The sequence below is a fragment of the Pseudomonas sp. S3_E10 genome, from assembly GCF_054667615.1.
Genome location: NZ_CP162743.1, coordinates 4,336,838 through 4,393,960, shown reverse-complemented (window position 1 = coordinate 4,393,960; position 57,123 = coordinate 4,336,838). Strand labels below are relative to the sequence as shown.

51 protein-coding genes and 1 other RNA gene (2 of these 52 only partly in view) are annotated in these 57,123 nt (G+C 61.2%); 28 read left to right on the top strand and 24 right to left on the bottom strand.

Annotated features, from left to right (window positions below; translation table 11 throughout):
* Positions 1-192 carry the beginning of an FMN-dependent NADH-azoreductase gene (locus AB4N98_RS20160; RefSeq protein WP_017527530.1) on the bottom strand. It extends 408 nt beyond the left edge of the window, so the window shows 192 of its 600 coding nt (coding positions 1-192); it begins with the start codon at positions 190-192; the stop codon falls past the left edge of the window.
* Between the two features lie 151 nt (positions 193-343).
* Positions 344-658, bottom strand: a complete 315-nt coding sequence (locus AB4N98_RS20155; protein ID WP_065878143.1) for a 3-phosphoglycerate kinase — start codon at positions 656-658, stop codon at positions 344-346.
* Between the two features lie 49 nt (positions 659-707).
* Here AB4N98_RS20155 and AB4N98_RS20150 point away from each other — a divergent pair, with 49 nt between their 5' ends.
* The 4 genes from AB4N98_RS20150 to AB4N98_RS20135 all read left to right on the top strand — a co-directional run bounded on the left by AB4N98_RS20150 (position 708) and on the right by AB4N98_RS20135 (position 4,931).
* Positions 708-1,631, top strand: coding sequence for a LysR family transcriptional regulator (locus AB4N98_RS20150; protein WP_003175418.1), 924 nt, complete (start codon positions 708-710; stop codon positions 1,629-1,631).
* Positions 1,632-1,645: 14 nt separating this feature from the next.
* A complete protein-coding gene (locus AB4N98_RS20145) occupies positions 1,646-2,449 on the top strand; it encodes an alpha/beta fold hydrolase (protein WP_017527527.1) in 804 nt (267 codons plus the stop codon).
* A 3-nt stretch (positions 2,450-2,452) separates the two neighbouring features.
* Positions 2,453-3,016, top strand: a complete 564-nt coding sequence (locus tag AB4N98_RS20140; RefSeq protein WP_017527526.1) for a peptidylprolyl isomerase A — start codon at positions 2,453-2,455, stop codon at positions 3,014-3,016.
* Positions 3,017-3,098: 82 nt separating this feature from the next.
* The gene (locus AB4N98_RS20135; RefSeq protein WP_065878145.1) at positions 3,099-4,931 is read left to right on the top strand and encodes an ABC transporter ATP-binding protein; all 1,833 of its coding nucleotides are present in this window, start codon (positions 3,099-3,101) and stop codon (positions 4,929-4,931) included.
* 90 nt (positions 4,932-5,021) lie between these two features.
* Here AB4N98_RS20135 and AB4N98_RS20130 read toward each other — a convergent pair whose 3' ends face one another.
* Positions 5,022-6,146, bottom strand: a complete 1,125-nt coding sequence (locus AB4N98_RS20130; protein ID WP_065878147.1) for a GNAT family N-acetyltransferase — start codon at positions 6,144-6,146, stop codon at positions 5,022-5,024.
* Between the two features lie 283 nt (positions 6,147-6,429).
* On the opposite strand from AB4N98_RS20130, the gene AB4N98_RS20125 reads away from it, so the two are divergent.
* Complete coding sequence (locus AB4N98_RS20125) at positions 6,430-7,752, top strand: putative porin (protein WP_017527523.1); 1,323 nt, start codon at positions 6,430-6,432, stop codon at positions 7,750-7,752.
* 75 nt (positions 7,753-7,827) lie between these two features.
* Here AB4N98_RS20125 and AB4N98_RS20120 read toward each other — a convergent pair whose 3' ends face one another.
* The 5 genes from AB4N98_RS20120 to aceK form a co-directional block, all read right to left on the bottom strand.
* Positions 7,828-8,061 carry an anti-sigma factor family protein gene (locus AB4N98_RS20120; protein WP_017527522.1) on the bottom strand — a complete coding sequence of 78 codons (234 nt, stop codon included), beginning with the start codon at positions 8,059-8,061 and terminating at the stop codon, positions 7,828-7,830.
* Complete coding sequence (locus AB4N98_RS20115) at positions 8,055-8,669, bottom strand: RNA polymerase sigma factor (protein ID WP_017527521.1); 615 nt, start codon at positions 8,667-8,669, stop codon at positions 8,055-8,057. Before AB4N98_RS20115 ends, AB4N98_RS20120 begins: the two co-directional genes overlap by 7 nt.
* A 143-nt stretch (positions 8,670-8,812) precedes the next feature.
* Entirely contained in the window at positions 8,813-9,934 is a 1,122-nt protein-coding gene (locus tag AB4N98_RS20110) for a beta-ketoacyl-ACP synthase III (protein WP_017527520.1), read from the bottom strand.
* Positions 9,935-10,201: 267 nt separating this feature from the next.
* Positions 10,202-14,113: an ATP-dependent RNA helicase HrpA gene (gene hrpA / locus AB4N98_RS20105; RefSeq protein WP_460148881.1), complete on the bottom strand. Its 3,912-nt coding sequence runs from the start codon at positions 14,111-14,113 to the stop codon at positions 10,202-10,204.
* A 118-nt stretch (positions 14,114-14,231) separates the two neighbouring features.
* Positions 14,232-15,941, bottom strand: a complete 1,710-nt coding sequence (gene aceK / locus AB4N98_RS20100; protein ID WP_065878156.1) for a bifunctional isocitrate dehydrogenase kinase/phosphatase — start codon at positions 15,939-15,941, stop codon at positions 14,232-14,234.
* 389 nt (positions 15,942-16,330) lie between these two features.
* Here aceK and AB4N98_RS20095 point away from each other — a divergent pair, with 389 nt between their 5' ends.
* Entirely contained in the window at positions 16,331-17,956 is a 1,626-nt protein-coding gene (locus tag AB4N98_RS20095; RefSeq protein ID WP_065878158.1) for a methyl-accepting chemotaxis protein, read from the top strand.
* A 52-nt stretch (positions 17,957-18,008) separates the two neighbouring features.
* Complete coding sequence (locus tag AB4N98_RS20090) at positions 18,009-18,893, top strand: DMT family transporter (RefSeq protein WP_017527516.1); 885 nt, start codon at positions 18,009-18,011, stop codon at positions 18,891-18,893.
* 27 nt (positions 18,894-18,920) lie between these two features.
* On the opposite strand, the gene AB4N98_RS20085 is transcribed toward AB4N98_RS20090, so the two are convergent.
* The 3 genes from AB4N98_RS20085 to AB4N98_RS20075 form a co-directional block, all read right to left on the bottom strand.
* Positions 18,921-19,871: a GDP-mannose 4,6-dehydratase gene (locus AB4N98_RS20085; protein WP_083221657.1), complete on the bottom strand. Its 951-nt coding sequence runs from the start codon at positions 19,869-19,871 to the stop codon at positions 18,921-18,923.
* 95 nt (positions 19,872-19,966) lie between these two features.
* The gene (gmd, locus tag AB4N98_RS20080; protein ID WP_017527514.1) at positions 19,967-21,001 is read right to left on the bottom strand and encodes a GDP-mannose 4,6-dehydratase; all 1,035 of its coding nucleotides are present in this window, start codon (positions 20,999-21,001) and stop codon (positions 19,967-19,969) included.
* 443 nt (positions 21,002-21,444) lie between these two features.
* Positions 21,445-22,887 (bottom strand): mannose-1-phosphate guanylyltransferase/mannose-6-phosphate isomerase, encoded by a 1,443-nt coding sequence (locus AB4N98_RS20075; protein ID WP_065878160.1) that lies wholly within the window; start codon positions 22,885-22,887, stop codon positions 21,445-21,447.
* Positions 22,888-23,338: 451 nt separating this feature from the next.
* On the opposite strand from AB4N98_RS20075, the gene AB4N98_RS20070 reads away from it, so the two are divergent.
* Positions 23,339-24,904, top strand: coding sequence for a methyl-accepting chemotaxis protein (locus AB4N98_RS20070; RefSeq protein WP_017527512.1), 1,566 nt, complete (start codon positions 23,339-23,341; stop codon positions 24,902-24,904).
* A 32-nt stretch (positions 24,905-24,936) separates the two neighbouring features.
* Here AB4N98_RS20070 and AB4N98_RS20065 read toward each other — a convergent pair whose 3' ends face one another.
* Positions 24,937-25,629, bottom strand: a complete 693-nt coding sequence (locus AB4N98_RS20065) for an alpha/beta family hydrolase (protein WP_116079355.1) — start codon at positions 25,627-25,629, stop codon at positions 24,937-24,939.
* Positions 25,630-25,708: 79 nt separating this feature from the next.
* Here AB4N98_RS20065 and ccoN (AB4N98_RS20060) point away from each other — a divergent pair, with 79 nt between their 5' ends.
* The 14 genes from ccoN (AB4N98_RS20060) (at position 25,709) to hemN (ending at position 39,768) form a co-directional block, all read left to right on the top strand.
* The gene (ccoN, locus tag AB4N98_RS20060) at positions 25,709-27,133 is read left to right on the top strand and encodes a cytochrome-c oxidase, cbb3-type subunit I (RefSeq protein ID WP_017527510.1); all 1,425 of its coding nucleotides are present in this window, start codon (positions 25,709-25,711) and stop codon (positions 27,131-27,133) included.
* A 10-nt stretch (positions 27,134-27,143) separates the two neighbouring features.
* The gene (ccoO, locus tag AB4N98_RS20055) at positions 27,144-27,752 is read left to right on the top strand and encodes a cytochrome-c oxidase, cbb3-type subunit II (protein ID WP_017527509.1); all 609 of its coding nucleotides are present in this window, start codon (positions 27,144-27,146) and stop codon (positions 27,750-27,752) included.
* A gap of 3 nt (positions 27,753-27,755) precedes the next feature.
* Entirely contained in the window at positions 27,756-27,956 is a 201-nt protein-coding gene (locus AB4N98_RS20050) for a cbb3-type cytochrome oxidase subunit 3 (protein ID WP_010208563.1), read from the top strand.
* The gene (gene ccoP / locus AB4N98_RS20045) at positions 27,953-28,900 is read left to right on the top strand and encodes a cytochrome-c oxidase, cbb3-type subunit III (RefSeq protein WP_017527507.1); all 948 of its coding nucleotides are present in this window, start codon (positions 27,953-27,955) and stop codon (positions 28,898-28,900) included. Before AB4N98_RS20050 ends, ccoP (AB4N98_RS20045) begins: the two co-directional genes overlap by 4 nt.
* Positions 28,901-29,323: 423 nt before the next feature.
* On the top strand, positions 29,324-30,766 hold the full coding sequence (ccoN, locus tag AB4N98_RS20040; RefSeq protein ID WP_065878162.1) for a cytochrome-c oxidase, cbb3-type subunit I: 1,443 nt from the start codon (positions 29,324-29,326) through the stop codon (positions 30,764-30,766).
* A complete protein-coding gene (ccoO, locus tag AB4N98_RS20035) occupies positions 30,766-31,374 on the top strand; it encodes a cytochrome-c oxidase, cbb3-type subunit II (RefSeq protein WP_003193167.1) in 609 nt (202 codons plus the stop codon). The genes ccoN (AB4N98_RS20040) and ccoO (AB4N98_RS20035) overlap by 1 nt, the downstream gene beginning before the upstream one ends.
* A gap of 6 nt (positions 31,375-31,380) precedes the next feature.
* The gene (locus AB4N98_RS20030) at positions 31,381-31,566 is read left to right on the top strand and encodes a cbb3-type cytochrome oxidase subunit 3 (RefSeq protein ID WP_248078070.1); all 186 of its coding nucleotides are present in this window, start codon (positions 31,381-31,383) and stop codon (positions 31,564-31,566) included.
* On the top strand, positions 31,563-32,540 hold the full coding sequence (ccoP, locus tag AB4N98_RS20025; protein WP_017527505.1) for a cytochrome-c oxidase, cbb3-type subunit III: 978 nt from the start codon (positions 31,563-31,565) through the stop codon (positions 32,538-32,540). Before AB4N98_RS20030 ends, ccoP (AB4N98_RS20025) begins: the two co-directional genes overlap by 4 nt.
* A gap of 290 nt (positions 32,541-32,830) precedes the next feature.
* On the top strand, positions 32,831-34,246 hold the full coding sequence (gene ccoG, locus AB4N98_RS20020) for a cytochrome c oxidase accessory protein CcoG (RefSeq protein ID WP_460148880.1): 1,416 nt from the start codon (positions 32,831-32,833) through the stop codon (positions 34,244-34,246).
* A gap of 15 nt (positions 34,247-34,261) precedes the next feature.
* A complete protein-coding gene (locus tag AB4N98_RS20015; RefSeq protein WP_017527503.1) occupies positions 34,262-34,801 on the top strand; it encodes a FixH family protein in 540 nt (179 codons plus the stop codon).
* A gap of 114 nt (positions 34,802-34,915) precedes the next feature.
* The gene (locus AB4N98_RS20010) at positions 34,916-37,366 is read left to right on the top strand and encodes a heavy metal translocating P-type ATPase (protein WP_017527502.1); all 2,451 of its coding nucleotides are present in this window, start codon (positions 34,916-34,918) and stop codon (positions 37,364-37,366) included.
* A 22-nt stretch (positions 37,367-37,388) separates the two neighbouring features.
* Positions 37,389-37,607, top strand: a complete 219-nt coding sequence (gene ccoS / locus AB4N98_RS20005; RefSeq protein WP_017527501.1) for a cbb3-type cytochrome oxidase assembly protein CcoS — start codon at positions 37,389-37,391, stop codon at positions 37,605-37,607.
* On the top strand, positions 37,600-38,283 hold the full coding sequence (locus AB4N98_RS20000) for a sulfite exporter TauE/SafE family protein (RefSeq protein WP_017527500.1): 684 nt from the start codon (positions 37,600-37,602) through the stop codon (positions 38,281-38,283). The genes ccoS and AB4N98_RS20000 overlap by 8 nt, the downstream gene beginning before the upstream one ends.
* Before the next feature lie 102 nt (positions 38,284-38,385).
* The gene (gene hemN, locus AB4N98_RS19995) at positions 38,386-39,768 is read left to right on the top strand and encodes an oxygen-independent coproporphyrinogen III oxidase (protein ID WP_017527499.1); all 1,383 of its coding nucleotides are present in this window, start codon (positions 38,386-38,388) and stop codon (positions 39,766-39,768) included.
* A 6-nt stretch (positions 39,769-39,774) separates the two neighbouring features.
* Here hemN and AB4N98_RS19990 read toward each other — a convergent pair whose 3' ends face one another.
* Entirely contained in the window at positions 39,775-40,239 is a 465-nt protein-coding gene (locus AB4N98_RS19990; protein ID WP_026067235.1) for a hypothetical protein, read from the bottom strand.
* A gap of 154 nt (positions 40,240-40,393) precedes the next feature.
* Here AB4N98_RS19990 and fnr point away from each other — a divergent pair, with 154 nt between their 5' ends.
* The gene (fnr, locus tag AB4N98_RS19985) at positions 40,394-41,128 is read left to right on the top strand and encodes a fumarate/nitrate reduction transcriptional regulator Fnr (RefSeq protein ID WP_017527497.1); all 735 of its coding nucleotides are present in this window, start codon (positions 40,394-40,396) and stop codon (positions 41,126-41,128) included.
* 79 nt (positions 41,129-41,207) lie between these two features.
* Positions 41,208-41,756: an adenine phosphoribosyltransferase gene (locus AB4N98_RS19980; RefSeq protein WP_017527496.1), complete on the top strand. Its 549-nt coding sequence runs from the start codon at positions 41,208-41,210 to the stop codon at positions 41,754-41,756.
* Between the two features lie 88 nt (positions 41,757-41,844).
* Here AB4N98_RS19980 and recR read toward each other — a convergent pair whose 3' ends face one another.
* From recR to dnaX, 4 genes are all read right to left on the bottom strand, one after another.
* On the bottom strand, positions 41,845-42,447 hold the full coding sequence (recR, locus tag AB4N98_RS19975; RefSeq protein WP_017527495.1) for a recombination mediator RecR: 603 nt from the start codon (positions 42,445-42,447) through the stop codon (positions 41,845-41,847).
* Positions 42,448-42,513: 66 nt separating this feature from the next.
* Positions 42,514-43,548 carry an NADP-dependent oxidoreductase gene (locus AB4N98_RS19970; RefSeq protein WP_116079346.1) on the bottom strand — a complete coding sequence of 345 codons (1,035 nt, stop codon included), beginning with the start codon at positions 43,546-43,548 and terminating at the stop codon, positions 42,514-42,516.
* A gap of 154 nt (positions 43,549-43,702) precedes the next feature.
* A complete protein-coding gene (locus AB4N98_RS19965; RefSeq protein WP_017527493.1) occupies positions 43,703-44,041 on the bottom strand; it encodes a YbaB/EbfC family nucleoid-associated protein in 339 nt (112 codons plus the stop codon).
* Positions 44,042-44,084: 43 nt separating this feature from the next.
* Positions 44,085-46,139 (bottom strand): DNA polymerase III subunit gamma/tau, encoded by a 2,055-nt coding sequence (gene dnaX, locus AB4N98_RS19960; protein ID WP_068933562.1) that lies wholly within the window; start codon positions 46,137-46,139, stop codon positions 44,085-44,087.
* A 132-nt stretch (positions 46,140-46,271) separates the two neighbouring features.
* On the opposite strand from dnaX, the gene AB4N98_RS19955 reads away from it, so the two are divergent.
* Positions 46,272-47,033: a substrate-binding periplasmic protein gene (locus tag AB4N98_RS19955; RefSeq protein WP_460148879.1), complete on the top strand. Its 762-nt coding sequence runs from the start codon at positions 46,272-46,274 to the stop codon at positions 47,031-47,033.
* A 55-nt stretch (positions 47,034-47,088) separates the two neighbouring features.
* Positions 47,089-47,460 (top strand): VOC family protein, encoded by a 372-nt coding sequence (locus AB4N98_RS19950; RefSeq protein ID WP_017527490.1) that lies wholly within the window; start codon positions 47,089-47,091, stop codon positions 47,458-47,460.
* Here the strand turns inward: AB4N98_RS19950 and AB4N98_RS19945 are convergent.
* Positions 47,374-48,333, bottom strand: coding sequence for a DMT family transporter (locus tag AB4N98_RS19945; protein ID WP_460148878.1), 960 nt, complete (start codon positions 48,331-48,333; stop codon positions 47,374-47,376). The two genes, AB4N98_RS19950 and AB4N98_RS19945, sit on opposite strands and share 87 nt — an antisense overlap.
* A 102-nt stretch (positions 48,334-48,435) precedes the next feature.
* Between AB4N98_RS19945 and AB4N98_RS19940 the strand changes: the two genes are divergently transcribed.
* Complete coding sequence (locus tag AB4N98_RS19940; protein WP_065878174.1) at positions 48,436-49,299, top strand: LysR family transcriptional regulator; 864 nt, start codon at positions 48,436-48,438, stop codon at positions 49,297-49,299.
* 61 nt (positions 49,300-49,360) lie between these two features.
* Positions 49,361-50,266 (top strand): DUF2167 domain-containing protein, encoded by a 906-nt coding sequence (locus AB4N98_RS19935; protein WP_116079341.1) that lies wholly within the window; start codon positions 49,361-49,363, stop codon positions 50,264-50,266.
* 57 nt (positions 50,267-50,323) lie between these two features.
* Here AB4N98_RS19935 and AB4N98_RS19930 read toward each other — a convergent pair whose 3' ends face one another.
* The 6 genes from AB4N98_RS19930 to ligA all read right to left on the bottom strand — a co-directional run.
* Positions 50,324-50,920, bottom strand: a complete 597-nt coding sequence (locus tag AB4N98_RS19930) for a hypothetical protein (protein ID WP_017527486.1) — start codon at positions 50,918-50,920, stop codon at positions 50,324-50,326.
* 1 nt (position 50,921) lies between these two features.
* On the bottom strand, positions 50,922-51,968 hold the full coding sequence (locus AB4N98_RS19925) for an N-acetylmuramidase family protein (RefSeq protein WP_017527485.1): 1,047 nt from the start codon (positions 51,966-51,968) through the stop codon (positions 50,922-50,924).
* Between the two features lie 156 nt (positions 51,969-52,124).
* A complete protein-coding gene (locus tag AB4N98_RS19920) occupies positions 52,125-53,066 on the bottom strand; it encodes an N-acetylmuramidase family protein (RefSeq protein WP_065878184.1) in 942 nt (313 codons plus the stop codon).
* Positions 53,067-53,274: 208 nt separating this feature from the next.
* Positions 53,275-53,371: signal recognition particle sRNA small type (gene ffs, locus AB4N98_RS19915), an RNA gene on the bottom strand.
* Positions 53,372-53,486: 115 nt separating this feature from the next.
* A complete protein-coding gene (locus AB4N98_RS19910; protein ID WP_017527483.1) occupies positions 53,487-54,650 on the bottom strand; it encodes a zinc-binding metallopeptidase family protein in 1,164 nt (387 codons plus the stop codon).
* A 116-nt stretch (positions 54,651-54,766) separates the two neighbouring features.
* Positions 54,767-57,123: the 3' portion of an NAD-dependent DNA ligase LigA gene (gene ligA, locus AB4N98_RS19905; protein ID WP_460148877.1), read on the bottom strand. It continues 10 nt past the right edge of the window; only the last 2,357 of its 2,367 coding nucleotides appear in the window; the start codon falls outside the window, past its right edge — the gene reads right to left on this strand; its stop codon occupies positions 54,767-54,769.

The window sequence follows — 57,123 nt, the reverse complement described above, 5'->3', positions numbered from 1 at the left end:
CTCCGCCGGTTTCATCCAGCCGCCGAGCAAGTTGGCGTCCAGGTGCGGCACCGGTTCACGGGCCACGTCACGCACGGTGATCCGATCCGCCGGGTGGGCGGCCTGCCATTGGCTGATGAACTGCCGGGTCAATTGGCGGGAGATCGAATCCGTTTGGCGGGCGCTGCTTTCGATGATCAGAACGTTGGACATGGCTTCGTAGGCTCCATCTGAAACTGCTGTAAGTCGATGGAGAAAAGATTAACCAAGGCTCATTCGATAAAAAAGCGCAAAAAACTGCTGCAACCCATCTAGAAATTTGTTGATAAGCGGAGTATTCCTGTGGGCATGCTCCGCTGCCGCTTTATTTCGGCGCGCAAGCCAGGGCAATACGCATCTTGATAATGGCGCGGTTGAACTTCACCGTGGTGTTGGTGCTTTTGCCCGCCGGTACCGTGACCGTGCGACGTCGCGGCGCTTCCGGGCCGTTGGTGAAGGTTACCGAGCACACCGCGTCTCGGGTGCCGTAGTTATTGAGTTGAATCGAACTGATGTCGCCGTCCACATCGGAGGCGGTGTAGTCCACGCTCACGCCATCGATCTTTTTGGTCACGTCGATGGGGTAGGCGAACGCGCTCATCGGCAGCAGCGCCAGCAACACACAACAGAATTTTCTCATTCGGCAGTCTCCAATAAGGACCGCCAGCTTAGGACAAGAGGAACCTATCTTGAAAGCGCCCCGCGTTACCCTCGATCAATGGCGCACGCTGCAAGCCGTGGTCGACCATGGCGGCTTCGCCCAGGCGGCCGAAGCGCTGCACCGTTCGCAGTCCTCGGTGAGCTACACCGTGGCCCGCATGCAAGACCAGCTCGGCGTGCCACTGCTGCGCATCGATGGGCGCAAGGCGGTGCTGACCGATGCCGGCGAAGTGCTATTGAGGCGCTCCCGGCAGTTAGTCAAAAACGCCAGCCAACTGGAAGACCTCGCCCACCATATGGAACAGGGCTGGGAAGCCGAAGTGCGGCTGGTGGTCGATGCCGCCTACCCTAACGCACGCCTGGTACGTGCGCTCAGCGCTTTTATGCCGCAGAGCCGTGGCTGCCGCGTGCGCCTGCGTGAAGAGGTGTTGTCGGGCGTCGAGGAACTGCTGATCGAGGGCGTGGCCGACCTGGCGATCTGCGGCTTCAGCATCCCCGGTTACCTGGGCACGGAAATGAGCGACGTGGAATTCGTCGCCGTGGCCCATCCCGAGCACGCCCTGCACCGCATGAATCGCGAGCTGAGCTTCCAGGACCTGGAAAGCCAGATGCAAGTGGTGATCCGCGACTCCGGCCGCCAGCAACCCCGCGATGTGGGCTGGCTCGGCGCCGAGCAGCGCTGGACCGTCGGCAGCCTGGCCACCGCGGCATCCTTCGTCGGCAGCGGCCTGGGCTTTGCCTGGTTGCCCCGGCACATGATCGAGCGCGAACTCGCCGAGGGCGTGCTCAAGCAACTACCCTTGGAGCAGGGTGGCAGCCGCCACCCTACGTTCTATTTGTATTCAAACAAGGACAAACCCTTGGGGCCGGCGACGCAGATCCTCGTGGAACTGCTGCGCACCTTTGACACGGCCCCGCTGGATGCGCCTTTCGCCGCTCCCCGGCAAGCCTGAAACGGAGTTCATGCATGGCCTGGTTCGACCACGACGACTGCAGCCTGCACTACGAGGAATACGGCCACGGCACCCCGCTGCTGCTGATCCACGGCCTCGGCTCCAGCAGCCAGGACTGGGAACTGCAAGTGCCGGTACTGGCCAGGCACTACCGCCTGGTCGTGGTCGACGTTCGCGGCCACGGGCGCTCCGACAAACCCCGCGAGCGCTACAGCATCCAGGGGTTTGCCCATGACCTGCTGGCACTGTTCGACCACTTGAACCTGCCGCCCGCCCATGTAGTGGGCCTGTCCATGGGCGGCATGATCGCGTTTCAGTTGGCCGTGGACCAACCCGCCCTGGTCAGGAGCCTGTGCATCGTCAACAGTGCCCCCGAGGTAAAAGTGCGCAGCGCCGATGATTACTGGCAATGGGCCAAGCGCCGGACCCTGGCCCGCGTACTCAGCCTGAGCACCATCGGCAAGGCGCTGGGTGACCGATTATTTCCCAAACCGGAGCAGGCCGACCTGCGCCGCAAGATGGCCGAACGCTGGGCAAAAAACGACAAACGTGCTTATCTCGCCAGCTTCGATGCGATTGTGGGCTGGGGTGTGCAGGAACGACTTTGGCGGATTACCTGTCCAACCCTGGTCATCAGCGCCGACCACGACTACACCCCCGTGGCCCAGAAAGAAATCTATGTAAAACTGCTGCCCGATGCGCGACTGGTGGTGATCGAGGATTCCCGTCACGCCACGCCCTTGGATCAACCCGAAGTCTTTAACGCTACCCTGCTCGACTTTCTAACGACCGTCGACACCACTACCCAGGATCACTGACCCATGCTGAAAAAAATCGCCTTCTTTGCCGGTTCCGCCTTGTTCGCTGCCAACCTGATGGCGGCTGAGCCGGCCAAGGCGCCGCACGTTTTGCTCGACACCACCAACGGCCAGATTGAAATCGAACTGGACCCGGTGAAGGCGCCGATCAGTACCAAGAACTTCCTGGCCTATGTCGACAAGGGCTTTTACACCAACACGATTTTCCACCGGGTGATCCCAGGCTTCATGGTCCAGGGCGGCGGCTTCACCCAGCAGATGTCGCAAAAGCCGACCGAAGCGCCGATCAAGAACGAAGCCAGCAACGGCCTGCATAACGTGCGCGGCACACTGTCGATGGCCCGCACCTCGAACCCGGATTCGGCCACCAGCCAGTTCTTCATCAACGTGGCCGACAATGCCTTCCTCGACCCAGGTCGCGATGCCGGTTATGCCGTGTTCGCCAAAGTGGTCAAGGGCATGGACGTGGTCGACATCATCGTCAACTCCCAGACCACCACCAAGCAGGGCATGCAAAACGTGCCAATCGATCCTGTGATCATCAAGTCGGCCAAGCGCATCGACTGAGGTTTGCAGGAAGCTTCGCGCGTAGCCCACTAGGCTGCGCGCGCATTTGAAAGGAGAGCCCGCCCGGCGGGCGTCAACCCTAATGCTCTATCGTCGTTTTGAACAACTGATCGATATTTTCCGCGACGCCCCCAGCGCCGCCCCGCCCGATAAAGTCCTGCCCTTCTACCTCTACTACCTGCGCCAGGTGTGGCCGTGCTTTGCCGCGCTGCTCGTGGTGGGGCTGGTCGGCGCATTGATCGAAGTCGCGCTGTTCAGCTACCTGAGCCGCATTATCGACCTGGCCCAGGGCACACCGCCCGCCAACTTCTTCCAAGTGCACAGCGCCGAGCTGATCTGGATGGCCGTGGTCGCCCTGCTGCTGCGGCCGATTTTCAACAGCCTGCATGATCTGCTGGTGCACCAGACCATCAACCCCGGCATGACCAGCCAGATCCGCTGGCAGAACCACAGCTACGTGCTCAAGCAGAGCTTGAATTTCTTCCAGAATGATTTCGCCGGGCGCATTGCCCAGCGCATCATGCAAACCGGCAACGCCCTGCGTGACTCTGCGGTGGCAACCGCGGAGGCCATCTGGCATGTATCGATCTACGCCATCACTTCGCTGGTGTTGTTTGCCGAGGCCGACTGGCGGCTGATGATCCCGCTGATCACCTGGATCATTTGCTACTGCCTGGCTTTGCGTTACTTCGTGCCAAGGGTCAAGGAACGCTCGGTGATGTCTTCCGAAGCGCGCTCCAAACTCATGGGCCGCATCGTCGACGGCTACACCAACATCACCACCTTGAAGCTGTTCGCCCATACGCAGAATGAGCAGGAATACGCCAAGGAAGCGATCATTGAGCAAACCGAAAAAACCCAGCTGGCGGCACGCGTGCTCACCAGCATGGATGCGGTGATCACCGTGCTGAACGGTCTGCTGATCGTCACCACCACCGGCCTGGCCCTGTGGCTGTGGACGCAATCGCTGATCTCCGTAGGCGCCATCGCGCTGGCCACGGGCCTGGTGATTCGCATCGTCAATATGTCCGGCTGGATCATGTGGGTGGTCAACGGCATTTTCGAAAACATCGGCATCGTGCAGGACGGCCTCAAGACCATCGCCCAACCATTGGCGGTGGTCGACCGCGACAACGCCCCACGCCTGAGCGTGCCCCACGGCGAAGTGCGTTTTGAACAGGTGGATTTTCACTACGGCAAACGCAGCGGGATCATTGGCGACTTGAACCTTGAGATCAAGGCCGGCGAAAAAATCGGCCTTATCGGCCCCTCGGGGGCGGGCAAGTCGACACTGGTCAACCTGCTGCTGCGCCTCTATGACCTGCAAGGCGGGCGCATTCTGATCGACGGCCAGAACATCGCCGAGGTGGCACAGGAGTCCCTGCGCGAGCGGATCGGCATGATCACCCAGGACACCTCGTTGCTGCACCGCTCGATCCGCGACAACCTGCTGTACGGCAAGCCCGACGCCACCGACGAAGAACTCTGGGCCGCCGTGCACAAGGCCCGCGCCGATGAGTTCATCCCGCTGCTGTCGGACGCCGAAGGCCGCACCGGGCTGGATGCCCACGTGGGCGAACGCGGGGTGAAACTGTCGGGCGGGCAACGCCAGCGCATCGCTATCGCCCGCGTACTGCTCAAGGACGCGCCGATCCTGATCATGGACGAAGCCACCTCGGCGCTCGACTCGGAAGTCGAGTCGGCGATCCAGGAAAGCCTGGAGACCCTGATGCAAGGCAAGACGGTAATCGCGATTGCGCACCGCTTGTCGACCATTGCGCGGATGGATCGCCTGGTGGTGCTGGAAAAAGGCCAGATTGCCGAAAGTGGCAGCCATGCCGAGCTGCTGGCGCATAAGGGGCTGTATGCCCGGTTGTGGCAGCACCAGACCGGGGGGTTTGTGGGTATCGATTGAATACTGCCCCGCCTCTACCACAGCGGGCTTGCTCCCGATAGCGCTGGGGCAGTCAACAGTGCGTTGACGGGTTAGTGCTATCGGGACGACTCACGCCTGCCGATAAGGCAGGGCCGCCCTCGCCTCTTCGGCATAGGCCACAATCCCCACCCGCTCGCGCTCGAGGAAGTCCTCCACGGCATTCTTCAACCCCGGATGACGCAGGTAGTGCCAGGAACGGGTGATCACCGGTTCGAACCCGCGAATCAGTTTGTGCTCGCCCTGGGCGCCGGCGTCGAAGCGTTGCAGGCCCTGAGCGATGGCGTAGTCCATGCCCTGGTAAAAACAGGTTTCGAAATGCAGGCGATCGAATTCCGCCAGGCAGCCCCAGTAGCGACCATAAAAACTGTCACCCCCGATCAGGCTGAAGGCCATGGCAACGGGCCGCGGGCCTTGCTTGGCCAGTACCACGCGGATGGCCTGGGGCATGCGTTCGGCCAGCAGACTGAAAAACGCGCGGGTCAGGTACGGGGCCTGGCGGCGTACCGCGTAGGTGTTGGCATAGCAGGCGTAGACAAAATCCCACTGCGCCTCGCTCAGTTCACCACCTTGCAACCATTCGAAATCGATGCCCTGCCCCGCCACTTGTTCACGTTCTTTACGCATCTGCTTGCGCTTGCGTGAACTGAGGGCGTCGAGGAAATCCTGGAAGTCGCGATAACCACGGTTCTGCCAATGAAACTGGCAGCCCAGGCGCTGCATCCAGCCCGGTTGCCGGGCCAGCGCCTCATCGGCCAACGCATCGGTGAAATTGACGTGCGCACTGCTAAGCCCTTCGATTTCCAGATAACCCGGCAGGCTGTTGAGCAGTTCAAAGCCATCCTCGGCGTTGGCGGCCAATAGCCGTGGCCCGCTGACCGGGCTGAAGGGCACGGCCGTGAGCAGCTTGGGGTAGTAGTCGATACCCGCCCGCGCACAGGCGTCGGCCCAGCCATGGTCGAACACATACTCACCGTAGGAATGCCACTTGCGATAACCCGGCAGTGCCGCCACCAGCCGATCACCCTCCCAGTGCAGCAAATGCTCGGGCCGCCAGCCCGATTGCGGGCCCAGGCTGGCGCTGTCTTCCAGTGCGCTCAGGAACGCATGCCGCACAAAAGGCTGGGCCTGCGGCGCGAGGGCGTCCCACACCTGCGGGTCGATTTCGGACAGGCTGTCCAGGCGTTGCAGCGGCATCGGCATCCTCACTACTTCAGGGCGTGAAAGCCTGGCGAGTATCGCTCATCGGCGGGCCTGGCACACCTTCAAATCGCACGACAAGGCTCTAAACCATTAGTTCCAAGGCTGAGTGATTTGTCATGTAGATGACATCACTTCGCCACTGCTGCGTCATAAACCCTCGCGATACTGACGCCTGTTTTTAGAGCGCCTGGTTCTAGCAGGCGGCTATTTTTCCGTCCGTCATCGGTCGGTTGTGTCCTGGATGGTTTGCCATCCCTCCTCACTTTCGGAGATTGATATGCGTCTTGCTTCCACTAAAACTGCGGCGGCCCTGTGCGGCGGCCTGTTACTGGCCCTGAGCGTTCCGGCCAGCGCCGCAGTCGACGCTAAATTGCTCGACATGCTCAAGGCCAACGGCCAGATTACCGCTGCGCAGTACACCGAACTGCAAAGTGAGTTGGCCAAAGACCAGAAAGAACAGCAGATCGCACGGCAAGCTCAACAAGAGACCAACGAACAGATCGCGGCCACCGCGAAAAAAACCAACGAGCTGAGCAGCTTCGACCAGAAGCTGGCCTGGGCCGCCAAGACGCAGTTCAAGGGTGATGTGCGGTTCCGTCAGGAAACCATCAAGATCGATGGCGAACCCAACAACGGCGGGCGCGACAAGGACCGTCAGCGTATTCGTGCCCGCCTGGGCGCCTACACCGAAATCAACCCGCAAGTGGACACCGGTATTCGTATCGCCACCGGCGGCGGCGACGATGCGCGTTCCACCAACCAGGACCAGGATGGTTACTTCGACAAGAAGTCGATCTGGCTGGACCTGGGCTATATCGACTACCACCCCGACCAGATCAAGAACCTGCACGTGATCGGCGGCAAGATGCTGCAACCCTGGGTCAACATGGGCGACGTGATCTGGGATAGCGATATCAACCCGGAAGGCCTGGCCCTGACCTACAAGTACCCATTGGGTGGCAGCGCCGAGGTGTTCGGCAGCATCGGCAACTACAACCTCAAGGACAACGTGGACGGCGACGGCGTGCAGTTCCGTCACGACCTGCGCCTGACGGCCGGCCAACTGGGTTCGCGCTTCGCGCTGACCGACAACCTCAAACTGACCGTGGGCGGCAGCGTGTACGCCTACCAGAACGATGAGGACAGCCGCTGCACCACGACCACCACGCCATGCGCCCTGGCGGTCAACGGTAACTCGGCCAACGAAGAGTTCCGCCTGTACGAAGGTTTCAGCCAACTGGACATCGGCGGCCTGGCTGTTCCGCTGTCGCTGTATGGCCAATACGTGAAAAACAACGACGCCTCTACCGATCAGGACACCGCCTGGTTGCTGGGCGCCAAGTCCAAGGTGTTCGGTTTCAACCTGGACTACAACTACCGCGATACGCAACGTAACGCCGTGGTGGGTGCCTTCACCGACTCGGACTTTGCCAACGGCACCACCGGCTCGCGCGGGCACAAGCTCAAAGTGGGTTACGACATCGACAAGAACTTCGCGGTCGGCGCCACCTACTTCCTGACCAAGGCGGATTTCGCCAGCCGCACCCAGCGTGACGCCAACGCCAATACCTTGCAGTTGGATGCCGAGGCCAAGTTCTAAACAAGCAGCGTCAAGCGGCAAGCGGCACGCTTCAAGGAGAAGCGCGTCACTTGCCGCTTTTGATTTGCAACCGCCTTACAGATCCTTGAGCCGCTCGGCCGCCAGCCGCTGCGCCAGGGCATCAGCCTCTTTCACCGGCTCCTGCGGCATGATCTTCAGCGTCGCCTGCAGCAGGCGCATCTGACGAATAAACCGGCGGCAGTTCGGGCAGAACATCAAGTGATGACGCACCAGCAGACGCTCGCGAAAGGTCAATTGCCCATCGAGATAATCACTGGATCGCGCCACTTGTTCCTTGCAGGTCAACATTCGCCCGTTTCCTCAAAATGCTCCACCGTGGCGAAGACTTTCAGCCGCGCTCGGTGCAACAGCACACGGACATTGGAGAGCGTGAGGCTCAGGAGATTACAGATCTCTTCCAATTCCAGGCCCTGGCGCTCGCGCAGCACCAGCACGCTGCTTTGCAGTTGCGACAAACTGAGTAACGTATGTTCCAGGCATTTGCGCAGTTCGTCTTCGGTGAGCAGCGCTTCCGGCGTGTCCTGGTGCCAGGCATACGGGGCAACAGCCCAGTGACCGTCGTCGGGGCTGAAGCGATCATCGCCGATGGTGCCGTGGGGCGACGGTAAATCGTCGAGCAGCACTTCGCGACGATTCTGTTTGTAGCGGCCCTTGGCAGCGTTGGCGGTGATGGTCAGCAGCCAGGTCTTGAGGCTGGAGCGCCCTTCGAATTTGCCCAGGTTGCGCACCACCGACAGCCAGGCGTCCTGCACCACTTCATCGGCATGGCGCTGGCCGACAATCGCATAAGCCACCGCGCGCATGGCGCTCTGGTAGGTGACGACCAATTCCTTGTAGGCCCGCTGCTCACCCTTGAGCAAACGTTCAAGCAGGTGCGTGTCGTCCACTGCTGCCATCGTTAACCTCGATCTTGCCGTGGAATACGGTCAATGTGGGAGCGGGCTTGCTCGCGAAGGGGCCGTGTCAGCCACAGTATCCGGTGACTGGCCGAGCGCTTTCGCAAGCCCGCTCCCGCAGTTGATCGCGCGCCAGCGCATTCTCAGCGCTTGCGCAGGATCACGCTGCCGATTGAATAGCCCGCGCCAAACGAGCTGAGTACCGCGACCGCGCCCTTGGGCAGATCATCCTGATAAGTGTGAAACGCAATCACCGAACCGGCCGAGCTGGTATTGGCGTACGTATCGAGAATCACCGGGGCCTCTTCCACGGTAGCTTCGCGGCCCAGCAGCTTCTTCACGATCAGGTGGTTCATGCTCAGGTTGGCCTGGTGCAGCCAGAAGCGCTTCACATCAGCCACCTCCAGCTGGTTTTCCGCCAGATGCACGCCGATCAGCTCGGCCACCATCGGGCACACGTCGCGGAAGACTTTGCGGCCTTCCTGCACGAACAGTTTGTCCGGCGCGCCGATGCCTTCCTCCGCCGCGCGGTTGAGGAAGCCGAAGTTGTTGCGGATGGTATTGGAGAACTTGGTCAGCAGCTTGGTGCTCACCACGTCGAACTGGTGCTTGGAGGTCGCCAGGTCGGCGCGCTCGAGGACGACCGCCGTGGCCGCATCGCCAAAGATGAAGTGGCTGTCGCGGTCGCGGAAATTAAGGTGACCGGTGCAGACCTCCGGGTTGACCATCAAGATCGCCCGGGCCTGGCCCAGCTGGATGCTGTTGGCGGCATTCTGGATGCCGAACGTGGCCGAGGAACACGCCACGTTCATGTCAAAGCCGAAGCCTTCGATGCCCAGGGCTTCCTGGACTTCGATGGCGATCGCCGGGTAAGCACGCTGCAGGTTGGAACAGGCGACGATCACGCCATCGATGTCGGCGGCGGTCTTGCCGGCGCGCTGCAAGGCTTGCTCGGCAGCGCCGATAGCCATCTGGCAGAGTACCGACCACTCGTCATTGCTGCGCTCGGGCAGGCGCGGGGTCATGCGTTGCGGGTCAAGGATGCCGTCCTTGTCCATCACAAAGCGGCTCTTGATGCCGGATGCCTTCTCGATAAACGCCGCGCTGGATTCGGTCAGCGCCTGCACGTCCCCGCGCTCGATGGCGGCAGCGTTGTCGCGGTTGAACTGTTGCACATAGGTATTGAAAGACTGCACCAGCTCTTCGTTGGAGATGCTGTTGGCAGGGGTGTACAGGCCAGTGCCGCTGATGACGACGTTATGCACGGTCGTTCCTCTATGTCTGTCAGGCAGAAGATATTGGTACCGTCGTACCAAACTTTAAGTAGTTTTATTCCGCCTGGCGGACATCAAACTGGCAATGCTTTATTCCATCGGGCCGCCGCCGTTTGCGGCGATCCCGGGATTTATAGCGGCGAAGTTTGCCACAAACCCAGGAATTTGGCGCCCTCTCTCAAAAGCGCCTCTTTTAAATGTGGGAGCAAGCCCCCTCCCACATTTGAACCTGCTGTGTGCTGGAAACCGAGCAAGGCTTCAGGGCTCTACCTGGCCCCATTGCTTGCTCAAGCGTTTGTCGGAAATCGGTACCTTGGCGCCCAATTGCTGGCCAAACAACGACACGCGATATTCCTCCAACCACCAGCGGTAGAGCTCCAACTGAGGGTCGCGCTTGCCTTCCTGGGTATGTTTATTCAGACGGTTCTGGTACTGCGCCCACAACCCGCCGAGTTCGCCGCTCCACACCCGATCCTTCTGCACCTGGCCCGGCAGTTTCTCCAGGCGCAGTTCGATGGCCTTGAGGTATCGCGGCAGCTCCTTGAGCCACTGTGCCGGGGTTTCGCGCACAAAACCCGGGTACACCAGGTTGCTCAACTGCTGCTTGATATCGTTGAGCGCCACGGCCTGGGCCAGGTCGATCTTGCCTTTGAAGCGCTTTTGCAGGCCATGCCAGAGTTTCAGCACGTCCAGGGTCAAGCGCGCCAGGCGTTCGGCATGCTCGGTCCAACTGCCACGCTTGCGCTCGGCCAAGGCGGCCAGGCCCGCGCCATCACGCGGCAGGCTGGCTTCGCCGTCCAGCACGCAGGTGTCGAGGCTGGCCAGCAGGATGTCTTCCACCAGCGCGTCGATACGCCCCAATTCGCGGTACATCAGGCCCAACTCAGTCAGGCCGGGCAATTTGCCGCGCAGGAACTTGGCCGGTTCCGCCAGTTGCTGCATCAACAGACGCTGCAAGGCGCGGCGGTGCTGAAACTCGGCTTCGGCTGCGGTGGAAAAACGCCCTTCCTTGACCGTGCCGTTTTCTTCCACCAGCGCCGGATACACGGTCATCGACAGCCCGGCGATGTTCTGCTGGGTTTTCTCGGCCACGGCGGCGAACACTTTGGCCTCCACCGGTTGCTGGCTCTTCGCGGTGTGCGGCACGGCCAGCGCGGCCTGGCTGGCTTCGGCGAACCGTGCGGTCAGCTCGGCCAGGTCACGGCCTTCGCCGAGGAACTTGCCCTGGGCGTCGACGACTTCCAGGTTCATCTTCAGGTGGTTTTCCACCTGCTGCGCCGCTTCAGCCCAGGCTTCATCGCTGACCCGCGCGCCGGTCATGCGCAGCAGTTCGCGGCCCAGTGCCTGCGGCAAAGAGCCCTGGCCGAATTCGATGCGTTGCAGCGCGGCTTTGATGAAGTCCGGCACCGGCACGAAGTTCTTGCGCAGGGCCTTGGGCAAGTTGCGCACCAAGGCAATGCACTTGGCTTCGATCAACCCCGGTACCAGCCATTCCAGGCGCTCCGGCGGCAAGGCCGGCAGCAGCGGCGCCGGCACGCGCAAGGTCACGCCATCGCGCGGGTGGTTGGGTTCGAAGTGGTAGCTGAGCGCCAGGGCCAGGTCGCCCAGGTGCAAGGTGTCCGGGTAATGCGCGGCGGTGACTTCACTGGCTTCGCGGGCCAGCACATCTTCCTCACGCATGATCAGCAACTGCGGGTCTTTCTGGCTGTTGACCTTGTACCAACTGTCAAAAGTCGCGGTCTGGTGGATCTCCGCCGGCAAGCGCGCGTCGTAGAAGGCGTACAGGGTTTCTTCGTCGGCCAGGATGTCGCGGCGGCGCGCCTTGGCTTCCAGTTCGTCGAGCTGCTCCAGCAACTGCTGGTTGGCCGTGAGGCACTTGGCGCGGGACTGAATCTCGCCACGCACCAGGCCTTCGCGGATAAACAGCTCGCGGGACACCACCGGGTCAATCGGCCCGTAATGCACCGGCCGGCGCCCGACCACAATCAGCCCGAACAGGGTGATCTGCTCGAAGGCCACTACTTGGCCGCGCTTTTTTTCCCAGTGCGGTTCGAAGTGGTTTTTCTTGATCAGGTGCCCGGCCAACGGCTCGATCCAGTCGGCATCGATCTTGGCCACCATGCGCGCATAGAGCTTGGTGGTTTCCACCAGCTCGGCGGTCATCAGCCATTGCGGGCGTTTTTTGCCGATGCCCGATGACGGGTGAATCCAGAAGCGACGCTGACGCGCGCCGAGGTAATCGCCCTCTTCGGTCTTCTGGCCGATCTGGCTGAGCAGGCCCACCAGCACGGCCTTGTGCAGTTTCGGATAGTCGGCCGGCTCTTTGTTGAGGGCCAGCTGCATGTCGCGGCAGATCAGGCTCAACTGGCGATGGGAGTCACGCCATTCGCGCAGGCGCAAATAGTTGAGGAAATTTTTGCGGCACCAGTTGCGCAGCGGGCTGGCGGTGAGCGCCTGGCGTTGTTCTTCAAAGCCGCGCCACAAGTTGACCAGCCCGGCGAAGTCCGAGTCCGGGTCTTTCCATTGGGCGTGGGCCTGGTCGGCGGCCTGTTGACGCTCGGGCGGGCGTTCGCGCGGATCCTGGATCGACATCGCGCTGGCGACGATCAGCACTTCCTGCAAGCTGCCGAGCTTGGCGGCTTCGAGCAGCATGCGGCCCATGCGCGGGTCCACCGGCAGGCGCGCCAGTTGACGGCCCAGCGGCGTGAGCTGGCTGTTGCGGTCGACCGCCGACAGCTCTTGCAGCAGGTTGAAACCGTCGCTGATGGCCTTGCCATCCGGCGGTTCGATAAACGGGAAATCGGTGATCTCGCCCAGGCGCAGGTGCAGCATTTGCAGGATCACGGCGGCCAGGTTGGTGCGCAGGATCTCCGGGTCGGTGAATTCCGGGCGGCCGATAAAATCTTCTTCGCTGTACAGGCGGATACAGATGCCCGGCTCCACCCGGCCACAACGGCCTTTACGCTGGTTGGCGCTGGCCTGGGAAATGGCCTCGATCGGCAGCCGCTGCACCTTGGCACGGTAGCTGTAGCGGCTGATGCGCGCGGTGCCGCTGTCGATCACGTAACGAATGCCCGGCACGGTCAGCGAGGTTTCCGCGACGTTGGTCGCCAGCACCACCCGGCGGCCGGGGTGGGACTGGAAAATGCGCTGCTGCTCGGCCGGCGACAGGCGCGCATACAGTGGCAGGATTTCGGTGTGCTTGAGCTGGGCCTTGCGCAGCATCTCGGCGGCGTCGCGAATCTCGCGCTCGCCCGGCAAAAACACCAGCACATCGCCGGGGCTGCGCCGTTCGCTGCGCTCATAGGCGGCGATTTCGTCGAGGGTGGCGAGGATCGCCTGGTCAACGGTCAAGTCGTCCTCGACGCGGTTGCCCTCCTCGTCCTGTTCCAGCGTCAGCGGGCGATACCAGGTGTCCACCGGGAAGGTGCGGCCCGAGACCTCGACAATCGGCGCATCGTCGAAGTGCTTGGAAAACCGTTCAAGGTCGATGGTCGCCGAGGTGATGATGACTTTCAGGTCCGGGCGCCGCGGCAGCAGGGTCTTGAGGTAACCCAGCAGGAAGTCGATGTTCAGGCTGCGTTCGTGGGCTTCGTCGACAATGATCGTGTCGTAGCGTTCCAGGTAGCGGTCGTTCTGGGTTTCCGCCAGCAGGATGCCGTCGGTCATCAGCTTGACCAGGGTATTGGAGTCGCTCTGGTCTTCGAAGCGTACTTGATAGCCGACCAACGCCCCGAGCGGCGTGGCCAGCTCTTCGGCCACGCGGCTGGCGACGCTGCGCGCGGCGATCCGGCGTGGCTGGGTGTGACCGATCAGGCCGTACTGGCCGCGGCCGATCTCCAGGCAGATTTTCGGTAACTGGGTGGTTTTACCCGAGCCGGTTTCGCCGGCAATGATCAGCACCTGATGCTTTTGCAGCGCCGTCTTGATCTCGTCGCGCTTGGCCGCGATCGGCAGGCTGTCGTCGTAGCGAATCACCGGCAGGCTGGCGCGCCGCGCCGTGACCTGGGCGCAGGAAGCCTGCAGGCGCGTGACCCACTGCGCCAGCTTCTCCTCGTCGGGTTTCTTGCGCAGCTCAAGCAACTGCCGACGCAAGCGGTGGCGGTCGGCGAGCATGGCGTGATCGAGGTTTTTGAGCAGTTGGTCGATAGTGGGCGCTTGGTCGGTCATCAGATACGCAAGGGTCTTCTATATAGGCAGGGGGCGGATTGTCGCAGAAAAGCAGCAGCAAGCGGCAAGCTTCAAGCAGTCAGTAAGCACCGTGTGGTTTTCACTTGCCGTTTGACGCTTACAGCGGCTCTTTTCTGCGATACGGAAATACATCGATCACCTTGCCGGCCCGAATCGCGTCTTGCAGGCCCTTCCAATAGTCGGCGTTGTACAACTCGCCGTGCAGTTCATTGAACAGCTTGCGCTGGCCGGCATCGGCAAACAGGAACGGTGGGAACTCTTCCGGGAACACGTCCAGCGGGCCGATGGAGTACCAGGGCTCGGAGGCCATTTCATCCTCCGGGGTACGCGGTGCCGGGATGTGGCGGAAGTTGGCTTCGGTAAGAAAGCAGATCTCGTCGTAGTCGTAGAACACCACGCGACCGTGGCGGGTGACACCGAAATTCTTCAGCAGCATGTCGCCGGGGAAGATATTGGCCGCCGCCAGTTGCTTGATGGCCAGGCCGTAGTCTTCCAGGGCTTCACGCACCTGGGCGGGGTTGGCGTTGTCGAGATAGAGGTTGAGCGGGGTCATGCGCCGTTCGGTCCAACAGTGGCGAATCAGCACCGTGTCGCCCTCCACCTCGACCGTGCCGGCGGCCACTTCCAACAGCTCGGCAAGGCACTCGGGCTCGAACTTACTCAGCGGAAAACGGAAGTCGGCGAACTCCTGGGTATCGGCCATGCGCCCGACACGATCAACGCTTTTAACCAGGCGGTACTTCTCGATCACTGTGGCGCGGTTGACGTTTTTCGACGGTGAGAAGCGGTCCTTGATGATCTTGAACACGGTGTTGAAGCCCGGCAGGGTAAACACGCTCATGACCATGCCGCGCACACCGGGAGCCATGATGAATTGATCGTCAGTGGTCGCCAGGTGGTTGATCAGCGCGCGGTAGAACTCCGACTTGCCGTGTTTATAGAAGCCGATGGAGGTGTACAACTCGGCGATGTGTTTGCCCGGCAGGATGCGCTTGAGAAAGCCGATGAATTCCGCCGGTACCGGCACGTCGACCATGAAGTAGGAGCGGGTGAACGAAAAGATGATCGACACCTCGGCTTCGTCGGTGATCAACGCATCGATCTGGATCCCCTGCCCCTCGCGGTGCAACAGCGGGATCACCAAGGGCCATTGTTCGTCACGGGTGTAGATGCGCCCTACGAGGTAGGCGCCTTTGTTGCGGTAGAGCACCGAGGCAAACAGCTCGATCTTGAGGTCCGGGTCCTTGCACACCCAATCCGGCAGGTTCTCGCGCAGTTGCGCTTGGAGGCGCCGCAGGTCGGCGGGCAAGTCGGCGTAGGGTTCGCTGAAGCTGAAGTCCGTGAAAATTTGCGCCAGCACCGGCGCAATGTTGCCGGCCGGTGCGTACGTGCGAGTTTGCGCCGCGCGTGCCCGGCGCAGGCTTGGCCGTGTGGTGTGAATGAACATGCAGCCGTCGCTGATCAGGTCGTGGCTGAACAGGCCGCAAAAGATCGAGTTGTACCAGGTCTCCGACAGTTCATCGTCGAAGCGCAGGTCGATCAGGCCGATGTAGGCGCTTTTAACCAGGGGCCACAGGTCAATCTTCAGCAACAGCGCGGCATCGAAGCTGGCGCGCAGGCGTGTGGTCACCTCAAGAACTTTGTCCTCATACAGGTTGATGCGCGCCGCCGACGCCGCCTGGCCCTGTTGCCACTGGGCCTTTTCGAATCGCTCGCGGGCGCCGTCGGTGATCTGGCGGAAGTGCTCGCGGTAATCATCGAAGCCATCGAGGATCATTCGGGCGATGGCGGGGGCGGACTGCGGCATGCGGGAAACCTCGAACGGGCATCTGGAAGCCCTGAGCTTAGCCAGTGTAGGAGAGCAGGAGAAGGACGATTTTTTACGCCGCGTTGTACAGCTTCGTTCACTTCATGCATTTATTTTGATTTTTTATAAGTCGACCAATCGGTCAATAAACGTGCGCACACGTCACCCGCCGCCGCGCCTCTAGCCCCGCAAACGCGTGGCTTGCCACCCCGCCCTGGAAAAGCGCCAACGGTCTTGAACCTGGCAATGCGCCATGATTTTGGATCCAAGTAAGGGAAACCCCGATTACTAGCTTGATGGCACTTTGATATACAGCGCGCCCTCTCCCGCCCTGACAAGGTCAAAAGACCGCTACGGGAGCAGGTTTTAATCGCACAAGGAGCATTGAGATGTCGTTGAGGAATATGCGGATCGGGCTGCGCGCCAGCCTGAGTTTTGGGGTTTTGGCCGCTTTGCTGGTGATCGTGGGGCTGTTTGGGCTGGGCCAGATGGTCAAGCTGCGCGAAAGTGCGCTGGTCATTGAACAGAATTGGATGCCGAGCATCGAGAACATCCACGACAGCGCCGCCTTGATCGCCACGGTCCGCCTGGAGTCCCTGCGCATGGTGAGCACCGACGAATCGCGGGTGCGTGACACCAGCCGAGGCCTGATCACCCGCACCGGCAGCGAGCTGCAAGCCTTGCTCGACCGGCATGAAACCTTGCTGAGCAACGACGAAGAACGCGAGTTGCTCAAAACCCTGAGAACCAATGTGGCGACCTACCTCGCCATCGCTAGCCAAATGATCGCGCTGGTGGACAAGGATCAGCAGCAGGACGCCCTCGACCTGCTCGTCAGTCGCCTCGCCCCCCAGGGTGCGGTCCTCAGCCAGAGCCTGGAAAACCTGATCGTGTTCAACCAGAACGGCGTCGAGGCCGCCGCCGATTCGGCGGCACAGATGTATTCGAGCGCGCAGTGGGTGGTCAGCCTGATTATCGTGGGTGCGCTGATCGCCACCTTGCTGATGGCCTGGTTGTTGACTCGCAGCATCACCCACCCAATCGCCCAGGCCCTGAGCGTGGCACGCACCATCGCCAACGGCGACTTGAGCCAGCCGATCAAGGTCAGTGGCACCGATGAACCGGCCCAACTGCTCAGCGCGCTGGCCAGCATGCAGGCGCAGTTGCAGAGCACCATCCGAGGCATCAGCGAGTCGGCCCAGCAACTGGCCTCGGCGGCCGAGGAAATGAGTTCGGTGATGGACCAGAGCACCCGTGGCCTGCAGGCGCAGAACGATGAAATCGAACAGGCCGCCACCGCCGTCAACCAGATGAGCGCAGCGGTGGACGAAGTGGCGGGTAACGCGGTGTCCAGCGCCGAAGCGTCCCAGGCCTCGGACGAAGACAGCAAGCACGGCCACTACCAGATCAGCGAAACCATCAGTTCGATCCAGAACCTGGTGGAGGAAGTGCTCGGCGCCTCGAACAAGGCCGAAGGCCTGGCCGTACAGGCGCAGGACATCAGCAAGGTGCTGGAGGTGATCCGTGGCATTGCCGGGCAAACCAACCTGCTGGCGCTCAACGCCGCCATTGAAGCCGCGCGCGCCGGTGAAGCCGGGCGCGGGTTTGCGGTAGTCGCCGATGAGGTGCGCTCGCTCGCCCAGCGCACCCAGGACTCCACCCAGGAAATCGAGCAGATGATCACCAGCATCCAGCAAGGTACCCAGAACACCGTCGAGGCCCTCAACAGCAGCGCCGAACACGCCGGCCAAACCCTGCAACGGGCCAACAGCGCCGGCAGCGCCCTGGAGAAAATCACCGCCGCCATCTCGCAGATCAGCCAGCGCAACCTGGTGATCGCCAGCGCCGCCGAGCAACAAGCACTGGTGGCGCGGGAGGTGGACCGCAGCCTGGTGAATATTCGCGACCTGTCCACCCAGACCGCCGCCGGCGCCACCCAAACCTGCGCCGCCAGCCAGGAACTGTCGCGCCTGGCGGTGGACCTGAATGGGCTGGTGACGCGGTTTGTTCTGTAATCAATGAAAGCGGCGTGCAACACTCGCCGCCTGATTGATGTAGGAGCGTTGCGTGAGACCTGTCGACACCCTCTACCTGCTGGGGCTGGCTGCCATCTGGGGCGCGAGCTTCCTGTTCATGCGCATTATTGCGCCGGAAATCGGCACCGTGCCCACCGCGTTTTTCCGCGTATCGATTGCCGCCGCCGGGCTGCTGGTGATGTTGACAGTGATGCGGGTGAGCTGGGACTTCCAGGGCAAGTTCAAAACCGTGCTGCTGCTGGGCGTGATCAACTCCGGCATCCCCGCAACCCTGTATTCGCTGGCGGCCCAAGTGCTGCCGGCGGGCTATTCGGCGATTTTCAACGCGACCACGCCACTGATGGGCGTACTGATCGGCGGGCTGTTCTTCAGCGAGCGCCTCACCCCCTCGAAACTCGCCGGCGTGTGCCTGGGCTTGTTCGGCGTGGGCGTACTGACCCGCGCGGGGCCAGTGGCGTTTGACCTGGAATTGTTGACGGGTGCGCTGGCCTGCCTGCTGGCCACCACCTGTTATGGCTTTGCCGGGTTCCTGGCGCGGCGCTGGTTGGACCAACGCGGCGGCTTGGACAGCCGCCTGTCGGCGTTGGGCAGCATGCTCGGCGCCACGTTGTTCCTGCTGCCGTTGTTTGCCTACAGCGCCATCAGCCATCCGCCCGCGAGCTGGGGTGGGTGGCAGGTGTGGATGTCGCTGCTGGGGTTGGGCTTGGTGTGTACAGCGTTCGCGTATGTTTTGTACTTCCGGCTGCTGACATCCATCGGACCGGTGAAATCGATGACCACGACGTTTTTGATCCCACCGTTTGGAGTGTTGTGGGGGGCTTTGCTATTGGGGGAGCCGTTGTCGATGGCGCACGTGTATGGAGGGGTGTTGATTGGGGGGGCGTTGGGGTTGGTGTTGCGCCCGCAAAAATTGTAGGCGCGAGTTGCTCGGTGAGGACACGTTTTATGCGTCTGTGCGCGACCGCCAGTCAGCCAACAACGAAGCCAGGGTGTCTTCCAGCGGGATAGTTGGCTGCCAGCCGAGCACGTCGCGGATGCGGTCACAGTTACCCACCGCGACCGGGATATCGGACGGCCGCAAGCGTTGAGGGTCAAGCTCAACAGAAATATCCACGGTACTTTGGCTGATCATCTCGTCAAGAATGTCGCGAATTTTTCGCGACTGCCCCGATGCGATATTGAACAAACGGGGATAATCGTGACGATCGCTCAGCTTGAGCAACTGCACGTAAGCGGCACACACATCCTGCACATCGAGGAAATCGCGGCATGCCTCCAGATTGCCGACTTGCATGACCGGCGCTTGTTCTGCGCTTTCGATGCGTGCGATCTGTCGGGCAAACGATGCCGTCACGAAGTCAGGAGACTGGCCGCTGCCAATATGGTTGAAAGGGCGCGCAATCACGCCTCGCATACCCTGCTTGAAATACTGCTCGAGTGCCAACTCCGCAGCCAATTTACTGGCCGCATAAGGGTTCATCGGCAAGCACGGGCTGCTTTCGTCCAGCGCTACGCCAGCCTTGAACGCCTCGCCATACACTTCAGAGGAACTGGCGAACACAACAAAGGCATCCGGAGCCTTCTGTTTCACGGCTTCCAGCAGATTCAGGCTGCCCATGACATTGGTATTCCAAGTCAGCAGAGGGTCTTGAAAACTGGTTGGCACGTGGGAAATGGCCGCCAGGTGAATAATATGGGTTGGCTTTAACCGTTCAAGCGTCGCCGCACAGGCACTTGGATCACGGATATCCAGTATGGCCTGCTCCACGCCTTCACGAGGTGACGGGTTGGGCGTAGTGCAAGCACAACTTACTCGATAGCCTGCCGCCAATAGTTGCCCGAGCAGGACTTTACCGACAAAGCCGTTGGCTCCAGTCACCAGAACATGTTTCACCGCTATTCACCTTTGGCCTGAACAACATAAGTAGGACCGAACGGGTTCAAATAGAACCCGCCCACTGCAACGCAAGTGACTGCGCCCTTCTGGCCTTAGAACGAAAAGCCTTGTTCGTTACGACGCAAGTCTTCTTGAACCATCATCCGGCACAGTTCCTCCAGGCTGGTTTTTGGTTCCCAACCCAGGACCGCCTTGGCTTTTGCTGGATCGCCGATCAACAACTCCACCTCGGTAGGTCGGTAGAACTTCGGGTTGACCCGCACCACGGTGTTGCCGGTGCGTGCGTCAATCGCGTGCTCCTGGTCACCCTTGTCTTTCCATTCCAGGTCGATCTCAACCGCTTTGAATGCCAGCGATACAAAGTCACGTACTGTTTCAGTGCGATTGGTCGCCAGCACGAAGGTGTCTGGCTCATCGACTTGCAGCATGCGCCACATACCTTCCACGTACTCTTTGGCAAAACCCCAATCGCGCTTGGCGTCCATGTTGCCCAGCTCCAGGACGCTCAGTTTGCCTTGGGTGATCTTGGCGACGGAGTCAGTGATCTTACGGGTAACAAACTCACGGCCGCGCAGTGGCGACTCGTGATTGAACAAGATACCGCTGGTCCCGAATATCCCGTAGGACTCGCGGTAGTTGATGGTCATCCAGTGCGCGTACAACTTGGCAACGCCGTATGGGCTGCGCGGATAAAAGGGCGTGGATTCGACCTGTGGAATCGCTTGAACCTTGCCGAACATTTCCGAAGTAGAGGCCTGGTAGAAGCGCACCTTCGGGTTAACGATGCGGATGGCTTCCAGCAAATTGACCGCGCCTAAGCCCGTGATTTCACCGGTGGTCACCGGCTGGTCGAAGGACACACCGACGAAGCTCTGGGCAGCCAGGTTGTAGACTTCAGTGGCCTGCGTGGTCTGCAGCAGACGAATGCTGGAGGACAGATCCGTCAGATCGTATTCGACCAGGTGCAGGTTTGGGTGCTGGGTGACACCTAGCTCATCCATCCGCCAGAAATTGACCGAACTGGTACGGCGATAGGTGCCATATACGGTGTAGCCTTTTTCCAGCAAGAGCTGAGCAAGGTACGCACCGTCTTGGCCAGTAACACCGGTGATAATTGCTTTTTTCATGAAAAATCCCCTTCGAAAATAAATCCTATAACGAACGAGGCTGACCTACTCAGATCGTAATGAAGAGTACAGTCCATTACCCGTTCTATCCGAAAACATGAGCACGCCCAAGCGACGCGCTTACCAAAAATTGATCTTGTTACACCAGCAAAAAACCAGCGGCACAATTGCCCCATGAATGCTCTTGGGCATGCGCAATGGAGTTTCACTTTACATTCGGCTCAACTGTAAATACGGCGGTGTGAACCTCATCAAAATCTCTGCGTCGCAAACAATCCCGACAGTGCATTTACTTCAATACCCTGCAACTTCGCAGGCGGCACGCTGGGCAACATCAGCACTTAAATCGCAACCTGCGCCAATGGGTGAATAATCCTCTACCCCAACCCAAGCGATGCCGGGCAAACCGCGAGCCCTCAAACGTGTTTCCAACGGCGCATGACTCAGATGCCGGCCCGACCGTAAATATCCTCGAACCGCACGATATCGTCTTCACCCAAGTAATCACCGCTCTGCACTTCGATCAATACCAAGTCAATGACCCCCGGATTCTCCAGCCGATGGGTGTGCCCGGCAGGAATGAAGGTTGATTCATTGGTATTGAGTAGAAATTCGCGGTCATTATTGACCACGCGTGCCATACCGCTGACCACAATCCAGTGCTCGCTGCGGTGATGGTGCATCTGCAGCGACAACGAACCTTGGGGCTTGACGACAATGCGCTTGATCTTGAAGCGCTGCCCGTCTTCCAAGGTGGTGTAGGCCCCCCACGGACGACGCACGGTGGTGTGGTCCAGATGGGACTGATGCCCATTTTTCTTCAACTGAGCAGTGATAGCCTTGATGTCTTGCGCGTGATCTTTGTGTGCAACCAGCAGGGCATCGGTCGTGTCGACAATGATCAGGTCTTGAACGCCGACCAAAGCCGCCAGTCGGCGATGGCTGCGCACATAGTTGTTGTTGGAGTTATGACAAATAGCCTCGCCGTCAATGCGATTGCCGTGCTCATCCGCCGGGGACAGTTCACTCATGGCGTTCCACGAACCGATATCGCTCCAACCGATGTCACAAGGCACCGTCGCCACTTTGCTTGAGCGCTCCATCAGTGCGAAGTCGATGGAGATGTCCGGCACCCTGGCAAAGCTGCCCGGCTCCAAGTGCAGGCTGCGGTGGCTGCTACCCGTCATCATGCCGGAACCTGCGAGGCACGCGTCCACGGCGCTGGATACATCCGGCGCGCACAGTTGCATTTCTTGGATCAGCGTACCCGCGCGGAAGCAGAACATGCCGGAGTTCCAAAAATAATCGCCCGACGCCACATACCCTTGAGCCGTTTCCAGGTCCGGTTTCTCGACGAAACGTTTGACCTTGAACCCATTACCAAGGGGGCCGTCATTATCTTTTTGGATATAGCCGTAACCGGTTTCCGCAAACTCCGGTTTTACACCGAACGTCACCAGCCAGCCGTCTTTTGCCAGTTCCGAAGCAGAGCAAACGGCCTGGGCAAATGCAGCGTGATTATCTATTAAGTGATCGGCAGGCAGCACTAACATGATGGCATCTTGCCCATGAGTTCGTGCAACTTCCTGGGCCGCGAGTGCGACTGCGGCAGCCGTATTACGTCCGAATGGCTCCAGAACGAAACTTAAATTGGTGAATTCCGGAGCCTGCGCGCCGTACTCATCGAGCGTCTTGAAATAAAGATCACGATTGGTGATGGTCAATACTTCGCTGACCGACTCCAAAGCCAAGGCACGAGCATAAGTCTTCCGAATTAAATTGCCACCATCTGGCAATTCAATAAACGGTTTGGGATGCGCTGAACGGGAAACAGGCCACAGACGGCTACCCGCACCGCCGCAAATAATGACTGGAACGAGTGCCACACTGTACTCCTTTACGCAATGTCATTTTATTTCGGCCGTCGCCCTCGCCTCCTCGCGACGAACAGACTCGAAAGCAAAGCGACTAGAGTCTTTGAGCTAAAAAATCAAATCGCCGGAGCGTTTGGAGGAGGTTATGGCGTTTCTCTTACAAATTACCCCGAACATTCTTATTTAAATGGTCATTTATGTCTAGGAAAAGACCCGTCATCCGACAGACAAAAACTATTTTTTATGGCCCAGGAAAAAAGCCTGCCAAGGGACGTGTCGATTTTGCGCCTCAAACAACCGAACGCCCGCAAAAACACCCCACGCTCTGCAGCCCATCGGTGTACGCCACATGAATGCTCGCGCCCTTGCGCCGGGACTGTGTCTACACTGCTTATCGGAAAATCCACTCAACAATCACAGATCACGGCCGACAACCCTTCAAAGCCTTGCGGATAAAAAAACCATGCGTAATAACCAACCCGTTACCCAGCGCGAACGTACCTTCCCCGCTCAGCAACGGTTGATCTCCACCACAGATGCCAAAGGCGTGATCACTTACTGCAACGACGCGTTCGTCGAGATCAGTGGGTTCTCCCGTGAAGAACTGCTGCGTGCGCCGCACAACCTGGTACGTCACCCGGATGTGCCGGCTGCAGTGTTCGGGCATATGTGGTCAACGCTCAAACAAGGCTTGCCATGGATGGGCATTGTCAAGAACCGCTGCAAGACGGGCGATCATTACTGGGTTAACGCCTATGTGACGCCAGTCTTCGAAGGCAATCAGGTGGTCGGCTACGAATCGGTACGCATCAAGCCCACCACCGAGCAGATCCGCCGGGCCGAAGCGCTCTACCAACGCATCAACCAGGGCAAGTCGGCCGTTCCCCAGCGGGACAAGTGGCTGCCGGTGTTGCAGGACTGGGTGCCATTTATCCTGATCAGCCAGTTAAGTTTCATGATCGGCGCGTCGCTCAATTCCCACTGGGGCTTTGCCCTGGCGGCGGGCTTGTCGGTACCGTTGGGCCTGCTGGGCCTGAGCTGGCAGCAGCGCGGGCTCAAGCGCCTGTTGCGCCTGGCCGAGCAAACCACGTCCGACCCGCTGATCGCGCAGATGTACACCGACAGCCGTGGCGCCCAGGCGCGCCTGGAGATGTCGATCCTCAGCCAGGAGGCACGTCTGAAGACCTGTCTTACGCGCTTGCAGGACACCGCCGAACACCTCAACGACCAAGCCGCGCAGTCCAACACCCTGGCGCACAACAGCTCCAGCGGCCTGGAACGCCAGCGCGTCGAAACCGAACAGGTGGCCACGGCGGTCAACCAGATGGCGGCGACGACCCAGGAAGTGGCCAGCCACGTGCAGCGCACCGCCGATGCGACCCAGGAGGCCAACCGCCTGACCGGTCGCGGTCGCGATATCGCCGGGGAAACCCGCGAGGCGATTCAGCGCTTGTCGCTGGCCGTCGGGGAAACGGGGGTGACCGTCACGCAGTTGGCCAAGGACAGCGATGAGATCGGTGGCGTGGTTGACGTGATCAAAGGCATTGCCGACCAGACCAACTTGCTGGCATTGAACGCAGCCATCGAAGCGGCACGTGCCGGCGAAATGGGCCGTGGTTTTGCGGTAGTGGCTGACGAGGTTCGCCAACTGGCGCAACGCACGGCTGAATCGACCGGGCAGATCCATGCCCTGATCGCCAAGCTGCAGCAAACCGCCTCCGCCGCCGTACAGACCATGGACGCCGGGCATCGCCAGGCCGAAGAAGGCGTGGCGCGGGTGATGGAAGCAGACCAGGCGCTGGTGGGCATCAGTGAGGCGGTGGCGCATATCACCGACATGACAACCCAAATCGCCGCGGCGACCGAGGAACAAAGCTCGGTGGCCGAGGAGATCAGTCGCAATATCAGCACCATTGCGTTGCTGGCGGACCAGACCTCGGAGCAGGCGTTGAACTCGGCGCAGTTGAGTGAAGAGCTGACGCATACCGCTAATACCCAGTACTCGCTGGTGGAGCGGTTTAACCGGTAAACCGCTATCGGGGGCTTGCCCCCGATAGGGCCCTAGAGGGCGCCGAGAAACCCGGCCACCCTCACTGCCGCAGCCTCCACATGCTGCTCATGGCTAAACCCGGAAGCCTTCAACGGCTTCAAGTCATGATCCCCCGCCTCCAGCCACATCACCTCGATGCTCGGCGACAAATCATAGCCTTCTACCGCCGCCCGATTGCCCAAGGCATCGCGCTCGCCCTGCACAATCAGCGTCGGTGTTTTCAAGCCCGCCAGGTGCTCGACCCGTGGTTTCTCAGGCTTACCCACCGCATAGAAGGGATACCCCAGGCACACCAGGCCATCGGCGCCGACTTCATCGGCCAACAAACTGGCCATGCGCCCACCCATCGACTTGCCACCGATGGCCAGTTTCCCAGCGACATGGCGTCGCACTACGGTATGCACCTCACGCCAAGCACCCAGCAGTTTCGGCGCCGGGTTCGGTGGGCGTTTGCCGCCGTCCAGCCGACGCTGAGCCATATAGGGAAACTCGAAGCGCAACACGTTCACGCCATGCCCGGCAAGGCGTGCAGCCATGTCGCTCATGAAAGACGAGTCCATCGGGGCGCCGGCGCCGTGGGCCAGGATCAGCGTCGGCGCGGTACCCGCCGCCGGGCCCGATGCGACATCCCATAACCACCCATGTTCCCGCGCACACTGCGCCCATTGATCCCCGTCAATACTGGCCTTGTGCTCTTTGCCCATGCTTGCCTCGCTATTTAGTCTGCCTATAACTCCAGCCCAAGTGCCGCACTTGCTTGGGTTGAACCGTGGATGGGGAACCATGAACACTACTTTAAGTACCGCCTATAACTACAAGGTGGTCCGCCAATTCGCCATTATGACGGTGGTGTGGGGCATCGTCGGCATGGGGCTCGGGGTTTTTCTCGCCGCCCAATTGGTTTGGCCCGCGCTCAACTTCGATTTGCCCTGGACCAGCTTCGGCCGCTTGCGCCCGCTGCACACCAACGCGGTGATCTTCGCCTTCGGTGGCTGCGCGCTGTTTGCCAGCTCGTTCTACTCGGTGCAGCGCACCTGCCAGACTCAGCTGTTCGCGCCGAAAATCGCCGCGTTCTGCTTCTGGGGCTGGCAGTTGGTCATCCTCTTGGCCGCGATCACCTTGCCGCTGGGCTACACCAGTTCCAAGGAATACGCCGAGCTGGAATGGCCGATCGACATCCTGATCACCATTGTCTGGGTGGCCTACGCCATCGTGTTCTTCGGCACGGTGATGAAGCGCAACACCAAGCACATTTACGTCGGTAACTGGTTCTTCGGTGGGTTCATCATCACCGTGGCGATTTTGCATATCGTCAATAACCTGGAAATCCCGGTCAGCCTGACCAAGTCCTACTCCCTCTACGGCGGTGCGACGGATGCCATGGTGCAGTGGTGGTATGGGCACAACGCGGTAGGCTTTTTCCTCACCGCCGGTTTCCTGGGGATGATGTACTACTTCGTACCCAAGCAGGCCGAGCGTCCGGTGTATTCCTATCGCTTGTCCATCGTGCACTTCTGGGCGCTGATCACCCTGTACATCTGGGCCGGCCCCCACCACTTGCACTACACCGCGCTGCCGGACTGGGCGCAGTCGTTGGGCATGGTGATGTCGCTGGTGCTGCTGGCGCCAAGCTGGGGCGGCATGATCAACGGCATGATGACGCTCTCGGGGGCTTGGCATAAGTTGCGCAGCGACCCGATCCTGCGCTTCCTTGTTGTCTCCCTGGCCTTCTACGGCATGTCGACCTTCGAAGGTCCGATGATGGCGATCAAGACCGTCAACGCCCTCTCCCACTACACCGACTGGACCATCGGCCACGTACACGCCGGGGCGCTGGGTTGGGTGGCGATGATCTCCATCGGCGCGCTGTACCACATGATCCCGAAAATCTTCGGTCGCGAGCAGATGTACAGCCTCGGCCTGATCAACGCGCACTTCTGGCTGGCCACCATCGGCACCGTGCTCTACATCGCTTCGATGTGGGTCAACGGCATCGCCCAGGGCCTGATGTGGCGTGCGGTCAACGAAGACGGCACCTTGACCTACTCCTTCGTCGAAACCCTGGTGGCCAGCCACCCAGGCTTCATCGTGCGGCTGGTGGGCGGCGCGGTGTTCCTCAGCGGCATGCTGCTGATGGCTTACAACACGTGGCGCACCGTGCGTTCGCCGCAGCCTGTCGAAGCCACTGCCACTGCGCAGTTGGCCTGAGGAGTCCGTGATGAAACACGAAACGATTGAAAAAAACGTCGGCCTGCTGATGTTGCTGATGGTACTCGCCGTGAGTATCGGCGGCCTGACCCAGATCGTCCCGCTGTTCTTCCAGGACGTGACCAACAAGCCGGTCGAAGGCATGAAGCCCTACACCGCGCTGCAACTGGAAGGCCGCGACATTTACATCCGCGAAGGCTGCGTACAGTGCCACTCGCAGATGATCCGTCCGTTCCGCGCCGAAACCGAACGTTACGGCCACTACTCGGTCGCCGGTGAAAGCGTGTGGGACCACCCCTTCCTGTGGGGTTCCAAGCGCACCGGGCCGGACCTGGCACGCGTCGGCGCACGCTACTCGGACGACTGGCATCGCGCGCACTTGTACAACCCGCGCAACGTGGTACCGGAGTCGAAAATGCCGGCCTATCCATGGCTGGTCACGGCCCAGGTCGACAGCAGCCACACCGAGAGCAAGTTGAAGGTGATGCGCACCCTCGGCGTGCCGTACACCGACGACGACATCAGTGGCGCCGTCGCCAGCCTCAAGGGCAAGACCGAAATGGACGCGCTGGTTTCATACCTGCAAGTGCTCGGCACCGCCATCAAGAGCAAGAGGTGAGCCATGGGATTTGAATTCGATGCGGGCACCATCCGCGGCCTTGGCACGCTGGTCGTCGCCATCGCCTTTATCGGCCTGTCACTGTGGGTGTTCAACAACCGGCGCAATGCGGAATTCGAGCAGGCGCGCCTGCTGCCCTTCGCCGATGAACCTTCTCCATCCGACGCTCAAGAAGAGCCTGCAATAAGGAGCACCCGGCCATGACCCTATTCTGGAGTACATGGATCTGTGTACTGACCATCGGCAGCCTGATCGGCCTGACCTGGCTGTTGATCGGCACCCGCAAGGGCGAGACCAAGGGCAGCGTCGACCAGACCATGGGCCACGCCTTCGACGGTATCGAGGAATACGACAACCCCCTGCCGCAGTGGTGGTTCATGCTGTTCGCCGGCACCCTGGTGTTTGCCGTCGGCTACCTGGTGCTCTACCCGGGCCTGGGCAACTGGAAAGGCATATTGCCCGGTTATGAAGGCGGCTGGACCCAGGCCAAGGAGTGGGACAAGGAAATGGCCAAGGCCGACGCCAAGTTCGGGCCGATCTTCGCCAAATTCTCGGCCATGCCCGTGGAAGAAGTGGCCAAGGACCCGCAAGCGCTGAAAATGGGCGGGCGTTTGTTCGCCTCCAACTGCGCGGTGTGCCACGGTTCGGATGCCAAGGGCGCGTACGGTTTCCCTAACCTGGCAGACACTATCTGGCGCTGGGGCGGTTCGGCCGAAGCGATCAAGACCACCATCCTGAACGGTCGCCACGCGGCGATGCCGGCCTGGGGTGAGATATTGGGTGATGATGGTGTAAGAAACGTCGCCGCCTATGTGCGTCACGACTTGGCCAAACTGCCACTGCCGGCCGACAGCACTGCTGACCTGGCCGCCGGTCAAGCTGCGTTCAACACCACCTGCGTAGCCTGCCATGGCCCACAAGGCCACGGCATGGAAGCCATGGGCGCGCCGAACCTGACGCTGCCCGGCGGTTATATCTACGGCACCGGCCTGGCGCAGTTGCAGCAGACTATCCGCCACGGCCGCCAGGGCCAGATGCCGGCGCAGGACGTGCTGCAAGGCAATGACAAGGTGCATTTGCTGGCGGCTTACGTGTACAGCCTGTCCCATAACGCCAACGGCGCAACGCCGCAAGCCCAACCGCAGTAAGCGTTGACGACCGCCCCGACCCTGGGGCGGTCACTTTTTGCGGGGAGCTTGCTCCCTTACCCCAGCAAGATCCCTTGCCACAGGTTTTTTGTTCGCTCGCTACCGTGCGGCATCTTTTGGCGCGACCAAGTGTCGCACCCTTCCAAAGCACACCTTTCCCCTCCTGCCATTCGGGTCTACGCTTGCTTTCAAGCGCAGCGATTGCGGTACGCCCAACGACACCCGTTGTGACCCCGCAATTTTCCTGTCCACTTGATCAGCTTTCCATTTCGGATTTGTCCTTACGCCAAACATGGAAAGGGCGCAGAATCTGGCGTGGAACGCATTGATCCAGGTCAGCCGTTGCGTTGCAATGGCCCCTCGCTTTCTCCATACTTGCGGCCGATTTTACCTATAAAAAAACCTAAACCGTGGAACCTTAGAATGAGCACAGCAATCAGTCCGACTGCTTATAACTATAAGGTAGTCCGCCAGTTCGCCATCATGACGGTGGTCTGGGGGATCCTTGGCATGGGGCTCGGGGTGTTCATCGCCTCGCAACTGGTCTGGCCGGAATTGAATTTCGACTTGCCCTGGACGACCTTCGGCCGTCTGCGCCCACTGCACACCAACCTGGTGATTTTCGCTTTCGGCGGATGCGCGCTGTTTGCCACCTCTTACTATGTCGTGCAGCGCACCTGTCAAACGCGGCTGATCTCCGACGGCCTCGCCGCCTTTACCTTCTGGGGTTGGCAAGCGGTCATCATTGGCGCCATCGTCAGCCTGCCGCTGGGCTACACCACCACCAAGGAATACGCCGAGCTGGAATGGCCGATCGCCATTTTGCTGGCCATTGTCTGGGTGACCTACGGTGCGGTGTTCTTCGGCACCATCGTCAAGCGCAAGACCAAACATATCTACGTAGGCAACTGGTTCTACGGTGCCTTCATCGTGGTCACGGCGATGCTGCACATCGTCAACCACGCGTCGTTGCCGGTCAGCCTGTTCAAGTCCTACTCGGCCTACGCCGGCGCGACGGACGCGATGATCCAGTGGTGGTACGGCCACAACGCCGTGGGGTTCTTCCTCACCACCGGTTTCCTGGGGATGATGTACTACTTCGTGCCCAAACAGGCCGAACGTCCCATTTACTCGTATCGCCTGTCCATCGTGCACTTCTGGGCACTGATCACCCTGTACATCTGGGCCGGTCCGCACCATTTGCACTACACCGCCCTGCCGGACTGGGCGCAGTCCCTGGGCATGGCGATGTCGATCATCCTGCTGGCCCCGAGCTGGGGCGGCATGATCAACGGCATGATGACCCTGTCGGGCGCCTGGCATAAATTGCGCACCGACCCGATCCTGCGCTTTCTCGTGGTGTCCCTGGCGTTCTACGGCATGTCGACCTTCGAAGGGCCGATGATGGCGATCAAGACCGTCAACTCGCTGTCCCACTACACCGACTGGACCATCGGCCACGTACACGCCGGTGCCCTCGGTTGGGTGGCAATGATCTCCATCGGCGCGCTGTACCACATGATTCCCAAGCTGTTCGGCCGCGCGCAGATGCACAGCGTCGGGCTGATCAACACGCACTTCTGGCTGGCGACCATCGGTACCGTGCTCTACATCGCCTCGATGTGGGTCAACGGCATCACCCAAGGCCTGATGTGGCGTGCGATCAACGATGACGGCACCCTCACCTACTCCTTCGTCGAAGCGCTGCAAGCCAGCCACCCTGGCTACATTGTCCGTGCCCTGGGCGGTGCGTTCTTTGCCGCCGGCATGCTGTTCATGGCCTACAACGTCTGGCGCACCGTGCGTGCCTCGGACCCTGCACAAGCCGAAGCCGCCGCCAAGATCGCCGTTGTGGGAGCCCACTGATGAAGCATGAAGTAGTCGAGAAGAATATCGGCCTGCTGGCCTTCTTCATGGTCATCGCCGTGAGCATCGGCGGCCTGACCCAGATCGTTCCGCTGTTTTTCCAGGATGTCACCAACAAGCCGGTCGAAGGCATGAAGCCACGCACCGCCCTTGAACTGGAAGGCCGCGACGTCTACATCGCCAACGGTTGTGTCGGCTGCCACTCGCAGATGATCCGGCCGTTCCGTGCCGAAACCGAACGCTATGGCCACTATTCGGTGGCCGGTGAAAGCGTATGGGACCACCCGTTCCTGTGGGGTTCCAAGCGTACCGGCCCGGACCTGGCCCGTGTGGGCGGGCGTTACTCCGATGACTGGCAGCGTGCGCACTTGTACAACCCGCGCAACGTTGTGCCCGAGTCGAAAATGCCGGCGTACCCGTTCCTCGTGGAAAACAAGCTCGACGGCAAGGACACCGCGAAGAAGATGGAAGTCTTGCGCACCCTGGGCGTGCCCTACACCGACGAAGATATCGCCGGTGCAGCCGCAGCCGTGAAGGGCAAGACCGAAATGGACGCACTGGTGGCCTACCTGCAGGGCCTGGGCACCATCATCAAAAGCAAACGGTGATTCTTCATGGATATCGGGATGATTCGTGGCCTGGGCACCGTTGTCGTGATGGTGGCTTTTATCGGTCTGGCGTTGTGGGTGTTCAGCCCCAAGCGCAAGTCGGAGTTTGAAGACGCGACCTTGCTGCCCTTTGCGGATGATCCCGAAGCCATCAAGCACGTCGAGCGAGCTTCTAGGAGTAACAAAGAATGACTACGTTCTGGAGTCTGTACGTCACAGTCCTCAGCCTGGGCACCATCTTCGCCCTGACCTGGCTGCTGCTGTCGACCCGCAAGGGCCAGCGCGCCGAACAAACCGACGAAACCGTCGGCCACTCGTTCGACGGCATCGAGGAGTACGACAACCCACTGCCCAAGTGGTGGTTCATGCTGTTCGTTGGCACCATCATCTTCGCCCTTGGCTACCTGGTGCTGTACCCGGGCCTGGGCAACTGGAAAGGCCTGCTGCCGGGCTACAACTACCTCGACACCGAAAAACAGACCCCTTTCGCCAACGGCCAGACCGGTTGGACCGGCGTACACGAATGGGAAAAGGAAATGGCCAGGTCGGACGCCAAGTTCGGGCCGATCTTCGCCAAATTCGCATCGATGCCGATTGAAGAAGTGGCCAAGGACCCGCAAGCCTTGAAGATGGGTGGCCGCCTGTTCGCCTCCAACTGCTCGGTGTGCCACGGTTCCGACGCCAAGGGCGCCTACGGTTTCCCCAACCTGACCGACGCCGATTGGCGCTGGGGTGGCGAGGCGAACACCATCAAGGAAACCATCATGAAAGGCCGCCATGCGGTGATGCCGGGCTGGGCCGCAGTCATCGGCGAGCAAGGCGTGGCCGACGTAGCAGGCTTTGTGGTGACCAAGCTCGACGGTCGCACCTTGCCGGAAGGCGCCAAGGCTGACGTGGCCAACGGCGAAAAACTCTTCGCCGCCAACTGCGTGGCCTGTCACGGCCCGGCCGGTAAAGGCACCCCCGCCATGGGCGCGCCCGACCTGACCCACCCCGGTGCGTTCATCTACGGCTCAAGCTTCGCCCAACTGCAACAGACCATCCGTTATGGCCGCCAGGGCCAGATGCCGGCGCAGGAACAACTGCAAGGCAACGACAAAGTGCATTTGTTGGCGGCGTATGTGTACAGCTTGTCCCATGGGGACAAGAAGGCTGAGGGCCAGTAAGGCTGACCATTACTTAAGAAATACAGAAAGACAAATGTGGGAGGGAGCAAGCCCCCTCTCACATTGGATCCTTGGTGTTTTGAAGGCTTGCCCCGCCAAAACCGTCCATACTTCCCAAGTCAATTGATCCAGATCACGTACACCATCAATTGATTTCCCCCAACGCGACCAAAGGTCGCACCCTTGGCGTACCATCGGGGGCGTATCATTAAGCCACTGCAAGACCCTTAATTTGACCCCGGTTGGCACGTACTGGCCGAGGCAAATCTCCACCGCCGTGGGATGCAATGATGAGCAACCAAATACCGGTACATGACGTTACCCCGCCTGCCAAAACCGAGAGTAAAACGGTCGATCTCTACGCCGCGCGCGAGAAGATCTATACCCGCGCCTTCACCGGCCTGTTCCGCAATCTGCGCATGCTCGGCGGCGCCGGGCTGTTCCTGCTTTACTTCGGCACGGTGTGGCTGAACTGGGGTGGCCACCAGGCCGTATGGTGGAACCTGCCGGAGCGTAAGTTCTTCATTTTCGGCGCGACCTTCTGGCCCCAGGACTTCATCCTGCTGTCGGGCATCCTGATCGTGGCGGCGTTTGGCCTGTTCTTTATCACGGTCTACGCCGGGCGCGTGTGGTGCGGCTATACCTGCCCGCAAAGCGTGTGGACGTGGATCTTCATGTGGTGCGAAAAAGTCACCGAAGGCGACCGCAACCAGCGCATCAAGCTGGACAAGGCACCGATGGGCGCCAACAAGTTCCTGCGTAAATTCAGCAAGCACACCCTGTGGCTATTGATCGGTTTTGTCACCGGCATGACCTTTGTCGGCTACTTCTCGCCGATCCGCGAACTGGTGTTCGACTTCTTCACCGGCCAGGCCGACGGCTGGTCGTATTTCTGGGTGGGTTTCTTCACCCTCGCCACCTACGGCAACGCCGGCTGGCTGCGCGAACAGGTGTGCATCTACATGTGCCCATACGCCCGTTTCCAGAGCGTGATGTTCGACAAAGACACCCTGATCGTGTCCTACGACCCGCGCCGTGGCGAACTGCGCGGCCCGCGTAAAAAAGGTAGCGACTACCAGGCCCAGGGCCTGGGCGACTGCATCGATTGCACGATGTGCGTACAGGTGTGCCCCACCGGCATCGACATCCGTGACGGCCTGCAGATCGAGTGCATCGGTTGCGCCGCGTGCATCGACGCCTGCGACAACATCATGGACAAGATGGACTACCCGCGCGGCCTGATCAGCTACACCACCGAACACAACCTGTCGGGGCAAAAGACCCACAAATTGCGCCCACGCCTGATCGGTTACGCCCTGGTGCTGCTGGCGATGATGAGCCTGTTGGCCGCCGCGTTTTTCATGCGTTCACTGGTGGGTTTCGACGTGAGCAAAGACCGCGTGCTGTACCGCGAAAACGCCGAAGGCCGTATCGAAAACGTCTACAGCCTGAAGATCATGAACAAAGACCAGCGCGACCACACCTACGTGCTCGACGCCGCCGGCCTGCCGGACCTCAAGCTGCAAGGCCGACGCGAAATCAAAGTAGCCGCCGGGGATATCGTGAGCATGCCGGTGGAGCTGTCGAGTGCGCCGGAACAACTGCCGTCGAGTACCAACGAGGTGACCTTCATCCTCAAGGATGCCGATGACACCAGCGTCCATATTGAAGCCAAGAGCCGGTTCATCGGCCCACAAGTTCGTTAAACAGGGAACACGAGAATGCCCGCAACCACTGCCGCAAGCCCTTGGTACAAGCACCTCTGGCCCTGGATCATCATTGGGATCCTCGCCTGCTCGGTGACCTTGACCTTGTCCATGGTAACCATCGCGGTGAACAACCCGGACAACCTGGTCAACGACAATTACTACGAGGCCGGCAAGGGCATCAACCGCTCCCTGGACCGCGAACGCCTGGGCCAGACCCTGCAATTGCGCGCCAAGCTGCATCTGGATGAGCTGACCGGTGAAGTCGAGCTGAACCTCACCGGCTACAGCAACCCGACCACCCTGGAACTCAATCTGATTTCCCCGACCCAGCCGGAGAAGGATCGCAAGATCAACCTGGCCCGCAGCGACAGCGAACCCGGCCGCTACATCGGCCAGGTCACCGACAAGGTCGAAGGCCGCCGCTTCGTGGAACTGCTGGGGGTGGAAGGCGACAAGACCTGGCGCCTGTTCGAAGAAGAAGAGGTCAGCCACGACAAGGACTTGCTGCTGGGCGACGAGCCGCTGCAAGGGGCCGAAGACCTCAAGAAGTAAAAGCCCGCGCTTCGCGCATCCGGGGCAAGCCCCCCTCCACAGTTGGAATGCGTTCCCCTGTGAGAGGGGGCTTGCCCCCGATGAGGCCCTCCCAGCCAACCAAGATCCAAACCAATGACCAGCCCAACTCCCTGCTACCACTGCGCCCTGCCCGTTCCGCCGGGCAGCCGGTTCACCGCCGATATCCTCGGCGAGCGCCGTGAGCTCTGCTGCCCGGGCTGCCAGGCAGTCGCCGAAGCCATCGTCGCCGGCGGCCTGGAAAGCTATTACCAGCACCGCAGCGAAGCCTCGGCCAACCCCGAAACGCTGCCGGTGCAACTGGTGGACGAACTGGCGCTGTACGACCGCGCCGACGTGCAAAAACCGTTCGTGCGCCACCAGGGCGAACTGGCTGAAACCACCCTGCTGATGGAAGGCATCAGCTGCGCCGCCTGTGGCTGGTTGATCGAAAAACACCTGCGCAGCCTGCCCGCCGTGGCCGAGGCGCGGCTGAACCTGTCCAACCATCGCCTGCAAGTGCGTTGGGCCGACGGGCAACTGCCACTGAGCCAGGTGCTCAGTGAACTGCGCCATATCGGCTACGCCGCTCACCCGTATCAAGCCGACCGCGCCGCCGAGCAACTGGCCGGCGAAAACCGCCTGGCCCTGCGTCAACTCGGAGTGGCCGGGCTGCTCTGGTTCCAGGCGATGATGGCGACCATGGCCACCTGGCCCGAATTCAATATCGACCTGAGCCCGGAACTGCACGTCATCTTGCGTTGGGTTGCGATGTTTCTGACCACGCCCATCGTGTTCTACAGCTGCGCGCCGTTCTTCAAGGGCGCCATGCGCGACTTGCGCACGCGCCACCTGACCATGGACGTGTCGGTCTCCCTGGCCATTGGCGGGGCTTATCTGGCGGGAATCTGGACCGCGATCACCGGTGTCGGCGAACTCTACTTCGATGCGGTGGGCATGTTTGCGCTGTTCCTGCTGGCGGGGCGCTACCTGGAACGGCGTGCCCGCGAGCGCACGGCGGCGGCCACTGCGCAGTTGGTCAACCTGTTGCCCGCCTCGTGCCTGCGCGTGCAGGCCGATGGCCAGAGCGAGCGCATCCTGTTGAGCGAACTGGCCCTGGGCGACCGTGTACTGGTGCATCCGGGCGCGGTGCTGCCGGCGGATGGTGTGATCCTCGACGGCCAGTCCAGCATCGATGAATCGCTGCTCACTGGCGAGTACCTGCCGCAACCGCGTCAGGTCGGTGATGCGGTCACGGCCGGCACCCTGAATGTCGAGGGCCCGTTGACCGTCCAAGTGCGCGCCCTGGGCCATGAGACGCGTTTGTCCGCCATTGTGCGCCTGCTGGAACGGGCCCAGGCCGAGAAGCCGCGCCTGGCGCAAATCGCCGACCGCGCCGCGCAGTGGTTCTTGCTGTGTTCGCTGATCGCCGCCGCGCTGATCGGCCTGCTGTGGTGGGAACTGGATGCATCGCGAGCATTCTGGATCGTACTGGCCATGCTGGTCGCGACTTGCCCGTGCGCCTTGTCCCTGGCCACGCCGACGGCCCTCACCGCCGCCACCGGGACCCTGCATAAACTCGGGCTGCTGCTGACTCGCGGTCATGTGCTGGAAGGCCTGAACCAGATCGACACGGTGATTTTCGACAAGACCGGCACCCTCACCGAGGGCCGCTTGGCACTGCGGGCGATTCGGCCGTTGGGCGAACTGAGCAGCGACCGCTGCCTGAGCCTTGCGGCCGCCCTGGAAAACCGCTCGGAACACCCGATTGCCCGAGCCTTTGGCCGCGCGCCGCTGGCCGCCGATGAGGTACTCAGCTCCCCGGGCCTGGGCCTGGAGGGTTGTGTGGGCGGGCGCTTATTGCGCATCGGCCAGCCGGGTTTTGTGTGTGAACTCAGTGGTTGCCCGGCCCCTGCTTCACCGGACGACGCCGGGCAATGGCTGCTGCTGGGCGACCGCGACGGCGCCCTCGCCTGGTTCGTACTCGACGATCGCCTGCGCAGCGATGCCCCCGCCCTGCTCGCCGCCTGCAAGGCACGCGGCTGGCGTACCTTGCTGCTGTCGGGGGACAGCTCGCCGATGGTCGCCAGCGTCGCCCTTGAGCTGGGTATCGACGAGGCCCACGGTGGCCTGCGCCCCGATGACAAGTTGCAGGTGCTGCAACAACTGCACAAGGAAGGCCGCAAGGTGCTGATGCTCGGCGACGGCGTCAATGACGTACCGGTACTCGCCGCCGCCGATATCAGCGTGGCCATGGGCTCGGCCACCGACCTGGCCAAGACCAGCGCCGATGCGGTGCTGCTGTCCAACCGCCTCGACGCCCTGGTGCAGGCCTTCAGCCTGGCGCGGCGCACCCGACGAGTGATTCTTGAAAACCTGCTGTGGGCGGGTCTATACAATGGCCTGATGCTGCCGTTTGCCGCCCTCGGCTGGATCACCCCCATCTGGGCGGCGGTCGGCATGTCCATCAGTTCGTTGACCGTGGTGCTCAACGCCCTGCGCCTGACTCGCCTGCCGAGCGCGCCAGCAGGCGGCGCCCCCTCAATCACCCGCCCGCTGCCGGCGTGAGCCGCGCGGGCATGGAGTGCAGATGCCAGCTTTATACGTGATGATTCCAGCGGCGCTGCTGATCGTGGCGATCGCCATTTACATCTTTTTCTGGGCCGTGGACAGCGGCCAGTACGACGACCTCGACGGCCCGGCCCACAGCGTGCTGTTCGATGACCAGGACCCTAACCACCTGGCCGCCGTCGACGAAGCCAATAGCGCCGAACAACCGCCCAAGCCCCAAGACCCGCCCCATGCTTGAATTGGCCCCCTTGCTGGTCTCCGCGCTGATCCTGGGCTTGCTGGGCGGCGGCCATTGCCTGGGCATGTGCGGCGGGCTGATGGGCGCGCTGACCCTGGCCATTCCCAAGGAGCAACGACGCCGCAGGTTTCGCCTGCTGCTGGCGTACAACCTGGGGCGCATCTTCAGTTATGCCACCGCCGGGCTGTTGATCGGCCTGGCCGGCTGGGCCGTGGCCAATAGCCCGGCGGCGATGTTCATGCGCGTGCTGGCCGGCCTGTTGCTGATTTGCATGGGCCTGTACCTGGCCGGTTGGTGGAGCGGCCTCACCCGCATCGAAAGCCTCGGGCGCGGCCTGTGGCGGCATATCCAGCCCGTCGCCAACCGTTTGCTGCCGGTGTCGAGCCTGCCGCGCGCCTTGCTGCTGGGTGCGCTGTGGGGCTGGTTGCCGTGCGGGTTGGTCTACAGCACCCTGCTGTGGGCCGCGAGCCAGGGCAATGCGCTGAACAGTGCGCTGCTGATGCTGGCGTTCGGCCTGGGCACCTGGCCAGTGTTGCTGGCGACAGGGCTCGCGGCCGAACGCGTGACCGCACTCTTGCGTAAACGCAGTGTGCGTATGGCCGGTGGCTTGCTGGTGATGGTGTTTGGCATATGGACCTTGCCGGGGCCGCATCAGCACTGGCTAATGGGCCACTAAAGGGCCATGTGGCATAGCGCCGCTCCCTGTTGATGCAAATCAAGGTGCCTGCCCCGCACAGCCCCTAGACTCGGCCCACTAGCCTATCCGGGGGACGCCCGCATGCTCGACGCCATTCGTTGGGATACCGATCTGATTCATCGCTACGACCTGGCAGGACCGCGCTACACGTCCTACCCCACCGCCGTACAATTCGACAGCCAGGTCGGCACCTTCGACCTGCTCCATGCCCTGCGCGAAAGCCGCAAGGCCGTGCGACCATTGTCGCTGTATGTGCATGTGCCGTTCTGCGCGAACATCTGCTACTACTGCGCCTGCAACAAGGTGATCACCAAGGACCGTGGTCGCGCCCACGCCTACCTGCAACGCCTTGAGCAGGAGATTCAACTGGTGGCCTGCCACCTCGACCCGAAACAGCCGGTTGAACAGCTGCATTTCGGCGGCGGCACCCCCACCTTTCTCAGCCACGACGAATTGCGCCAGGTCATGGCCTGCCTGCGCCAGCACTTCAATTTGCTTGAGGATGATTCCGGCGACTACGGCATCGAGATCGACCCGCGCGAAGCCGACTGGGCCACCATGGGCCTGCTGCGCGAGCTGGGTTTCAACCGTATCAGCGTGGGCCTGCAAGACCTCGACCCCGAGGTACAACGGGCGGTCAATCGCCTGCAAAGCCTGGAGGAAACCCGCGCGGTGATCGACGCGGCGCGCACCCTGCAATTTCGCTCGATCAACATCGACTTGATCTACGGCCTGCCCAAGCAAACGCCGATCAACTTCGCGCGCACCGTGGAAGAAGTGATCAAGCTGCAACCGGACCGCCTGTCGGTGTTCAACTACGCGCATCTGCCGGAGCGTTTCATGCCCCAGCGGCGCATCAACACCGACGACCTGCCGTCGCCCGCCGAAAAACTGCTGATGCTGCACACCACCATCGAGCAACTGACCCTGGCCGGCTATCGTTACATCGGCATGGACCATTTCGCCCTGCCCGATGACGAATTGGCCATCGCCCAGGAAGAAGGCACCCTGCAACGCAACTTCCAGGGCTATACCACTCACGGTCACTGCGACCTGATCGGGCTCGGCGTGTCGGCAATCAGCCAGATCGGCGACCTGTACTGCCAGAACAGCAGCGACCTCAACGGCTACCAGAACACCTTGGCCGGCGCGCAACTGGCCACCAGCCGTGGCTTGGTCTGCACCACGGACGATCGGTTGCGGCGGGAGGTGATTCAGCAGTTGATCTGTAATTTCAGCCTGGCATTCGAACGCATCGAACAGGCCTTCAACATTGATTTTCGCGGGTACTTCGACGAGATCTGGCCGCAACTGGAGACCATGGCCACCGACGGCCTGATCGAGCTCGACGCCCAGGGCATTCGCGTATTGCCTGCCGGGCGCTTGCTGGTGCGGTCGGTGTGCATGGTGTTCGATACGTACCTGGAACACCAGAACCGGCAGCGGTTTTCGCGGGTGATCTAAGCGCGGCTATTTCATCGCCAGGCCGGAGGCCTTGATCGCATCGCCGGCGCTCATATCCTTCATCGCCTTGGCCAAGGATGCCTGAGCACTGGTCAAGCCGGCCTGCAAGCCGCTCAAGGCCGATTGCAGGCCGGCGAGCCTGGCCCTGGCCTGTTCAGGGCTGAGGTTCTTGTCGGCCATCACGGCCGCCATTTCGGCTTGTTTCTCGGCGATCTGCTTTTTGATGTCGCGAATCATCTTCAGCAGTTGCTTGACGTTGTCTGCCAGGCCACTGTCATCAATATCGTTGTTGGAGGTTTTCTGCGCCGCCGCGGCTTTCATTGCGGCACCGGAAATCGTTACCGAAACGCCAGGCTTGGCTACTTCCGCCACACCCGTCACGTCATCCTTCTCTTTCACAGCGTCGTCTTTAGTGGCCTGAGCCGCTGGGATGCTGACGCTGGCTGCGAGATTAGTATTGAAAGAAAGCATCAATTTAGCCCGTGAATGAAGAGTCGATAGCAGACTATCGGCCGTTTTTTGCGGATCTTTATACCGACCGCGTTTTTTTGTACAGGCTGGCCTCACCCCCTCACTGTGCGTTACCCTTACGTCTTATGTGTGTTTTCCCACAAGGATTTAAGAAATGTCCGAGCCAGCCAAACTGCGCGCTCACGGCCAGGCCCACTGCAAGGATTGCAGCCTGGCCCCGCTCTGCTTGCCACTTTCATTGAATCTGGAAGACATGGACGCGCTGGACGACATCGTAAAACGTGGTCGCCCGCTGAAAAAAGGCGAGTTTCTGTTTCGCCAGGGCGACAAATTCGATTCCGTCTATGCAGTACGTTCGGGCGCCTTGAAAACCTTCAGCCTCAGCGACAGCGGCGAAGAACAGATCACCGGTTTTCACCTGCCCAGCGAGCTGGTCGGGCTGTCGGGCATGGACACCGAGATTCACCCGGTGTCGGCCCAGGCGCTGGAGACCACATCGGTATGCGAAATTCCCTTCGAACGCCTCGACGAACTGGCCCTGCAACTGCCACAACTGCGCCGCCAGTTGATGCGCGTGATGAGCCGCGAAATTCGTGACGACCAGCAAATGATGTTGTTGCTGTCGAAGAAAACCGCCGATGAGCGCATTGCCACCTTCCTGGTCAATCTATCGGCGCGCTTCCGTGCCCGTGGCTTCTCGGCCAACCAGTTCCGCCTGAGCATGTCGCGCAACGAAATCGGCAACTACCTGGGCCTCGCGGTGGAAACCGTGTCCCGCGTATTTACCCGTTTCCAGCAGAACGAACTGCTGGCCGCCGAAGGCAAGGAAGTGCACATCCTCGATCCGATCCAGCTGTGCGCGCTGGCCGGCGGCTCTCTGGAAGGCTGAGCCAGACATCTGCGGCCGCGCCAAGCAGCGAGGCCGCAGGTATACTCCGAGTCCGTTTTCCTCCCAGGACTCTTCGACGATGACCTTCGATTCGTTCGACATCAAATCCCTGATCCGCCCTGTCATCGACTTCCCCAAGCCTGGGGTGATCTTCCGTGACATCACGCCGTTGTTCCAATCGCCCAAGGCCCTGCGCCTGGTGGCCGACACCTTTGCCCACCGTTATGTCGAAGCCGATTTCAGCCATATCGGCGCCATGGATGCGCGTGGTTTCCTGATCGGGTCGATCATCGCCTACCAACTGAACAAGCCGCTGATTCTGTTCCGCAAGCAGGGCAAGCTGCCGGCCGATGTGCTGGCCGAGGGTTACCAGACCGAGTACGGCGAAGCCTTCCTGGAAGTGCACGCCGACAGCCTGTGCGAAGGTGACTCGGTGCTGATCTTCGATGACCTGATCGCCACCGGCGGAACCTTGATCGCAGCGGCGAACCTGGTGCGGCGCATGGGCGCCAAGGTCTTTGAAGCGGCGGCGATTATTGACCTGCCGGAACTGGGCGGCTCGCAGCGCTTGGAAGATATGGGGATTCCGACTTTTTGCCTGACGCAGTTTGCGTTGACTGAACGTTAACGAGTGGCCGGGCTGAGGACATCGCGGACAACATATATCTCACTAACACTGCAAGCCCCCTCCCACATTTTTAGCCCTGCAGTGTCCGCTAGAGCGCGATCGGCTTGCGACCGGCGAACGAGTGCGCCAGGGTGCCGCCGTCCACCAACTCCAACTCTCCGCCCAACGGCACGCCATGGGCGATGCGCGACGTGATCAGGCCTTTGTTGCTCAGCAGTTGGGCGATGTAATGCGCAGTGGCTTCACCTTCCACGGTCGGGTTGGTGGCCAGGATCACTTCGGTAAAGGTGCCCTGCTCTTCGATCCGCGCCACCAGTTGCGGAATGCCGATAGCCTCCGGGCCCAGGCCGTCCAGGGGTGACAGATGGCCCTTGAGCACAAAGTAGCGCCCGCGATAACCGGTCTGCTCCACCGCGTACACGTCCATCGGCCCTTCCACCACGCACAACAGCGTGTCGTCGCGGCGCGGGTCGGCGCATTGCGGGCAGAGTTCTTCTTCGGTGAGGGTGCGGCACTGGCGGCAGTGGCCCACACCTTCCATGGCCTGGCTCAGGGCCTGGGCCAACCGGGAACCGCCGCTGCGATCGCGCTCCAGTAGTTGCAGCGCCATGCGCTGGGCGGTTTTCTGGCCGACGCCGGGCAACGTGCGCAGGGCGTCGATCAGTTGGCGAATCAGGGGGCTGAAGCTCATGGGGCAATGGTCCGACAAAACAACGAGACGCGGTTTATACCCGCGCCCCGGATTAGCGTCAAATCCTCAATCCTGGGCGACGCGCACCACCAACTTGCCGAAGTTGCGCCCCTCGAGCAAACCGATAAAGGCTTCGGGCGCGCGCTCCAGGCCCTCGACCACGTCTTCGCGGAACTTGATCTTAGCGTCGCGTACCCAAGGCGCCATGGCGCTGAGGAACTCGGGCTGACGGTCGCCGTAGTCGTCGAATACGATAAAGCCCTGGATCCGCACACGCTTGGTCAAAAGGGTACGTTGCAAGGCCGGCAAGCGATCAGGCCCGCTGGGCGCCTCATGGGCGTTGTAGCCGGCGATGAGCCCGCACAGGGGAATGCGAGCCTTGGAGTTGAGCAAGGGCACTATGGCGTCGAATACTTTGCCACCGACGTTCTCGAAGTAGATGTCCACACCGTTGAAGCAGGCTTGGGCCAACTCATCGGCAAACTCCGCGCTCTTGTGGTCGATACAGGCATCAAAGCCAAGCTCATCCACCACATAACGGCACTTGTCGGCGCCGCCCGCGACGCCGACCACACGCAAGCCCTTGAGCTTGGCCACCTGGCCCACCACCGAGCCCACCGCGCCGGATGCCGCGGCGACCACCAGGGTTTCGCCGGCCTTGGGTTGACCGATGTCCATCAGGCCCATGTAGGCAGTCATGCCAGGCATGCCCAGCACACCCAGGGCCATTGACGGACTGGGCAGGCCTTTGGGCACCGGCATCAGGTTGCGGCCGTCGGAAATACTGTGGCTCTGCCAGCCGGTGGCGCCGACCACCAGGTCGCCCACCTCGAATTCAGGATGACGCGACTGTTCGATACGGCTGACAGCGCCCCCGGTCATTACCTCGTCGATTTCCACCGGTGCGGCGTAGGACGGGGCATCGCTCATACGCCCACGCATGTAGGGATCGAGGGACAGGTACAGCGTTTTGAGCAGTACCTGGCCGTCCGCCAACTCCGGCAGGCTCACGCGCTCCAGGCGGAAGTTTTCCGGGGTGGGCGCGCCGTGAGGGCGCGAGACCAGGACGATGCGCTGGTTGAGTGTCGGTTCTTGAGGCATGAAGGGGCTCCTTTATCGAATTCATCGGTACAGGGTGCAGACCATCATCAGGTGGTTGGGGTTCAGATCGTTCCCACCTGCTGGAGCGATCACCGGCAGACAAAAAAAATGCCAGGCACGAGGCCTGGCATTGGAGCTTAGCGCAGACTGCCGATCAGAACGGCAGCTTCATGCCCGGTGGCAGCTGCATGCCAGCGGTCACACCGGACATTTTGTCCTGGCTGTTGGCTTCGATCTTGCGCACGGCGTCGTTGACGGCGGCGGCGAACAAGTCTTCCAGCACTTCACGGTCGTCATCGCTGACGCCTTCGAGCAGGCTTGGGTCGATGCTCACGCGCTTGATGTCGTGACGACCGGTCATCACCACGCTGACCATATCGCCACCGGCTTTACCGGTGACTTCGGCGTTGGCCAGTTCTTCCTGCATCTTGGCCATTTTTTCCTGCATCTGCTGCGCCTGCTTCATCAGGCCGGCCATGCCACCTTTCATCATGGGAATCACCTCAAACGTTCGTGGATCAGTTAATAGCCCGGTGTTATGACGCCTGGGGCACCGGGGCTTCGACAGGTTCAATAGTATCGTGGCGGACGACCGCACCGAACTGTTGCATCATTTGTTGGATGAGCGGATCGCCGTGGATCGACTCTTCAGCCTCGCGCTGGCGGTTGAGGCGCCGGCGTGTGGCGGCCTGGGCGGGGGTTTCCTGCTCGGGCTTGATCAACTCGATGGCGATGGTCAGCGTGCGCCCATGGTACTGGTTGAGCGCGTCATTGAGCCGGCGTTGCTGGGTCGCGTTGAACAGGGCGCTATGGGCCGGGTCCAGGTGCAGCAACCAGTGGTCGCCCTCGATGGAGATCAGCGTGCAGTTGGCGGCGATGCTACCGGTCATGCCGGAGATCGGCAGTTTCGGGAACAGTTCCAGCCATTGCAACGCCAGGCCGGTGGCCGGGGCCGCAGCGGGTTCAGGCTCGGGCTCGGGCGCAGGCTCGGCGGTGTGTTCGCTGGCCAGGTCGTCCAGGTAGCTGTAGGCCGAATCCATGTCCGGCTCGATGTAGTCTTCGTCCAGCGGCGGCTCGTCGTCATCGAGGTCGATGCCCGGCGTGGCGCTATCGACCTGGGCCACGGTCGGCTCGGGCACCGGCGCCGACACCCACTCCGGCGCGGCCGGCACTGCGCTGTCCGGGGTCGGCGCAGGCATTGGCGTCAGCTCGGGCTGCTCGCCGGTGGTTTCCAGCACGGGCTCCACGGCGGGTTGCAGCTCGACTCCGGGTTCGGGCTCGGGTTCTACCGGGTCGTTCCACGGCAGGTCGACGACAGGCGCGGGCTCGGCTTCGATAACCGGCGCAGGCTCGGCCACCGGCGCCGCCGCGACAGGCGCAGGCGCCGGGGCAGGCGCAGCAACCACTGGCGCGACGACCGCCGCGCCAGCCACTGGTTTGGCGGAATCAACTGTGGCCTGGCTGATCCCCACTGGCTTTAGCGGCTGCCTCGGTGCGTCTGCCGAGTCCGCAGGCCGGAAGGCCAGCATCCGCAGCAGCACCATCTCGAAGCCACCCCGCGGGTCCGGCGCCAGCGGCAGGTCGCGGCGACCGATCAGACCCATCTGGTAGTAGAACTGCACATCTTCGGCCGGCAGCGCCTGGGCCAGGGCCAATACGCGGTCGCGGTCGCCATGACCGTTGTCGACCCCTTCCGGCAGGGCCTGGGCGATGGCAACGCGGTGCAGCACATTAAGGATTTCCGACAGCACGCCGTTCCAATCCGGGCCCTGTTCCGACAAGTGGCGCACCGCTTCAAGCAACGCCTTGGCGTCACCTTCGATCAGCGCGTGCAGCACGTCGAACACCTGGCCGTGGTCGAGGGTGCCGAGCATCGCGCGCACATCGGCGGCCATGACCTTGCCTTCACCAAAGGCGATGGCTTGGTCGGTGAGGCTCATGGCATCCCGCATCGAGCCATCGGCGGCGCGGCCGAGCAGCCACAGTGCGTCGTCTTCGAACGGCACGTTCTCGACGCCCAGCACGTGGGTCAAATGCTCGACCACGCGCTCGGGGGTCATGTTTTTCAGAGAGAACTGCAGGCACCGCGACAGAATCGTTGCAGGAAGCTTCTGCGGGTCGGTGGTGGCCAGGATGAATTTGACGTAGGGCGGCGGCTCTTCCAGGGTTTTCAACAAGGCGTTGAAGGAATGGCTGGACAGCATGTGCACTTCGTCGATCAGGTAGACCTTGAAGCGGCCGCGGCTCGGCGCGTACTGCACGTTGTCGAGCAGTTCGCGGGTGTCTTCGACCTTGGTGCGGCTCGCAGCGTCGATCTCGATCAGGTCGACGAAACGCCCTTCGTCGATTTCCCGGCACACCGAACAGGTGCCGCAGGGCGTCGAGGTGATGCCGGTTTCACAGTTCAGGCACTTGGCGATGATGCGCGCAATAGTGGTCTTGCCCACCCCACGGGTGCCGGTGAACAGGTAGGCATGGTGCAGCCGTTGGCTGTCCAAGGCATTGATCAGAGCCTTGAGCACATGGGTCTGGCCGACCATTTCGCGGAACGAGCGCGGGCGCCATTTACGTGCAAGAACCTGATAACTCATCGAAAACCGTCGCAACTGGGAAGCGGAAGCCCGTAATGCTAGCGGAGCAAGGGGGAAATTGCATCCGGCACGCTCGTCTAATCTGACTAAGCTCTGCGCAGTGGCCTGCAAAGGCCTGAACCCGGAGAGAATATGCGCGTAGTCCTGGGCGCTTTATGGATGATCACCACGGCGAGCCTTGCGGCGCCTGCACCGCTGCGCTTTTCGGTGTCCGACAGTTGGGCGATGCCCATGGTGCAACTGGATAATGGCCGGCCAACCCAGGGTATTGTGTATGACTTGATGTCGAGCCTGGCCACCCACGTTGGCCATCCGGCGCACTTCCAGGTACTGGCACGCGCACGGATCGCCGCGTCCGTGGCCCATGGTGAAATTGACGTGCGCTGTTACGTCACGCCGTCATGGGTCGATAACCTGTCGGGCGATTACATCTGGAGCGTGCCGCTGATGGTGCAGCGCAACGTACTGGTAAGTACCCGCAGCCAGCCGGTACAGATACTCAAGCTGGCGCCACAGTCGATCGGCACGGTGCTCAATTATCGCTATGCCATCCTCGATCCGCTGTTTGCCAACGGTCAGCTCAGCCGGGACGATGCACGCAGCGAAGAACAGGTGCTGCACAAACTGGTGGCCGGGCGTTACACCTACGCGGCGAGCAACGAATGGAGCGTCGACCGCTTCAACCAAAAAATGCCGATCGGCCAACGGCTGCACAAGGTGGCCGTGATTAATGAGCAAGACCTCGGCTGCGTCGTGCGCAATGACCCCACCGTACCGGTGCAAAAAATTCTGCGCGCGCTGCTGCACATGAAGATGTCCGGCGAAATCGACGACATCATCAAGCTGTACACCGGCGAGGATCCGGTGCCGCTGCACACTCCTGACAGGAACTGACAGGGCTGCCTTATAGACTCGGCGCCACTCAACGTTCGTACCCCAAGGAGCCTGCATGAACACCCTCGCCCATTACTTCCTGCTGTATGTCGACAGCCCGGCCACCAGCGCCAATTTCTACAGCCGCCTGCTGGGCAAGCCGCCCGTGGAGCTCAATCCGACCTTTGCCCTGTTCATCCTCGACAACGGCGTGAAGCTGGGCCTGTGGTCGCGCCACACCGTGCAGCCGGCCGCCACGGCCACCGGCGGGGGCGGCGAAGTGGGCTTTGCCCTGGCTGACACTGCCGCCGTCAGGGCGCTGCACGATCAATGGGTAGAGCGCGGCGCGCCGATCCTGCAGTCACCGACCGCCGTGGACTTCGGCTACACCTTCGTCGCCCAAGACCCCGACGGTCACCGCTTGCGCGCGTTCAGCCTGAACGACTGAGCGCCAACGCCCCTCCAGGCTGATGGCCGCCACGCTCGCCAACACAATCACGCCGCCGAGCACCACCTGCAGGGTGATCCGTTCACCCAGCAGCGTCGCGGCCATCACCATCGCCACCGGCGGGATCAGATACATCGCCACCGACGCACGGCTGACCTCGACATGCTTGAGCACATAGCCCCAGGCAAGGTAGGCCAAGGCGCTGGGGAAAATACCCAGCACCAGCACCGCCAGGTTCTGCTGCAACGGCGCCCGCATCACGGCGGTTGGCAGGCCCGGCAGGTTGACGCAGAGCATCAGGGTGCCCGACCACACCATGTAGCACGCCACGGTCAACGGGCTGTAGCGGTGGGCATAGTGTTTTTGGATGGCGAAATACACGCTCCATGACAGCGCCGCCAGCAGGATCAGCAACCCGCGCGGGTCGACATCGCCCACGCCCAGGTCGCCCCAGATCACCACCAGCACCCCCAGCAAGCCCAGCAGCACACAGCCCCAACGCCAGGCGCTGACGCGTTCCTTCAGGCAGCAAAACGCAATGAGCACGCTGAACAGCGGCACCGACTGCGCCAATACGCTGGACGCCGCCGCCGTCACCCATTGCTGCCCGGCATTGAGGCTCATGTGGTGCAGGAACACGCCGAAAAAACCCAACACCAGCAACCAGGGCACATCCCGCAGGCGCGGCCGGCCGATGCCCACCACCAGCGCCACACCGCCCATGAACACCGAGGCAATCAGAAACCGCAGCAACGCCAGTTGGCCCGGGCTGTAGCTGCGCAGGCCCATGTGCACGCCAGTCGGCGAAAAAGCCCAACAGAGGATCACGCCGGCAATGACTAGCGTAAGCTTCACGGGTGACGGGGTTTTCATCGATGGCGTCCAGAAACTGCGAAGGGATTGCGTCAGTCTTGGCCCGTGCGCCTCGTAGGACAATTAAGTGTTTCTGACTTCTGAAATCAGCGGAACTGAGCAATGGAACTGGCCCAACTGAAAATGGTGCAAGCCGTGGCGCAAACCGGCAGCGTGGCCCAGGCCGCACAGCAATTGCACTGCGTGCCCTCCAACATCACCACACGCATCAAGCAGCTGGAAAGCGAGTTGGGCACGCCGCTGTTTATCCGCTCCGGACGCGGGCTGGCCATCAGTGCCGCCGGTGAAATTTTCCTGGAATACTGCGAGCGCATCCTCGCGCTGGTGGACGAATCCAAGCGCGCGGTGGACGCCACCGCGATTCCCCGTGGCACCTTGCGCATCGGCGCGGTGGAGTCCAGCGCGAGCGGCCGCCTGCCGCCGCTGCTGGCCGAATATCACCGACGCTACCCCGACGTCAGCCTGGAGCTGGTGACCGGCTCCTGGGCCCAGTTGCTCGACGACCTGCAGCACCATCGCCTGGATGTCGCCCTGGTGGCTGCCAGCAACCCGCGCGCCAAGCTCGAACACAGCGTGGTCTACAGCGAACGCCTGGTGCTGATCGCCAGCGCCTGCAGCGCGCCGATCCACAGTGCCGAGGACCTCGCCGGGCGCACCCTGCTGGTGTGGCCGCCGGGCTGCCCTTACCGGGCGGCGCTGGAAAACTGGCTCAAACCCCACGCCTTCAAGCCGACCGTCGCCAGCTATGCCAGTTGGGGCACGATCATTGGTTGTGTGAGTGCCGGTATTGGCGTGGCCCTGGCGCCGGAGGGCATCCTGGCGCGCTATGAGCAGGCCGATCAGTTGGCGTCGTACCGGTTTGACGAATTGCAGGCCGTGGACAACCTGCTGTTCTGGCACAAGGACACCCAACGCCACCTGGCACGGGATGCGTTTGCCGGCCTGCTGCGCGAGACCTTCAGCTAACCTGTAACAGGTTATTTCGGTTATCCTTCCGCGAAATTAATTCAAAATGTAAGGGACTACCATGAATTACTTCCGCCTATTGCTGGCGGCGGCCGTGCTGAGCCTGCCTGTCGCCCCCGCTTTTGCCGCTTCCACACCCGCTGCCCCGGTTGAAGCCAGTGCGCCCGCCGAGACCGCCGAGCATTTTCTCGCGTCGCTCAAACAACAAACCGGCACGGTCACCCTGCCCAGTGGCATTGCCACCCTCAAGCTCAACGACGAATTCTATTACCTCAACCCCGCCGACACCGAGCGCCTGCTCACCGATGGCTGGGGCAACCCGCCGGGCTTCAAGACCCTGGGCATGATCGTGCCCAAAGCGGTCAGCCCGTTGTCCGAGCGTGGCTGGGGCGTGATCGTGAGCTATAAGGCCGACGGGCATATTTCCGACGAGGACGCTGCAAAAATCGACTACGCCGACCTGCTCAAGCAGATGCAAGAAGAAGACGAAGCCGACAACAAAGAACGCCAGAAACAAGGCTACGCCGGCCTGCACCTGCTGGGCTGGGCCGAACCGCCACACTACGACGAAACCTCGCACAAGATGTATTGGGCACGGGAACTGAAAGCCGACGACGCCGAGCAGAACACACTCAACTACAGCATCCGCGTGCTGGGTCGTGAAGGCGTGCTGGAACTCAACGCCGTCGCGGCCATGGCCGACCTGTCGACCATCAAGCAAGAACTGCCCAAGGTCCTGGCCTTTACCAACTTCACCGACGGCAACCTCTACACCGACTTCAACCCCAAAACCGACAAGCTGGCCACGTACGGCCTGGCCGCGCTGGTGGCCGGCGGGATTGCCGCCAAGGCCGGGCTGTTCGCCAAGATCGGCATATTCCTGCTGGCGGCAAAGAAGTTTCTGGTGATTGGCGTAGTGGCGTTACTCGCCGGGGTACGCAAGCTGTTCGGCCGTAACAAGTCCTGAGCCCAGGCATGAAAACGCCGCTGCGTGCCTGGCACACAGCGGCGCGGGGGAAGTCACTCAGTTCTGGACAGTGGGCGCGGCGAGGCGGCTGTATTGATCCTGGCTGATCCAGCCGGTGAACGAACGATCATCGGCGTTGGTGAACTCCACCTCAGCCCAGCCGTCCTTGAGTGCCAGCAGGCCCACTACATCACCCTTGACGATGTAGGGACGCTTGGCGGGCTTGGCGCTGGGAGTTTTCAGCAGGTACGCCTTGTCGGCCGACACGGTGACCAGGCCGATCCATTTTTTGTCGGCGGTCTGGGTCAGGTCCAGGCCGGTGGCGATCTCCGGCATCAGCACATTCAGACAACCGGGATGCTGGCGCCCCTCTTCCACAGTCAAGGTCACGCCATCCGCTGAAGGCGCCACGCTGCCGGGGTAGGCTGTGTCGAGCCAGGTGGTCAGCGCGCCAGGCTTGCCTTGCAGGTAGAACGTGCAACCGCGGCTGACGCCCTCGCCCATTGATTCCGAATAGAAGCCTTCGACCTGATGGTCCGGCGTCACCGCCAACATCAGCCCTTCGTATTTGCCTGAATGCAACGCGGCCGAACCGGCCAAGGCGGGTGCCACGGCGCACAACGACAACACACCTACCGCTAGTAAACGGATCATCCTATTTTTTCCCTTCCAGTTTTTCGTAGGCTTTTTTCATCAGGACGTCGTAGTTACCGTAGTCCTCGCCGTTATAGTTGCGCGCCATGCCGGTAAAGTCCTTGGCCTTCATGGCTTTCATCAACGCCGGGCTCTTGCTGCAAAAACCGAGAAATGCCTTGAGTTGGTTGCCGGCATTCACTTTCAACGCCGCCGAAAATTCAAATACCGTCTTGTAACCGCACGATGCAAAGTTGAAGCCCATGATCTGGAACATGCCCCACGAGGCCGACATCAGTGCAGCTTCCTGGTCCAGGGCAAACGCAGTGGCCATGGTTTCCCAGGCTTTGATCTGGTCCTTGTTGTTTGTTTGCCACTGCGGTCCGGCTTTTTTCACGTAAGGGTAAGACAGCAGCGGGTGCGCCTGGTCGTAGATGTGCTTGGTGTACTTGCGAAACAAGTGACCTTCAAAGGCGATCACCGGCAACTTGGCCGGCCCGAACCCGGAGCGCCCGCCGGACTCCACGGTGGCGAAAGCCTTGATGATGTTCACCGGGATACCGCTGCCCAGTTGCGTGGCGGCGTTCTGGAAATCGGTTTCGCTGAGGGTCATGCCGCCGTCGCACGTGGCCTGGAGCATCAGCTGCCGGTTACGTCGCTCGGCCTCGATCATTGCGCGCATGCGGTCCAGGTACACATTGACCGTCGCCTGCACCGCATCGCCGTTGCCATTACCGAACGCGTTGAGAAAGCTCGGGATACGCATGGTTGGAAAGGCTTTGACCGGCACTTTCACCGCTTCTTCGATCAGGCTGTTAAACGTGCGACCGGTAGGGTCGATCACACCGTCAGGGTGCGCGTACTTGAGATGACGGAACTGATACTGGCTGATGCATTGCACCAACTGGCTATCACACTTGCCGTTTTCGGCCAGCGGAAAACCCATCTTGGGAATGATCAAATTGAACAGATACTGGATGCACTGAACATCGGCGGGCAAGTTGCGGGCTTTACCCGGCGCGCCGACCGAAGCACTGATAAGACGGGGTAACCCTTGCAGGCTTTTCATCACATACATCCTTGTTAGTTAAAGAAGTGATAGCACTTCAATATCAATTCGGCGCCATTGTCATACTCTGATACAAGTGGCCGGCGGAAACTAACAAGATGGTTTTGAGTTGTCCAGTGATCGCCTCAGACGTTGTGAAACACCCATCATGCTCGGCTATTTTTTCTTTTCCAGCGCGTCATAGGCTTTTTGGATACGCCGGTCATAGTCGCCATAGTCTGCTCCGTTGTAATACCGAGCCATGCCGGCAAAATCCTTATTCTTCATGGCCTTGATCAACGCAGGGCTTTTGCGGCAAAACCCGACGAACGCGATCAATTGCTGGCCGGCATTGAGTTTCATCGCCGTGACAAAATCGACCACCGACTTATAACCACACGCGGCGTAATTGAAGCCCATGATCTGAAACATCCCATAAGACACCGACATCAGCGCTGCGTCCGCGTCCAGGTTATACGCCGCGGCCAGCGTGGCCCAAGCCGTTACCTGAGTCTTGTTATTGGCACGCCATTGCGCACCGGCCTTTTCCACATAAGGGTACGAAAGAAAAGGATAGGCCTTGTCGAATCTATGCTGTGTGTACCTGCGGAAGATGTGCCCTTCATAGGCGATCACGGGCATTAATGTTGGCCCGAACCCGGAACGCCCACCGGACTCCACCGTGGCGAACGCCTTGAGGATATTCACCGAAATACCGTTGCCCAATACAGCGGCGGCGCTTTGAAAGTCCGCGTCTGTCAGCGCTACATGACCGTCGCACACAGGCGTGGTGACCAACGGTGATTTACCTGGCGCGGCGAGCGGCATGCCGCGACTTGCCTTGTGCGCATCTTCGACCAGGCGGTTGAACGTCCGGCCGGCCGGGTCAATCACCCCGTCGGGATGCGTGAACTGGAGGCGATTGGATTGATAGTCCTTGATGCGTTGAAGCAATAAAGGGCCGCACTTGCCGTCGACCACCAGCAGCGAAGCGGATGCGGGCGTGATCAAATTAAACAGACGTTGAACGGCTTGAACATCGGCAAGCACATTGCGCGCCTTGCCTGGGGTGCCGACTGAGGCACTGAGGGATTCGGGAACACCTTGAACACTCGTCATGGCACTTATCCTTATTGATTAAAGGAGTGCCATCACTTCTTCACTACTCCAGCACGGGGTCGCTTACACGATTCAAGCTAGCAGGTGGTTAAGGGTTTTCCAGCGATAGGTCGTCGCCACTGCATAAAAATCGGCAGATGGGCGTAAAAAAAAGTTTTTTGGTTTGAAACAGGCAGGGTTGCCACAAGGAAGAGCGTTATGGAGGCAACCCCACCAGCCACACCCCGGCACACAATGTTCCCGCTGTGGCTGCTGCCTTCCGGCTCTGACCAGGTTCACGGGTAATCGTTGCGGGGGGACCGATGGAGTCACCATAACGATGCCTGCCTCTCGGCAAGCGGGGCCATTGTACCGATCTGATCGGAAGTTACAACCGTTGGTTTTGGATTAAAAAATCAAGGGGTTCAAGTACTTGTCGCCCTACAGAATCACAGCCTCATCCGCCCTGCCACCCTCTTGCTGGATCACCAGGTGAATAAAGTGCAGCTTGGCGATCACCGCCGGGGGCAGCACGAAGGGGTAGAAATCCGGCTGGCCCATGCTGCGTGACAGCTCGTTGAGCATGGCGGCCAGTTCGATCCAGGCGTTGATGAACGACAGAAACGCCGGGCCGCCGGGGTGTTGAGGGTCGTAGAGGGTGGTGAGCGGAAACGGCTGATATTCCAGGTCCATCTCGCGAGCGCTCATGCCAAAGCCCAGGGCAGTGTCGACGGCGTCCATCATGTGCAGGTAATGGGCCCAGGTTTCGGCCCAGTCTTCCCAAGGGTGCATGGTGGCGTAAGCGCTGACGCAGGTGTGCTGCCAATCCGGGCGCGGGCCGTTCTGGTAATGCTGGTCGAGCGCGTCGGCATAACTGGCGCGCTCGTCACCGAACAACTGGCGAAACGGCTCCAGCCAGTGAGCAGTGGCGATCAACCGATCCCAGTAGTAATGGCCGACTTCATGGCGAAAATGGCCGAGCAACGTGCGATAAGGCTCGCGCATCTGCACGCGGATTTTCTCACGGTGGGCGTCGTCGGCCTCTTTGATGTCCAGGGTGATCAGGCCGTTCGCGTGGCCGGTCATGGGCGCGTTGCCTTCGAGGTCAATGCCGACGAAATCGAACGCCAGGCCAGTGTCTTCGTCAACGCGCTTGGGCACCACTTGCAGGCCAAGGCTGATCAGTTGCGCTACCAGCCGGCGCTTGGCGGTCTCGACTTTGAGCCAGCGCTCGTGGTTTTCCGGCATCGACAGATCGGGAATGGTGCGGTTGAGGCTGCAGGCGACACACAGCGTTGCGGTGCTATGAGCGGGGATCAGCCAGTTGCAGGCGGCCGGAGTGTCAAGGTTGGCGCAGCGGCGGAAGGCGCCTGCGTCGAGGTTGCCGTCTTGTAGCCAGGTGCCTTCGACAGGGCCGGGTTGCAGGGAAGACAAACGACTCTGCTGCGGCTGATAGCCCAACAGCGCCTGGCAGGCCAGGCACTGGCTGTTGCGAAAGAACAGCGATTGGCCGCAGCGGCACTGCCAGACCTTGCTGTCACGCGAGGTGTCGGCCATGAACGGTGCGGCGATGCGCGAACTGAGTTGCTCGAAGTAGCGGAACATGGCGATCTCTCCCTGGATGACTGAGACTAGATCATCTGGGGGTTGGGATCGTTCCACTTTGTTTGGTGCTGCCTGGCGGCCCGGCGCGGGGCAAGCCCGCTACCACAGGCGCCGCGTCAGAGCACAATGTTGTGTTTGGCAAGGAACGCGACAAACGCCTCTTCGTCCAGCACCTTCAACCCCAGTTCGCTGGCCTTGGCCAGCTTTGAACCGGCACCCGGCCCGGCGACCACGCAATGGGTTTTCGCCGACACCGAGCCTGCCACTTTGGCGCCCAGGCTTTCGAGTTTTTCCTTGGCCACGTCGCGGCTCATCAGCTCCAGGGAGCCCGTGAGCACCCAGGTGTGGCCTGCCTCAGGCAAGCCTTCGACGACCTTCTTCTCGCTCTGCCAGTGCATGCCGAAATCCTTGAGCTGCTGCTCGATGGCCAGGGCATGACGGGCGTTTTCGGCATTGTCGAAGAAGTCCCGTACGGCCTTGGCCTGCTTCTCGGGCAGCGCCTGGCGCATGTCCAGCCAGTCGGCCTGGATCACGCCTTCGAGGCTGCCGAACTTGTCCGCGAGTTTCTGCGCGGCGCCCGGGCCCACGCTGGGTACGTGCAATTTATCGAGCAAACCGCCCAAGGTAGTGCTGGCGGCAAATTCGGCGCTCAGCTCCCCCTGGTCCTGCAACTGCAGGCCGCATTCGTGCGGCGACAGCAGCGCGCCGATCACCTGTTGGTTATGGCTGTCTTCAAAGAAGCTGTGGATCTCGTGCGCCACTTCCAGGCCCACGTCGGGCAAATACGTCAGTACTTCGGGCAAGGCCTTCTGCACGCGTTCCAGGGACGCCAGGGAGCGCGCCAGCACCTTGGCGGTCTCCTCGCCCACATCGGGAATGCCCAAGGCATAGATAAACCGCGCCAGGGTCGGCGCCTTGCTGTTTTCGATGGCCGCAATCAGCTTCTTGCTGGAAATATCGGCAAAGCCTTCCAGGTCGATGATCTGCTCGTATTTGAGTTTGTAGAGGTCTGCCGGCGAACCGATGAGTTTTTCATCCACCAGCTGCTCGATGGTTTTATCGCCCAGGCCGTCGATGTCCATGGCCCGGCGCGAGACAAAATGGATGATCGCCTGCTTGAGCTGCGCACCGCAGGCCAGCCGGCCGACGCAGCGGTAAACCGCGCCTTCGCTGACGGTTTCCTTGCCCTTGCTGCGCTTGACCAGTTGCGTGCGCTCCACATGAGAGCCGCATACCGGGCAGCTCTGCGGGATCTGCACGGCGCGGGCGTCTTGCGGACGGCGCTCAGTGACCACCGACACCACCTGCGGGATCACGTCACCGGCACGGCGGATGATCACGGTATCGCCGATCATCAGGCCCAGGCGCGCGACTTCGTCCATGTTGTGCAAGGTGGCGTTGGACACGGTTACCCCGGCGACCTTGACCGGCTTCAAGCGCGCCACCGGGGTGACGGCGCCTGTGCGGCCGACCTGGAACTCCACGTCGAGCAGCTCGGTAAGTTCTTCCATGGCCGGGAATTTATGCGCGATGGCCCAACGCGGCTCCCGCGCACGGAAGCCCAGTTCGCGCTGGGAGGCGATGCTGTTGACCTTGAACACCACGCCGTCGATTTCATAGGGCAGGCTGTTACGCCGCTCGCCGATGTCGCGGTAGTAATCCAGGCACTCCTGAATCCCCTTGGCCAGCTTCAGCTCGTGGCTGATGGGCATGCCCCACTTCTGCAACTGCTTCAGGTTGCCGATATGGGTGTCGCTGATGTCGGCGGTCACCTGGCCGATGCCATAACAGCAGAATTCCAGCGGGCGGCTGGCGGTGATCTTTGAATCCAACTGGCGCAGGCTGCCGGCGGCGGCGTTGCGCGGGTTGGCGAAGGTCTTGCCGCCCACCTCCAGTTGCGAGGCGTTAAGCCGCTCGAAACCGGCCTTGGACATGAACACTTCGCCGCGCACTTCCAGGGTCGCCGGCCAGCCGCTGCCGTGCAGCTTCAACGGAATATTGCGCACGGTGCGCACGTTGACGCTGATGTCTTCGCCAGTGGTGCCGTCGCCACGGGTGGCGCCGCGCACCAGCTCGCCGTCCTGGTACAGCAGGCTGACCGCCAGGCCGTCCAGCTTGGGTTCGCAGCTGTATTCCACCGCCGCGCCACCACCAAACAGATCGCCCACCGGCAGGTCGAGGCCTTCGGTGACCCGGCGGTCAAACTCCAGCATGGTGGTTTCGTCAAAGGCGTTGCCCAGGCTGAGCATCGGGATCTCGTGCCTGACCTGGGTGAACGCCGACAACGCCGCACTGCCGACCCGCTGCGTCGGTGAATCACGCGTCACCAGGTCTGGGTGCTCGGCCTCCAGGGCCTTGAGCTCGTGGAACAGGCGGTCGTATTCGGCGTCCGGAATGCTCGGCTCGTCGAGGACGTGGTAACGGTAGTTGTGCTGATCCAGTTCAGCGCGCAGTTCGAGGATGCGGGTATGGG

Excerpts from the sequence above, each read along its gene's own strand:
- AB4N98_RS20155 (WP_065878143.1), bottom strand. The coding sequence starts at position 658 with ATGAGAAAATTCTGTTGTGTGTTGCTGGCGCTGCTGCCGATGAGCGCG.
- AB4N98_RS20145 (WP_017527527.1), top strand. The coding sequence starts at position 1,646 with ATGGCCTGGTTCGACCACGACGACTGCAGCCTGCACTACGAGGAATAC.
- AB4N98_RS20140 (WP_017527526.1), top strand. The coding sequence starts at position 2,453 with ATGCTGAAAAAAATCGCCTTCTTTGCCGGTTCCGCCTTGTTCGCTGCC.
- AB4N98_RS20135 (WP_065878145.1), top strand. The coding sequence starts at position 3,099 with ATGCTCTATCGTCGTTTTGAACAACTGATCGATATTTTCCGCGACGCC.
- AB4N98_RS20130 (WP_065878147.1), bottom strand. The coding sequence starts at position 6,146 with ATGCCGCTGCAACGCCTGGACAGCCTGTCCGAAATCGACCCGCAGGTG.
- AB4N98_RS20125 (WP_017527523.1), top strand. The coding sequence starts at position 6,430 with ATGCGTCTTGCTTCCACTAAAACTGCGGCGGCCCTGTGCGGCGGCCTG.
- AB4N98_RS20120 (WP_017527522.1), bottom strand. The coding sequence starts at position 8,061 with ATGTTGACCTGCAAGGAACAAGTGGCGCGATCCAGTGATTATCTCGAT.
- AB4N98_RS20115 (WP_017527521.1), bottom strand. The coding sequence starts at position 8,669 with ATGGCAGCAGTGGACGACACGCACCTGCTTGAACGTTTGCTCAAGGGT.
- hrpA (WP_460148881.1), bottom strand. The coding sequence starts at position 14,113 with ATGACCGACCAAGCGCCCACTATCGACCAACTGCTCAAAAACCTCGAT.
- aceK (WP_065878156.1), bottom strand. The coding sequence starts at position 15,941 with ATGCCGCAGTCCGCCCCCGCCATCGCCCGAATGATCCTCGATGGCTTC.
- AB4N98_RS20095 (WP_065878158.1), top strand. The coding sequence starts at position 16,331 with ATGTCGTTGAGGAATATGCGGATCGGGCTGCGCGCCAGCCTGAGTTTT.
- gmd (WP_017527514.1), bottom strand. The coding sequence starts at position 21,001 with ATGAAAAAAGCAATTATCACCGGTGTTACTGGCCAAGACGGTGCGTAC.
- AB4N98_RS20070 (WP_017527512.1), top strand. The coding sequence starts at position 23,339 with ATGCGTAATAACCAACCCGTTACCCAGCGCGAACGTACCTTCCCCGCT.
- AB4N98_RS20065 (WP_116079355.1), bottom strand. The coding sequence starts at position 25,629 with ATGGGCAAAGAGCACAAGGCCAGTATTGACGGGGATCAATGGGCGCAG.
- ccoN (WP_017527510.1), top strand. The coding sequence starts at position 25,709 with ATGAACACTACTTTAAGTACCGCCTATAACTACAAGGTGGTCCGCCAA.
- ccoO (WP_017527509.1), top strand. The coding sequence starts at position 27,144 with ATGAAACACGAAACGATTGAAAAAAACGTCGGCCTGCTGATGTTGCTG.
- AB4N98_RS20050 (WP_010208563.1), top strand. The coding sequence starts at position 27,756 with ATGGGATTTGAATTCGATGCGGGCACCATCCGCGGCCTTGGCACGCTG.
- ccoP (WP_017527507.1), top strand. The coding sequence starts at position 27,953 with ATGACCCTATTCTGGAGTACATGGATCTGTGTACTGACCATCGGCAGC.
- ccoN (WP_065878162.1), top strand. The coding sequence starts at position 29,324 with ATGAGCACAGCAATCAGTCCGACTGCTTATAACTATAAGGTAGTCCGC.
- ccoO (WP_003193167.1), top strand. The coding sequence starts at position 30,766 with ATGAAGCATGAAGTAGTCGAGAAGAATATCGGCCTGCTGGCCTTCTTC.
- AB4N98_RS20030 (WP_248078070.1), top strand. The coding sequence starts at position 31,381 with ATGGATATCGGGATGATTCGTGGCCTGGGCACCGTTGTCGTGATGGTG.
- ccoP (WP_017527505.1), top strand. The coding sequence starts at position 31,563 with ATGACTACGTTCTGGAGTCTGTACGTCACAGTCCTCAGCCTGGGCACC.
- ccoG (WP_460148880.1), top strand. The coding sequence starts at position 32,831 with ATGAGCAACCAAATACCGGTACATGACGTTACCCCGCCTGCCAAAACC.
- AB4N98_RS20015 (WP_017527503.1), top strand. The coding sequence starts at position 34,262 with ATGCCCGCAACCACTGCCGCAAGCCCTTGGTACAAGCACCTCTGGCCC.
- AB4N98_RS20010 (WP_017527502.1), top strand. The coding sequence starts at position 34,916 with ATGACCAGCCCAACTCCCTGCTACCACTGCGCCCTGCCCGTTCCGCCG.
- ccoS (WP_017527501.1), top strand. The coding sequence starts at position 37,389 with ATGCCAGCTTTATACGTGATGATTCCAGCGGCGCTGCTGATCGTGGCG.
- AB4N98_RS20000 (WP_017527500.1), top strand. The coding sequence starts at position 37,600 with ATGCTTGAATTGGCCCCCTTGCTGGTCTCCGCGCTGATCCTGGGCTTG.
- hemN (WP_017527499.1), top strand. The coding sequence starts at position 38,386 with ATGCTCGACGCCATTCGTTGGGATACCGATCTGATTCATCGCTACGAC.
- AB4N98_RS19990 (WP_026067235.1), bottom strand. The coding sequence starts at position 40,239 with ATGCTTTCTTTCAATACTAATCTCGCAGCCAGCGTCAGCATCCCAGCG.
- fnr (WP_017527497.1), top strand. The coding sequence starts at position 40,394 with ATGTCCGAGCCAGCCAAACTGCGCGCTCACGGCCAGGCCCACTGCAAG.
- AB4N98_RS19980 (WP_017527496.1), top strand. The coding sequence starts at position 41,208 with ATGACCTTCGATTCGTTCGACATCAAATCCCTGATCCGCCCTGTCATC.
- recR (WP_017527495.1), bottom strand. The coding sequence starts at position 42,447 with ATGAGCTTCAGCCCCCTGATTCGCCAACTGATCGACGCCCTGCGCACG.
- AB4N98_RS19970 (WP_116079346.1), bottom strand. The coding sequence starts at position 43,548 with ATGCCTCAAGAACCGACACTCAACCAGCGCATCGTCCTGGTCTCGCGC.
- AB4N98_RS19965 (WP_017527493.1), bottom strand. The coding sequence starts at position 44,041 with ATGATGAAAGGTGGCATGGCCGGCCTGATGAAGCAGGCGCAGCAGATG.
- dnaX (WP_068933562.1), bottom strand. The coding sequence starts at position 46,139 with ATGAGTTATCAGGTTCTTGCACGTAAATGGCGCCCGCGCTCGTTCCGC.
- AB4N98_RS19955 (WP_460148879.1), top strand. The coding sequence starts at position 46,272 with ATGCGCGTAGTCCTGGGCGCTTTATGGATGATCACCACGGCGAGCCTT.
- AB4N98_RS19950 (WP_017527490.1), top strand. The coding sequence starts at position 47,089 with ATGAACACCCTCGCCCATTACTTCCTGCTGTATGTCGACAGCCCGGCC.
- AB4N98_RS19945 (WP_460148878.1), bottom strand. The coding sequence starts at position 48,333 with ATGAAAACCCCGTCACCCGTGAAGCTTACGCTAGTCATTGCCGGCGTG.
- AB4N98_RS19940 (WP_065878174.1), top strand. The coding sequence starts at position 48,436 with ATGGAACTGGCCCAACTGAAAATGGTGCAAGCCGTGGCGCAAACCGGC.
- AB4N98_RS19935 (WP_116079341.1), top strand. The coding sequence starts at position 49,361 with ATGAATTACTTCCGCCTATTGCTGGCGGCGGCCGTGCTGAGCCTGCCT.
- AB4N98_RS19930 (WP_017527486.1), bottom strand. The coding sequence starts at position 50,920 with ATGATCCGTTTACTAGCGGTAGGTGTGTTGTCGTTGTGCGCCGTGGCA.
- AB4N98_RS19925 (WP_017527485.1), bottom strand. The coding sequence starts at position 51,968 with ATGAAAAGCCTGCAAGGGTTACCCCGTCTTATCAGTGCTTCGGTCGGC.
- AB4N98_RS19920 (WP_065878184.1), bottom strand. The coding sequence starts at position 53,066 with ATGACGAGTGTTCAAGGTGTTCCCGAATCCCTCAGTGCCTCAGTCGGC.
- AB4N98_RS19910 (WP_017527483.1), bottom strand. The coding sequence starts at position 54,650 with ATGTTCCGCTACTTCGAGCAACTCAGTTCGCGCATCGCCGCACCGTTC.